Here is a 56761-nt window from a genome sequence, read left to right as displayed (position 1 = left end):
ACTGATGGCACGGCCGGTGGCCGGCGCGGTGAACGTGGCGATGCTCGCGGGGCTCGGACAGTTCCTCACCACCTTCCTGCTGACCTGGGCCTACGCGCGGCACGCGAGACTGCGCCGGGACCGGGCCGCCCTCGAACTGCGGTGGGACACCCAGGAACTGACGCGTACGGCCAGGGGCGGTGCGTCATCGTGACGGGAGACCACCAGACTCTGGCGCTGCTGCTGTTCAGCGCGTTCGTCGCGGTCACGCTGGGGATCACGACCTGGGTGAGCCGCCACCGGCACGGTTCGGCTGAGGAGTTCTACGCGGGCGGACGGCTGTTCTCGCCCATGGAGAATGGTTTTGCCATCGCGGGCGACTACATGTCGGCCGCGTCCTTCCTCGGTATCTCCGGGCTCATCGCGCTCTTCGGGTACGACGGGATGCTCTACTCGGTGGGCTTTCTCGTGGCCTGGCTGGTGGTGCTGTTCCTCGTCGCCGAACTGGTGCGCAACTGCGGGCGGTTCACCCTCGCCGACGTGGTCGCCGCGCGGATGAGCGAGCGGCCGGTGCGGATCGCGGCGGGAACGTCCTCGGTCACGGTGTCCGTGCTGTATCTGGTGGCGCAGATGGTGGGCGCGGGCAGCCTGGTCGCGCTGCTGCTCGGAGGCACCAGTCAGGCGGCCCAGTCCTGGACCGTGATCGCCGTCGGGGCGCTCATGGTGATCTATGTGTCCCTGGGAGGGATGCGCGCGACGACCTGGATCCAGATCGTCAAGGCGGTCCTGCTGCTGGGTGGAACAGTCGCGCTCACCGTCCTCGTGCTGGTGCGGTTCCACGGCGACGTCGACCAGTTGCTGCTCACGGCGGCGGAGCGCAGCGGCCACGGCAGGTCGTTCCTGGCACCCGGTCTGAAGTACGGCGGGGACTGGACCGCCCGCCTCGACTTCATCAGCCTGGGACTCGCTCTCGTGCTCGGCACGGCAGGGCTGCCGCACATCCTGTCCCGCTTCTACACCGTGCCCACGGCGCGCGCCGCACGGCGTTCGGTGGTCTGGTCGATCGGGCTCATCGGAGGCTTCTACCTGATGACGATCGTCCTCGGGTTCGGCGCCGCGGCGATCGTGGGGCCCGAGACGGTCCGGGGATCGAACGCCGCGGGGAACACTGCGGTCCCCCTCCTGGCCCTCGACCTGGGCGGCGGCGCCGACTCCACGGGAGGAACGGTTTTGTTCGCGATCGTCGCCGCTGTCGCCTTCGCCACGATCCTCGCCGTGGTTGCCGGCATCACCCTCGCCTCCTCCGCGTCCGTCGCCCATGACCTGTACGCCTCACTACGGCGCCGACGGGCCAAGCCGCGCAGCGAGGTGGCCGTGGCCAGGACGGCCGCCGTCGGGATCGGCGTGATCGCGATCGCCCTCGGTCTGCTGGCCCGCGATCTCAACGTCGCCTTCCTGGTCGGCCTCGCCTTCGCCGTCGCCGCGTCCGCGAATCTGCCGGTGCTGCTCTACTCGCTGTTCTGGCGCGGGTTCACCACCCGGGGCGCCGTCTGGTCCGTCTACGGCGGACTGATCCCGGCCATGGCCTTGGTGCTGCTGTCGCCCGTGGTGTCCGGCAGCCCCGAGTCCCTCTTCCCCGGCGTCGACTTCCAGTACTTCCCGCTGCAGAACCCCGGTCTGGTCTCCATCCCCCTGGGCTTCGTCGCGGGCTGGCTTGGTACGGTCACCTCGGCGGAGGTCGCCGACGAGGCCAAGCACGCGGAGACCGAGGTGCGGTCGCTCACGGGGGCGGGAGCCGTGTAGCGGCGGCGACTGCGAGCGGGCGGCGCCCTCGTCGTCGAACGGCATCCGCCTTCGTCGTACGGCATCTGCCGGCGAGGTCTTTCACGGCGTACGGCCGGCGTACGGCTATGGCGCCACCCAGGCGTACCGGTGCTCCGGCCGCCCTGTGTCGCCGTATCTGAGGGACAGGCGCAGGCGGCCGGCCTGTTCGAGGTGGCGGAGGTAGCGCTGGGCGGTGGAGCGGCTCAGGCCGGTCTCGGCGGCGACCTCGTGGGCCGACAGCGGGTGCGCGGCGTGGTGCAGGACGCGGCAGATGAGGTCCGTGGTCGGCTCCGAGTGGCCGCTGGGCAGGCCGGGGGAGGCCGGAGCCGGTGTGGTGCGCAGGGCGCTGAAGATCCGGTCGACCTGTTCCTGACCGGCGATGCCGCGGCCGCCGACTCGGTCGACGGTGCGGCGCAGGGCGGCGTAGGAGTCCAGGCGGGTGCGCAGGGCCGCGAAGGTGAAGGGTTTGACCAGGTAGTGGAGGGCGCCCAGGCGCATCGCGGCCTGGACGGTCGTTACGTCCCCTGCTGCCGTGACCATGATGACGTCGGTGCCGTGGCCCTGTTCCCGCATGCGGTGGACGAGTTCGAGGCCCGTCTGGTCGGGCAGGTAGTGGTCGAGCAGGACCAGGTCGATGGTCCCGCGCTGCACGCTGGCCAGCGCCTGGGCAGCGCTGTGGGCGCGGGCGGCGACCCGGAAGCCGGGAACCTTCCCCACGTACTTCGCGTTGATCTCGGCGACGCGGAAGTCGTCGTCCACGACCAGGACGTCAATCATCGGGCCTCTTTCCCTCAAGGCCTGGCGGGCGTAACGCCCGTGTTTCGGCTTCGCTGTTTGTAGCGCGCGCAAAACGAGCACAACAGGCTGTTGCAGGCAAAAGAACGGCATGTGCCCAGAAGACTGACGCCGTGGCGCAGGCCACATCTACCGTCCCCGGCCATGAGCGCAGACACCAGCCCCGCCATCGAGCTGCGGGGCGCGAGCAAGACATTCCGGACCCCGTCGGGGGGTCTGCACACGGCCGTCAGGGGACTTGACCTCACAGTGGGGCGTGGGGAGTTCGTGGCGGTCGTCGGGCCCACGGGTTGCGGCAAGTCGACTACGTTGACGCTGGTCAGCGGGTTGGAGGAGCCCTCCGAGGGCGAGGTCCTGGTCGTCGGGGAGCCGGTCCGGGGAGTCGGGGACAAGGTCGGTTTCGTCTTCCAGCAGGACGCCACCTTCCCCTGGCGCACCGTCCTGTCCAATGTCATGGCCGGCCCTCGCTTCCGCGGTGTGCCCAAGGCGGAGGCCAGGCAGAAAGCGCGGGAATGGCTGGCCCGGGTCGGGCTCGCGGCCTTCGAGGACCGCTACCCCCATCAGCTCTCCGGAGGCATGCGCAAGCGGGTCGCGCTCGCCGCCACCTTCGTCAACGATCCCGAGATCCTGCTCATGGACGAGCCGTTCTCCGCGCTCGACGTGCAGACCCGGGCCCTGATGTCCGACGAACTCCTCGAACTGTGGGAGGGCACGGGCGCCTCCGTCGTCTTCGTCACCCATGACCTGGAGGAGTCCATCGCGCTGGCCGACAAGGTCGTCGTGATGACGGCCGGACCCGCCACCGTCAAGCAGGTCTTCGACATCGACCTGCCGCGGCCGCGCAAGGTCGAGTCGGTGCGACTGGAGCCGCGGTTCATCGAGATCTACCGCGAGATCTGGGAGTCCCTCGGCGAAGAGGTCCGCATCACTCGCGAGAGGAGCGCCGCCCATGTCGCCTGACGTCATGCCCGAGGCCCAGGTCGCACCGGCCCCGACCGACCCCGGCGACAAGACCGACCGCGCGCACTCACGCGCGCGTGCCGCCCGCAGACGCCGGATCGTCGTCACCGCGTCCCGGGTGCTGCTCCTGGTGGCCGTTCTCGGTCTGTGGGAAGTGCTCTCGCGGGCCGAGGTCATCGATCCCTTCAACTTCTCCATGCCCTCGAAGATCTGGGACCAGATCTGGACCTGGATGACGCACGGGACCGCACTCGGTTCGTTGGGTGAACAGATCTGGTACACGCTGTACGAGGCGCTGCTGGGCTGGGTCGTCGGCGTGGTGGCCGGTGTCGTGTTCGGTATTGCGCTGGGGCGGATCACCTTGCTCGCCGACGTCCTTGGTCCATACATCAAGGTGCTCAACTCCATACCGAGGATCGTCCTCGCACCCATCTTCGTGATCTGGTTCGGGCTCGGACCGGCCTCCAAGGTGGCCTCGGCCGTCGTCCTGGTCTTCTTCCCGGTCTTCTTCAACGCCTTCCAGGGCGCCCGAGAGGTCGACCGCAACCTGGTCGCCAACGCCCGCATCCTCGGCGCGAGCGACCGCAGGGTGACGCTTCAGGTCGTCATCCCGTCCGCGACCTCGTGGATCTTCACCAGCCTGCACGTCAGCTTCGGCTTCGCCCTCATCGGCGCGATCGTCGGGGAGTACATCGGCGCGACCAAGGGCATCGGCCTGCTCGTCGCGCAGTCGCAGGGCACCTTCAACGCGGCCGGCGTGTACGCCGCGATGGTCATCCTCGCCGTCGTCGCCCTCCTCGCCGAAGGGCTGCTCACCTTCGCCGAGCGCCGCATCTTCCGCTGGAAGCCGACGGGTTCCGACAGCTGAGCCCGTTCACGGCAGCCGCCCCCTCCCCAGCTCCAGCTCTTCCCGTACCGCCCCTCACAAGGACGTGAACCCCATGCGCAAGACCGCCAGATACACCTCCCTGGCCGCCGCCGGCCTGCTCGCCCTCACCTCGCTCACCGCCTGCGCCAACGACGCCGCCAGCACCGCCTCTGCCGACTCCGGAAGCAAGGGCGACGGCAAGGGGACCAAGGTCAAGATCATGGTCGGTGGCCTCGACAAGGTCATCTACCTGCCCGCGATGCTCACCCAGCGGCTCGGCTACTTCGACTCCGAGGGACTCGACGTGGAACTGCTGAGCGAGCCCGCCGGTGTCCAGGCCGAGACCGCGCTCGTCTCCGGCCAGGTCCAGGGGGCCGTCGGTTTCTACGACCACACCCTCGATCTGCAGGTCAAGGGCAAGGACGTGGAGTCGGTCGTGCAGTTCTCGCACGCGCCCGGCGAGGTGGAGATCGTCTCGAACAAGGCGGCGGGCGACATCAAGTCGGCCAAGGACTTCAAGGGCAGGAAGCTCGGGGTTACGGGCCTCGGTTCCTCGACCGACTTCCTGACCAAGTACCTCGCCGTCAAGAACGGCGTGAAGGTCAGCGACTTCACCCCGGTCGCCGTCGGCGCGGGACCGACGTTCATCTCCGCGCTCCAGCAGGGCGCCATCGACGGCGGCATGACGACCGACCCGACCGTCGCGACGATCCTGGACAAGAAGGCCGGCAAGATCCTCCTGGACATGCGCACCCCCCAGGGCTCCGAGGAGGCACTCGGCGGTCCGTATCCGTCGTCAAGCCTGTACATGCAGACGGACTGGGTCAACGGTCACAAGGAGACCGTCCAGAAGTTGGCCAATGCATTCGTCAAGACGCTCAAGTGGATGTCCACCCACAGCGCCACCCAGATCGCCGACAAGATGCCCGCCGACTACTCGCAGGGCAACAAGCTGCTCTATGCGGTGGCCATCAAGAACACGCTGCCGATGTTCACCAAGGACGGCGTGATGCCCAAGGACGGACCCGAGACCGTCGAGAAGGTCCTCAAGGCGTTCAACCCCAACATCCAGAACGCCGACGTGGACCTCGACAAGACGTACACGACCGAGTTCGTCGAGAAGGCCGGGCAGAGCACCACAGGCTGAGCGAGGCCCCTCCTCACGCGCGGGTCGCCCACACGTAACGGTGTTCCGGGCGGCCCGCGTCGCCGTACTTGAGGGTCAGTCTGGCCCGCCCCGTGCGCTCCAGGAGCTTCAGATAGCGCTGGGCGGTCTGCCGGCTCACCCCGGTGCGGTCGGCGATCTCCTGCGCCGACAGCGGCCCCTCGGCGTTCATCAGAGACCTGCGGACCAGCTCCACCGTGGTCGGGGAGTGCCCCTTGGGCAGATCGGGCTCCGCCGGCGAGGAGAGGGCGCCGAAGATGCGGTCGACCTCCGCCTGTTCCGCCTCGCCGCCGCCGTCCAGGGTGCGCCGCAACTCGGCGTACGCCTCCAGCCTGGCCCTGAGGCCCGCGAAGGCGAACGGCTTGACCAGGTACTGCAGCGCGCCGTGCCGCATCGCCGCCTGCACGGTCGTCACGTCCCGCGCCGCCGTCACCATGATCACGTCGGTCTGGTGGCCGCGCCGGCGCATCTCCTGGACGACCGCAAGACCCGTCTCGTCGGGAAGGTAGTGGTCCATGAGGACCAGGTCGACGTGGGGCAGGGCCTCCAGCTGCCGCAGCGCGTCCGCGGCGCTGTGCGCCTCGCCGGCCACATGGAAGCCGGGCACCTTCTCGACGTAGGCGGCGTTGACGCGGGCCACGCGGGTGTCGTCGTCCACGACCAGGACCTCGATCATCACGGCTCCTCCTCGATGGCGGTCCGCTGGGCCGGCGGCGCGGTGAGCGCCGGTTGCGGCTCGGCCAGCGCGTCGGGCAGTACGACGGTGAACTCCGCGCCTCCGCCGTCCGCCTCCGCCACGGCCACGCTGCCCCCCTGGCGTTCGGCGAGCTTGCGCACGAGGGAGAGCCCGAGGCCGCGCCCCCGGTGCGCGGGGGCCTCCTTGGTGGACCAGCCCTCGGTGAAGACCAGTTCCCGCTGTTCCACCGGGATTCCGGGCCCGGTGTCCCGCACCCGGAGGACGGCGGCACGCCCCTCCGTGCGCAACTCGACCTCCACGCGCGCGTGGAGGTCGCCGGCGACGGCGTCCAGGGCGTTGTCCACGAGGTTGCCGACGATCGTGACCAGGCCGCTCGGGTCGACCAGCCGGTCCGGCAGCCGGGTCCGGTCGGAGATCCACAGGGCGACCCCGCGCTCGGCGGCGACGGTCGCCTTGCCCACCAGCAGTGCGGCGAGCAGGGGATCCTCGATCTTCTCGGTGACCTGCTCCGCGGTGGCCCGGTGGTCGCCGACGACCTCTCCGACGAACTCCACGGCGTCGTCGTACATCTCCAGCTCCAGCAGCCCCAGGAGCGTGTGCATCCGGTTGGCGTGCTCGTGGTCCTGGGCGCGCAGGGCGTCGATGAGACCGTGGGTCGAGTCGAGCTCCCGGCCGAGCTGTTCCAGCTCGGTGCGGTCGCGCAGGGTCGCGACGGCACCGCCGTCGTCGGTGGGCATCCGGTTGGCGACCAGCACCCGCTGGCCACGCACGGTGACCAGATCGGTGCCCGTCACACGACCGGCCAGGACGTCGGCCGTACGGCCGTCCCCGAGCGCCTCGTCGGGGGAGCGTCCGACGGCCTCGTCGCCGATGCCCAGCAGGCGCCTGGCCTCGTCGTTGAGCAGGCGGACGCGTCCGGCCCGGTCGATGGCGACGACGCCTTCCCGGATGCCGTGCAGCATGGCCTCGCGCTCGGCGAGGAGGGCGGAGATATCGGAGAAGGCCAGGTCACGGGTCTGCCGCTGGACTCTCCTGGAGATGAACCAGGCGGCCAGCGCGCCGACGGCGAGGGCCCCGCCGGCGTAGGCGAACAGCCCCGGGATCGCGTGGATCAGCCGGGCGCGCACGCTGTCGTAGGCGATGCCGACGGAGACGGCCCCGACGATCCTGTGCCGGCTGTCGTACAACGGCACCTTGCCGCGGGCGGTGCGCCCCAGGGTGCCGCTGTCGATCTGCATGATCTCCTTGCCGGACAGGGCCTGGACCGGGTCGGTCGAGACGATCCTGCCCACCTCGGCGCGGGTGGGGTGCGACCAGCGGACGCCTCGCCAGTCCATCACGACGACGTACTCGGCCCCGGTCGCCCTGCGGATCCGCTCGGCCTCCCGCTGGACGGGGCCGTCGGGCAGCGGGGGCGTGTCCTTGACCTGCTCGGCGATCTGCGACTCCGCGGCGGTGGTCTGGGCGATGGCCAGCGCCCGGCGCATCGCCTGGTCGTCCAGCTGGTTGCTCAAGGGTGCGAGGAACAGACCGGTCGCGAGCACCACGACTCCCGCGGCGATCGCCAACTGCATCAGAAGCACCTGCGAGAACACCCGGCGGGGCAGTCCGAGTCGCAGGCGGCGGGCGGGGGGAGTGCGGCTCATACCCATGAACGGTACGGGGAGGCGCCGAATTCTCCGCAGGGGTGTGGCATGGATCTCTTGATCAACACATTGACGGGCCGGTGTGGCGGACGAGCGGGAACCGGGGCGCCGTGATCAACCCGCCTGTCCTGTCAGCTCGCCAGCGCCGGCGATGTACTCAGCTCGCGCACCCCGACCACGTCCATTCGCGCGGGAGAGCCGAGCACCGACGCCCCGCAGCTCTCGGGCCGGGGCGGCAGGGACGCCGTCTGGGCCACGTGGACGCGCCAGTGGCGGCCGTCGGTGTGCGCGACGGTCACCTCCCAGTGCGGCGCCGCGCCGTCCGTACGGACGACGGTCAGGGCCTCGGCCGCGTACTCGCGCACCGCCGTGCGGACGGCCAGCTCGGCCGCCTGGCCGGGACGCTCCCAGGCGGAGTTGCCGCGGCACCCCTCGACCACGATCCGGCCCTCCTGGACGCTGTGGAGAACCTCCATGACGGCATGGGTTTCGGCGCGGCCGTAGGCATAGCCGTACGGCAGGACGAGCAAGGTCGGGGAGAACCGGTGACCACCCAGATGGGTGACCTCCCAGGCACCCTCGACGCCGGAGGCGGCCAGTGCCGCGGCGAGCGGACGGCCGAGGAGCGCGCAGCAGCGGTCCCGCTTGCCGTTGGTGCAGACGAGCGCGAGCGGTTCGCCGGTGTGGGGACCTCCGCCGAGCACCGCGTCGAAGCCGCTGTGATCGCCGCTGCCGAGTGCGGCGAGATCCAGGCCGAGCAGGTCCCGCGGGTCGCGGGTCGTCGCGCTGTGCAGCCACACGTTGCCGGGCACGGTGTGGGCGGCGTACACCTGCCGGATGGTGGGTGTTCCGCTGTCGGCGTGCCGGCCGGGACGGCGGATGAGCGCGATGCGCACGCCCGTGTCCTTCGCCGCGGCCTCCAGGGCGCGGCCCAGCGCGGGGTCGAGGTGGCTCGAAGTGAGCGCCTTGGCACCCCAGGGGCCGGACTGCTCCAGCAGCAGCCAGGTCCGCGCGGTGGCCGCGGTTCCGGAAACGGGCTCGGCGAGGTCGTGCGAGACCGTTGAGCAGGTACTCACAGAGGTGAGCCTAACCTGACTCGGTGCGCGGCGACTTCCGCCGCCTCCCCGTCAGGGCTCCGGCAGCGGTTGCGGTGGTTTCGGGCCCACATAGGTGCCGCTCGGGCGCATGCGCAGCGGGCGTTCCCCGTACTCCTCCAGCGCGTGGGCGATCCAGCCCGCCGTACGGGCGACGGCGAAGATCGTCTCGCCGGCCGTGGACGGCATCCCGGAGGAGGCGGTGAGTACGGCGAGGGCCAGGTCCACGTTGGCCTGCAGGGGAGTGTGCCGGGCGGTGGTGGCCACGATGTCCTGGGCCGCGAGGAGGGCGGGCTCGGCGCGCGGGATCTCCTCCAGGAGGGCGAACAGGGCACGCGCGCGTGGGTCCTCGCCGGGGTAGAGCCGGTGGCCGAGACCCGGGATGCGGCGGCCGGCCCGCAGTTCCTCCGCGATCACGGGGGCCGCGTCGCCACGGTCGAGCACGTCGAGCAGCAACCGGTGCGCGAGCCCGCTGGCCGCGCCGTGCAAGGGGCCCTCCAGGACGCCGAGTCCGGCGGAGACGGCCGCGTACGCGTGCGCGCGTGCCGAGGCGGCGACGCGTACCGCGAGGGTCGAGGCGGCGAGGTCGTGGTCGACGAGAAGGCCGAGCGCGGTGTCCAGGGCGCGCAGGGACGCCTCGTCGGGCTTGCGTCCGCTCAGGCGCGTCCACAGCCGGGGGGCCAGTCGGCCGTCGTCCCGGCGGCGGTCGTGGAGCACGGGTGGCAGGGCGGCGACAAGGGTGGGGATGAGGGTCCGTGCGGTGCCGAGCACCGCCTCCTCGGACAGGTCGAAACGCAGCGGGTCGGCCGCCGCGGCGGCGATCGCGGCGACGCGCAACCGGTCGGTGGGGCCGGTGTGTTCGGGCAGTGCGTCCACCGCGCGGCGGGCCGTGTCGACGGTGGCGTCGGGGGCGGTGAAGGCGACGCCGGGCTGCATGCGTCCGGTCCAGAGCCACTCCGCGATCTCTTCGTAGGAGTGGCGCGCGGCGAGTTCGGTCGCGTCGACACCCCGGAAGTAGTAGCGGTCCCGGTCGATGAACGTGATGCGGGTCCGTACGGACAGTTCGCCGCCGGAGCCCGGACTCCCGCCGCTCGCCCGGCGGTTGCGCCGGGCGAGGGTCTCCACCTCCTTGGCGTCGAAGGTGCTGCCCCGGCCGCCGGGGACACGCCGGCTGCTGAGCTGGCCGCGGCTCACATAGGCGTAGACCGTCTCGGGTTTCACGCCCAGCAGTTCGGCGGCTTCCTTGGTGCTGAGCCGGTGGTCGGCGGGACCGGGGAGGGGGTCTTGATCGCGCATAAGAGGTCACCGTATCCGCAGCCGGGTGGGTTGATCAGGGTGCATTGACTCAATCAATATTGACAGGCGTTGAGTCAACCATGGACAGTCGAATCAAGTCCAGGGAGGAATCATGTCGGTCAACAGGTCCACCACCCCACTCGTCGACGTACCACGAGGACTCGCCGGCGTCGTCGTCACCGACACCGAGGTCGGGGACGTCCGGGGGCGCGAGGGGTTCTATCACTACCGCCAGTACTCGGCCGTCGAGCTCGCGCAGACACGCACCTTCGAGGACGTCTGGCATCTCCTGGTCCACGGCGAACTGCCGGACGCCGGACAGGCCCTGGCCTTCCGCGCCGAGACCGCCGCGCTCCGGCGACTGCCGGACGGGGTGCGGTTGGCGCTGCCCGCGATCGCCGCGGCGAGCGGGCGGTCGGGTCCTCTCGCCGGTATGCGCACTGCCTTGTCGCTGCTCGGTGCGGCGAAGGGGTTCCGGCCGGTGTACGACATCGGCCCGGACGAGCGGCGGCGGGACACGCTCGTGGCGGCCGCCGCGGTGCCGACGCTGCTCACCGCGCTGCACCGGCTGGGCAAGGGGCTGGAGCCGGTGGAGCCGCGTGAGGATCTCTCGTACGCGGCGAACTACCTCTACATGTTGACGGGTTCCGAGCCGGAGTCGCAGCGGGCCCGGGCGGTGGAGCAGTACTTGATCTCAACCATTGATCACGGCTTCAATGCATCAACCTTTACGGCACGGGTCATCGCGTCGACGGGGGCGGATGTCGTGGCGTGTCTCGTGGGGGCCGTAGGAGCGTTGTCCGGGCCGCTGCACGGGGGAGCGCCGAGCCGGGCGTTGGACACCCTGGATGTGATCGGTACGCCCGACCGTATCGACCCCTGGATCCGTGAGCGCGTGCTCGCCGGTGAACGGATCATGGGCTTCGGTCACGCGATCTACCGCACGGAGGACCCGCGTTCCCGGATGCTCCGGGAGGTCGCCCAGCGGTTCGGCGGGTCCCGAGTGGATTTCGCCGTCGAGGTGGAACGGCATGTCGAGGCGATCCTGGCCGAGCTGAAGCCGGGGCGGGAGTTGCACACCAACGTCGAGTTCTACGCCGGTGTGGTCATGGAACTGTGCGGGCTGCCTCGCGAGATGTTCACGCCTACGTTCGCGGCGGCTCGGGTGGTGGGGTGGAGCGCGAACATCCTGGAGCAGGCGGCGGACTCGAAGATCATTCGGCCGGTGGCGCGGTATGTGGGGGCGGAGGCGCCGGTGGCGGTGCCGGTCATGGCTTGACCCGGGTTTCTCAGGACGGATCCGGGGGTGTGGTTCGCCGTATGTCGGCCAGTGCCTCCTCGAAGAGTTGGAACGCCTGGCCGTCCGGGCTCTGTGGAGACATCCGCCGCTTCTGCTCGCGCGTGGTCTCCCAGTAGTGCCGGAAGACGTCGCTGCTGAGCATCGTCTTCGCTGCCGCCCGGACGTCCGCGTCCGAGTAGGTATTCCAGCTGCGTGCAAGAACCAGGTGGGCGTAGACCAGATTCGAGTAGAGGTGCTGGCGGAGCGTCGCTTGTGGGCTCTCGCGATAGGTGGTCCACACACTTGCGAGTGCGGGGTCAGCCATGGCCATCTGCGTGAGTTGGATGTGCAGCGCGCGCGCATGTCCGCCTCCGCACTGCGGCGTAACTCGGCCCGAGACGCGGCCAGTTCCTCCCGTTGGAGTGTCAGTTCCTCGCGCTGTGACCGTAACTCGCGTTGCTGGAAGAACAGGGCGATCACCAGCATCAAGAGAGCGAGCCCTGAGAACACGGCACTTGCCCCGCCGAAGTAACCGCCGAGAGAGCTGAGCTCCACCGCCGCTTCGCGGCCCCCGCTTACTCCCTGAACGCCGTCGATGAGCCATCTGCTGACAGCTATGGAAGCCAGGCCCGTGGCGGCCACGCAGGTCACGGCGGCGGCGGCCCACGCGCCGATCGACAGCAACGAACGACAGACACCGTGGCGCGCCACTGATCCCCTCCTCGTCGGCACGCTCAAGCCTTGCCCGGGCGTCGACGGAAGAAACAGCTCCGGTTTGTCTCGGTGTCGCCCCCGGGGAACCGCCCGGCGGGGCCCGTCCCTGGGGGCGACGCGTCCTACTCGTCCAGAGCCTTCTTCGCCTCCCTGAGGACCCTGCCGGGTACCACTACGTAGGTCTGATGCGGTTTGGGGTCGGGCAGCCTGTGCTTCTTGCGGGTCTCCTCGGGCAGTTCTCCGCCCATCACAACGACGTCATTGTTGTCGAGCAGAAATGCGGCAGGGCAGCAGTCGCCATCGAGGCAAGGCTTTCCGAGACGCCTCACTATCGTGTGCCTCCGCTGCGCAAGTCTGCGGGCCTCTGCGCGTCCAAGACGGACGGTCATGCGGGTCTCCGATCGAGTGGTAACGAGGAGGAACGAGAAGGGAGTGGAAGCGCGGGGGTGTGCGCTTCGGCGCATGGTGTGAGAGGGATGGTTCTCGCCCGGATGCCCTCATCGGACCGAGTGGTGCCTCGGTGGGGCAACGCCGGATTGCCGAGACGAGGTGATGTCACGGACCGGGCGTCAGGTAAGACGCAGTACTGCGAAGTGGGAGGTCAGGCGTCGGGAATGTCGACCTTGGCCCTGACGAGCGTCTCCCGGGTGATGACGACGATGCGCTCGTCGTCCGCCCGCGCGGCGTCGTGAGGGAGCTCGCCGTCGAGTTCCGCGGTGGCCTCCCGCCCGATGACCGCGAAGTTGCCGTCCTCGAGTTCGAAAACGTCAGGGCAGGTCTGGCCGGTTTGGCTTCCTCGCTCCCGTGGAGCAGCACCGATGCGGCGCACAATTTTCAAATGGATCCCGGTCCTTGGAACGTGTGAGTGGGCTACGGCGGGTCACATTAGCGGCTTGAAGATGCGCACAACTGACTTGTACTCCGGACGGACGCAACTTTATGCGCGCGTAACTTGCCCTACTCGGTGGGAGGTTCACCCACTACCCACCATTCATCGGCGTCCGAGTCGTCCAGGTCCCGGATGAGCCCGTCCACCATGCGACCCAGACGGGACTCCGGTGACGTTCCCAAGCTCGCACGATGGTGGCGCGTCGCCTCCCAGTACTCGCGGAAGACCTGGTTCTGGCACATCACCCGAAGGTGTCCGAAAAGTTCCTGCAGACTGATCGCACCGATCCGGTGCGCATGCAATGCGTTGATGTACAGGGCGTTGGCGAAGAGGAACTGCCGCTGCTTCTCACTCGACACGTCGGAATCGTAGGTGTCGAGTACTGCGGTCAACGTCGGATCGTCCATGGCCTTGCACAAGAGGTCGAAGTGCAGCCGATGCCGCTCGCTCTGTGCCCGCTGGTGCCGCCGCCGCACGCCCAGCAGGTAGGCGGCAACCGAGATCCCGGTCGCGGCGCCGAGTGTGCGTATCGCGCTCTTCTGTGTGGCCATGTCAATCCCCGGTTCAAACGGCCGTCCGCCGGTCGTCGGGGTGCGGGTCGACTGATGGGGACCGGCGAGCGGTGGGCGGCGCTTGCCGTCTCCCAGGGTGCCGAGCGGCTCTGATCGGCGGGGGAGGCGGAGAGGAGGCGCACGGAGGGAAGTGAGGGTCGCACGAACCGGCGCCTTGCCCAACGTCTGCCCCGCAAGTGCTGCTAACAATCGTTCACTTCGCGGTGATTATTCCGGCTCGTATCCTGGTCCGGCAGAGAAACCTCGTACGTGCGCCGGGACCGCGATCCGGTGCACGCAGCAGCGCGAAAGAGGTCGTACGTTGAGTCAGCCGAGCGGGAGCCCCCGGCAGATCCCGGTCGTCGTGCTCGCCGGATTCCTGGGTTCCGGCAAGACCACGCTCCTCAATCACCTCCTCCACCGCAGCGGAGGCAGCCGTATCGGAGCCGTCGTCAACGACTTCGGTGCCATCGAGATCGACGCCATGGCCGTCGCCGGCGCGCTCGGCGACTCGACCGTCTCCCTCGGGAACGGCTGCCTGTGCTGCGCCGTCGACGTCGGCGAACTCGACCAGTACCTCTCCCGGCTTGCCCACCCCGACACCGGCATCGACGTCATCGTCATCGAGGCCAGCGGGCTCGCCGAGCCGCAGGAACTCGTCCGCATGGTGCTCGCCAGCGAGCAGCCCCATGTCGTCTACGGCGGCCTCGTCGAGGTCGTCGACGCCGCCGAGTTCGACGACACCCGGGCCAGACATCCCGAGCTCGACCGGCACCTCGGCCTTGCCGACCTAGTCGTGGTCAACAAGCTCGACCGGGCGGCTCCCCAGGATGCCGAGCGCGTTCTGGCCGTCGTCCGGTCTCTCGTCGACCGCGCCGCCGTCGTCCCGGCCACCTACGGCCGCATCGACCCCGAGTTCCTCTTCGACTGCCGGCCCAGCGAGGAGCGCATCGGACAGCTCTCCTTCGACGACCTCCACGGACCCGACGAGGACACCGGCCACTACTACGACGGCCCTGGTCACGATTATCACCATCACCACGGCCATGCGGGGCATCTGCACGACGCCTACGACAGCCTGTCCTTCACCTCGGACACGCCCTTCGACCCACGTCGGCTCATGGGCTTCCTCGACAGCCGCCCCGCAGGCCTCTACCGGATCAAGGGATACGTCGACTTCGGGCCGCACGACGTCCGCAACCGTTACGCCGTACACGCCGTGGGGCGGTTTCTGCGGTTCTACCCGGAGGCCTGGCCGCCCGGCGATCCCCGCCTCACCCAGCTCGTCCTCATCGGCTCCGGCATCGACACCGCTGCCCTCGGCAAGGAGCTGGAGGCGTGCAAGGCGGACCGCAAAGACGCCCCGCACGCCGACGAGGCCGGCATGTGGGGCGTCCTGCGTTTCGTACAGGGCACCGAAGCGGATCCCGAAGAGGACTTCGAAGAACCTGCCTAGACCGGACCCGCCACCACCGACACCGTCTTCGCCAGCGACACGCCCGAGCCGTCGCGGCGCGGGTCGATCTCCGGGAGGTCGGCCGGTGTGCCGTTCTTCTGCGCCGCGCGGGCCGGGACGGGGCCCGCCCAGGCCAGGGACAGGCAGTCCTCGCCCTTGAGGAACCGCTGGCAGCGGACGCCGCCCGTGGCACGGCCCTTGCGCGGGTACTGGTCGAACGGGGTCAGCTTGGCCGTCGTCTGGACCGAGTCGTCGAGCGTGCCGCGCGAGCCCGCGACCGTGAAGACGACCGCGTCGGCCGCCGGGTCCACCGCCGTGAAGGAGATGACCTTCGCGCCCTCAGTGAGCTTGATGCCCGTCATACCGCCCGCCGGACGACCCTGCGGACGGACCTGTGAGGCCTGGTAGCGCAGGAGTTGGGCGTCGTCGGTGATGAAGACCAGGTCCTCGTCGCCGGTGCGCAGTTCCACCGCGCCGACGATCCGGTCGCCCTCCTTGAGGGTGATGACCTCCAACTCGTCCTTGTTGGACGGATAGTCGGGGACCACACGCTTGACGACGCCCTGTTCGGTGCCGAGGGCCAGACCGGGCGAGGACTCGTCCAGCGTGGTGAGGCAGATCAGGGTCTCGTCGTCCTCCAGGGAGAGGAACTCCGCCAGCGGGGCGCCGCCCGCGAGGTTCGCGGCCGACTCCGGGAGCTGCGGCAGGTCGATGACGTTCAGCCGCAGCAGACGGCCGGACGAGGTGACCGCGCCGATCTCGCCGCGCGCGGTGGCCGGCACCGCGGAGACGATCAGGTCGTGCTTGGCCCGCTTGCCGCCGGCTTCCTCCGGGAACGGCTCGCCGTTCGCCGTACGGGCCAGCAGACCCGTCGAGGACAGCAGCACCCGGCACGGGTCGTCCGCCACCTGGAGCGGTACGGCGGCCACGGGGGCCGTCGCGCCGGCCTCCAGCAGGACCGTGCGCCGCTCGGTGCCGTACTTCTTGGCGACCGCGGCCAGTTCGGCGGAGACCAGCTTGCGCAGCTCGGCGTCCGACTCCAGGATCCGGGTCAGCTCCGCGATCTCCGCGATGAGCCGGTCCTGCTCCGACTCCAGCTCGATGCGGTCGAACCTGGTCAGCCGCCGCAGGGGCGTGTCCAGGATGTACTGCGTCTGGATCTCGCTCAGCGAGAAGCGCTCGATCAGGCGCTCCTTCGCCTGCGCGGAGTTGTCGCTGGAGCGGATGATCCGGATGACCTCGTCGATGTCGACGAGTGCGGTGAGCAGGCCCTCGACCAGGTGCAGCCGGTCACGTCGCTTGGTGCGCCGGAACTCGCTGCGGCGGCGCACCACTTCGAAGCGGTGGTCGAGGTAGACCTCCAGGAGCTCCTTGAGGCCGAGCGTGAGGGGCTGTCCGTCCACCAGCGCCACGTTGTTGACGCCGAAGGACTCCTCCATCGGCGTCAGCTTGTAGAGCTGCTCCAGGACGGCCTCCGGCACGAAGCCGTTCTTGATCTCGATGACCAGGCGCAGGCCGTGCGCGCGGTCGGTGAGGTCCTTGACGTCGGCGATGCCCTGGAGCTTCTTCGCGTTGACCAGGTCCTTGATCTTGGCGATCACCTTCTCCGGGCCGACCGTGAAGGGCAGCTCGGTGACGACCAGGCCCTTGCGGCGGGCCGTCACCGTCTCCACCGAGACCGTCGCGCGGATCTTGAAGGTGCCGCGGCCCGTCTCGTAGGCGTCCCGGATGCCGGAGAGACCGACGATCCGGCCGCCGGTGGGCAGGTCGGGGCCCGGGATGTGCTTCATCAGGGCGTCCAGATCCGCGTTCGGGTAGCGGATCAGGTGGCGGGCGGCCGCGATGACCTCGGTGAGGTTGTGCGGCGCCATGTTGGTGGCCATGCCGACCGCGATGCCGGAGGCGCCGTTCACCAGGAGGTTCGGGAAGGCGGCGGGCAGCGCGCCCGGCTCCTGCTCCTGGCCGTCGTAGTTGGGCGCGAAGTCGACCGTGTCCTCGTCGATGGACTCGGTCATCAGGCTCGCGGCCTCGGCGGCACGGCACTCGGTGTACCGCATGGCGGCCGGCGGGTCGTCGTTGCCCAGCGAGCCGAAGTTGCCGTGGCCGTCGACCAGCGGGACGCTCATCGAGAAGGGCTGGGCCATGCGCACCAGGGCGTCGTAGATCGACGCGTCACCGTGGGGGTGCAACTTACCCATGACCTCGCCGACCACGCGGGCACACTTCACATAGCCGCGGTCGGGTCGCAGGCCCATCTCGTTCATCTGGTAGACGATGCGTCGGTGCACCGGCTTGAGGCCGTCGCGGGCGTCGGGGAGCGCGCGGGAGTAGATGACCGAGTACGCGTACTCGAGGTACGAGCCCTTCATCTCGTCCACGACGTCGATGTCGAGGATCCGCTCCTCGTACGAGTCGTCGGGCGGCGGGGTCTTCGTGCTGCGGCGGGCCATCGCTGCCGGCTCCTCTTTTCTGGTCGCTCGCCTACGGGTCGCTCACTTCGGCCCTTTGGCTCACTCTTGCTGAAGCGTGAACGGGATCTGACGCGGACCATTGTGGACCGCGGCACTGACAGTCCGGGCCGGGGCCCGGCCGGGCCGCCCGGACCGGCGACCGCACAGCGCCTCCCTCACGGTTGCCCGCAGGCTACGCGATCCGCTGTGGGCGTACGTGCTCCGGGAACTTCGCCGAGGGTCCGCACGCTTGCATACAGTGGCAGGACCGGCAGGAAAAACGCGGTTTTGACGACCGCGACCGCGATCGAAGGGACGTACATGCCCATGGGTCACACGGCCACAGACCAGGCAGGCACCGGGGGCCTGACAGCGACCGAGCACCGCCTGGCCAACGGGCTGCGCGTGGTGCTCTCCGAGGACCACCTGACCCCGGTCGCGGCGGTGTGCCTCTGGTACGACGTCGGCTCGCGCCACGAGGTCAAGGGGCGTACCGGCCTGGCTCACCTTTTCGAGCACTTGATGTTCCAGGGCTCCGGACAGGTCAAGGGCAACGGACACTTCGAGCTCGTCCAGGGCGCGGGCGGCTCGCTCAACGGCACCACCAGCTTCGAGCGCACCAACTACTTCGAGACCATGCCGACGCACCAGCTGGAGCTCGCCCTCTGGCTGGAGGCCGACCGCATGGGCTCGCTGCTGGCAGCCCTCGACGACGAGTCGATGGAGAACCAGCGCGACGTCGTCAAGAACGAGCGCAGGCAGCGCTACGACAACGTCCCCTACGGCACCGCGTTCGAGAAGCTGACCGCGCTCGCCTACCCGGAGGGCCACCCCTACCACCACACCCCGATCGGTTCGATGACCGACCTGGACGCGGCCACCCTGGAGGACGCGCGCGCGTTCTTCCGCACGTACTACGCGCCCAACAACGCCGTCCTGTCGATTGTCGGCGACATCGACCCGGAGCAGACGCTCGCCTGGGTCGAGAAGTACTTCGGCTCCATCCCCTCGCACGACGGCAAGCCCGCGCCCCGCGACGGCTCCCTGCCCCAGATCATCGGCGAGCAGCTGCGTGAGGTCGTCGAGGAGGAGGTCCCCGCGCGCGCGTTGATGGCCGCCTACCGGCTGCCGCACGACGGCACCCGCGAGGCGGACGCGGCCGACCTCGCCCTCACCGTCCTCGGCGGCGGCGAGTCCTCCCGCCTCTACAACCGGCTCGTACGGCGCGACCGTACGGCCGTCGCGGCCGGCTTCGGTCTGCTGCGCCTGGCCGGTGCGCCCTCCTTGGGCTGGCTCGATGTGAAGACCTCGGGGGACGTCGAGGTGCCGGTCATCGAGGCCGCCATCGACGAGGAGCTCGCGCGGTTCGCCGAGGAGGGCCCCACGGCCGAGGAGATGGAGCGCGCCCAGGCCCAGTTGGAGCGCGAGTGGCTGGACCGGCTCGGCACCGTCGCGGGCCGCGCCGACGAACTGTGCAGGTACGCCGTCCTGTTCGGCGACCCGCAGCTCGCCCTGACCGCCGTACAGCGCGTCCTGGAGGTGAGCGCCGAGGAAGTGCAGGAGGTCGCCAAGGCCACACTGCGCCCCGACAACCGCGCGGTGCTCGTCTACGAGCCCACCGCCCCGGCCGAGATCGCCGACAGCGCCGAGGACGCCGCCGAGGATCCGGAAGCCGCGGCGACCGTAGAAGCCACCGACGAGAACGAGGAGGCGGCCAAGTGACCGAGCTCGCCGCGATGGAATTCCACCCGCAGCCGCAGGCGGGCGAGCCCAAGGTCTGGGCCTTCCCCGCCCCCGAGCGCGGGACGCTCGACAACGGCCTCACGCTCCTGCGCTGCCACCGTCCCGGCCAGCAGGTCGTCGCCGTCGAGGTGCTCCTGGACGCGCCCCTGGACGCCGAGCCGGCCGGCCTGGACGGTGTCGCCACGATCATGGCGCGCGCGTTCTCCGAGGGCACCGACAAGCACTCCGCCGAGGACTTCGCCGCCGAGCTGGAGCGCTGCGGCGCCACCCTCGACGCGCACGCCGACCACCCGGGTGTCCGCCTGAGCCTCGAAGTGCCCGCCTCCCGCCTGGCCAAGGCACTCGGTCTGCTGGCCGACGCGCTCAGGGCGCCCGCGTTCGCGGACAGCGAGGTGGAGCGGCTCGTCCGCAACCGCCTCGACGAGATCCCGCACGAGCTGGCCAACCCGTCCCGCCGCGCGGCCAAGGAGCTGTCCAGGGAGCTGTTCCCGGCGGACTCGCGTATGTCGCGCCCCCGCCAGGGCACCGAGGAGACCGTCGAGAACATCGACTCCGCGGCCGTGCGGGCCTTCTACGAGAAGCACGTGCGGCCCGCCACCGCGACCGCCGTGGTCGTCGGTGACCTCACCGGCATCGACCTGGACGCGCTGCTCGCCGACACCCTCGGCTCCTGGACCGGCTCCACCGGCCGGCCGCGCCCCGTGCCGCCGGTGACCGCCGACGACACCGGCCGGGTCGTCATCGTGGACCGCCCTGGCGCCGTCCAGACGCAGCTGCTGATCGGCCGTATCGGTGCGGACCGGCACGCACGCGTGTGGCCCGCGCAGGTGCTCGGCACGTACTGCCTCGGCGGCACCCTCACCTCCCGCCTGGACCGCGTCCTGCGCGAGGAGAAGGGCTACACCTACGGCGTACGGTCGTTCGGCCAGGTCCTCAGGTCCGCCCCGGACGGCTCGGGCGCCGCGATGCTCGCCATCAGCGGCTCGGTCGACACCCCGAACACCGGTCCCGCCCTGGACGACCTGTGGAAGGTGCTGCGCACGCTCGCCGAGGGCGGTCTCACCGACGCCGAGCGCGATGTCGCCGTACAGAACCTCGTCGGTGTGGCACCGCTCAAGTACGAGACGGCCGCGGCCGTCGCGAGCACGCTGGCCGACCAGGTCGAGCAGCACCTGCCCGACGACTACCAGGCGACCCTGTACCAGCAGCTCGCCGCGACCGGCACCGTCGAGGCCACCGCCGCCGTCGTGAACGCCTTCCCGGTGGACCGGCTGGTGACGATCCTGGTCGGCGACGCGGCCGCCATCAAGGAGCCCGTCGAAGCCCTCGGCATCGGCGAAGTCAAGGTCGTGACGGCCGAGTAGAGGAACCCGGCTCAGGGGGCCCTGGTGGCGCAAACGTCACCAGGGCCCCCAGATGTCCGGATTGGGCAGGAGGTTGCCTGTCTGCCCTGTGGGATGCGCTACAAACACCCTCATCGGTTTGGGGATTGAAAGCAGGCCCGCTTAGCGTCCTCTGGGCTGTCCGTCAGGCACCGCGCCGCGTCCGCGGCACCGGACAGTCATCGCCGAGTCCCCGCATGGCGTGAGCCAGGGGAGCCGGGGACCCACGTCCCTGGGGTGAATCGGACGCCCGCGCACCGCGAGGGGGTCCGTAGGAGACCTTCCTGCTCCGAACCCGTCAGCTAACCCGGTAGGCGAGAAGGAAGGAAAGGATCAGCCACCACATGGCGTTCACCTGCGCCGCCGGGAAGCACCGTCGTCCCAGCCGTATGAAGCGCACGACCGCCCGCGCCGCGGGCGTCGCGGCTCTTGCCACCACCGGCGTCCTCGGCGCCGTCGCGGCCCCGGCGCTCGCCGCCGACAACTCCGTCGAGCAGACCGGTCTCATGCCCGTCGTCACCGTCGGGGACTCCCTCGCGGACCAGCTCGGCGCCCAGGCCGAGGCCCAGGCGCAGGCAGCCGCGCAGAAGAAGGCGGCGGCGGAGGCCAAGCGCAAGGCCGAGGCGCGCGCCAAGGAGATACGCGAGGCCAAGGAGCGCGCCGCCCGTGAGGCCGAGCGCAAGCGCCTCAACGCCTTCGTCGCCCCGATCTCCGGTTCCTACATCTCCACCGGCTACAAGACCGGCGGCTCCCTGTGGTCCTCCGGCAGCCACACCGGTGTCGACTTCCACGCCGCCAGCGGCACCTCCGTGCACGCGGTCGGCCGCGGCACCGTCGTGGAGACGGGCTGGGGCGGGTCGTACGGGAACCAGATCGTGATCAGGATGGCCGACGGCACGTACACCCAGTACGGCCACCTGTCGTCCATCGGCGTCTCGGTCGGCCAGTCGGTCACCCCCGGCCAGCAGATCGGCCTCTCCGGCGCGACCGGCAACACCACCGGACCGCACCTGCACTTCGAGGCGCGCACCAGCCCGGAGTACGGCTCGGACATCGACCCCGTCTCCTACCTGCGCTCGCACGGCGTGAACGTCTGACGACCCGTCGCGCACACTCCGCGAGACCCCGGCTCCCCGAGCCTCGTTTCCAGCGGCCCGTTGTCCAAAAAATATCCCTGGATTCCGGTCCGCCGTCGGAAATTCCCGCTCATTGCAATAGAGTCACTGAACACACGTCAATCGGCGACGTTTCACGGGGATTAAGACGGAGGTCGGACATGCGTATTCCGGCGCACTCGGTATGCACTGCGATCCGGGACGACATCGTCGCCGGTGTCCACGAGCGCGGGAGCCGGCTCACCGAGGAACTGCTCGCCCGTCGCTACGGAGTCTCCCGCGTCCCCGTCCGCGAGGCCCTGCGCACCCTGGAGGCCGAGGGCTTCGTGGTGACGCGGCGGCACGCGGGCGCGTGTGTGGCCGAACCGACCGAGCAGGAGGGCGCCGACCTCCTGGAGATGCGCATGCTCCTCGAACCGCTCGGCGCCACCCGGGCCGCCCAGCGGCGCACCGAGGCCCATCTGAAGGTGCTGCGCGGCCTGGTCAGGCTGGGCCAGGAGCGGGCCAGGCGGGGCAACAGCGACGACCTGCGCTCCCTGGGGGGCTGGTTCCACGAGACGCTCGCCCAGGCCTCCGGCAGCCCCGCGCTGACCTCGCTGCTGACCCAGCTGCGGCACAAGATCGCCTGGATGTACGTCGTGGACGCACCCGCCAACCCCGTGGAGTCCTGGGCGGAGCACGGCGCGATCGTGGACGCGGTGGCCCGCGGGGACGCCGAGCGGGCGCGGGCGGTCACGGCGCTGCACACCGAGCGCTCGGGCGCGGCGCACCGGCTGCGGTTCACCTCGGGGCAGGACCGCACGGACCGTGTGAGGACCTCGCAACATCCTGTAAACGTGACGGGTGTGCGGCATTAACACGGGCGCCGTATACAAAGAAGAGTAATTCGCGGGGGAGTATTTCTGCTGCCCGCAAAAAGGAAAAGCGAAGGGCCCGCCCGATAATTCGGACGAGCCCCTCGGTGCTTTTCGGACCACCGAACTCAGACGGTCTCGGGAAGCTCCTCGAGTCCCTCGGCGACGAGCTTCGCGAGCCGGTCGAGGGCCGCGTCCGCACCCTCGGCGTCGGAGGCGAGGACGATCTCCTCGCCACCCTGGGCGCCCAGGCCGAGAACGGCCAGCATGGAGGCCGCGTTGACGGGGTTGCCGTCGGCCTTGGCGATCGTCACCGGGATACCTGCGGCCGTGGCGGCCCGGACGAAGATGGAAGCGGGGCGGGCGTGGAGGCCCTCGGCCCAGCCGACGTTGACGCGGCGCTCAGCCATGTGATGCTGCCCTTCGGTTCTCAAGGTTGTCTAGACCAGTTTCCCACACGTGAAGCGTCTCCGGAGAGGACCCGAAGTCCCTCCCGGGGCGAGTCGTCGGACCGCGGCCTCGGCCCGACGTCCGTCCTCGCGCGTTCTCCACAGACTGCCTCGCGCCGTTGTCGTACGCGAGCCGTACTCTGGGGCCCATGCAGAGCGCGTCGGACCGGCACGAGTACCCCGCCCACTGGGAAGCCGACGTGGTGCTGCGCGACGGCGGCACCGCGCGCATCCGGCCCATCACCGTCGACGACGCCGATCGCCTGGTCAGCTTCTACGAGCAGGTCTCGGACGAGTCGAAGTACTACCGCTTCTTCGCGCCCTACCCGCGCCTGTCCGCCAAGGACGTCCACCGCTTCACGCACCACGACTTTGTGGACCGGGTGGGTCTCGCCGCCACCATCGGAGGCGAGTTCATCGCCACCGTACGCTACGACCGCATCGGCGCCGACGGCATGCCCGCCTCGGCTCCCGCCGACGAGGCCGAGGTCGCCTTCCTCGTGCAGGACGCCCACCAGGGGCGCGGTGTGGCCTCCGCCCTCCTCGAACACATCGGGGCCGTCGCCCGCGAGCGCGGCATCCGGCGCTTCGCCGCCGAGGTGCTGCCCGCCAACGTCAAGATGATCAAGGTGTTCACCGACGCCGGGTACACCCAGAAGCGCAGCTTCGAGGACGGCGTCGTACGCCTGGAGTTCGACCTGGAGCCCACCGACCGCTCGCTCGCCGTGCAGTACGCGCGCGAACAGCGCGCCGAGTCGCGCTCGGTGCAGCGGCTGCTCACCCCCGGTTCCGTCGCCGTCGTGGGCGTCGGACGCGCCGAGGGCGGCGTGGGCCGCAGTGTGCTCGGCAACATCAGGGACTACGGCTTCACCGGCCGTCTGTACGCCGTGAACAAGGCGTTCCCCGAGGACCAGAAGGACCTCGACGGCATCTCCGCACACCGCTCGGTGGGGGACATCGACGGCCCCGTGGACGTCGCGGTCGTCGCCGTACCGGCCGAGCACGTCCCCGAGGTCGTCGCCGAGTGCGGGGCACATGGCGTCCAGGGGCTCGTCGTGCTCTCCGCCGGGTACGCCGAGAGCGGCCCCGAAGGGCGCGAGCGCCAGCGTGAACTCGTGCGGCACGCACGCGCGTACGGCATGCGGATCATCGGCCCGAACGCCTTCGGGATCATCAACACCCACCCGGACGTCCGCCTCAACGCCTCACTGGCCCCCGAGACCCCCCGCCCCGGCCGGATCGGCCTGTTCGCCCAGTCCGGCGCCATCGGCATCGCCCTGCTCTCCCGGCTGCACCGGCGCGGCGGCGGCGTCACCGGCGTCACCGGCGTCTCCACCTTCGTCTCCTCCGGCAACCGCGCCGACGTCTCCGGCAACGACGTCCTTCAGTACTGGTACGACGACCCGGACACCGACGTCGTCCTCATGTACCTGGAGTCCATCGGCAACCCCCGCAAGTTCACCCGCCTCGCCAGGCGTACGGCGGCGGCCAAGCCCCTGGTCGTCGTGCAGGGCTCCGGCACCGCCCCGCAGGGCCACGCCGTCCGCGCCACGCGCCTGCCGCGCGCCACGGTGTCCGCGCTGCTCCGGCAGGCCGGCGTGATCCAGGTCGACACCATCACCGAACTCGTGGACACCGGCCTCCTGCTGGCCCGCCAGCCGCTGCCCACCGGACCCAGGGTGGCGATCCTCGGCAACTCCGAGTCGCTCGGCCTGCTCACCTACGACGCGTGCGTGGCCGAGGGACTGAGGCCGTCGACCCCGCTGGACCTGACCACCGCGGCCGTGCCGGAGGACTTCCACGCGGCCCTCGCGCGCGCGTTGGCCGACGACTCCTGCGACGCGGTGATCGTGACGGCCATCCCGGCGGTCGGCGAGGGGACCGCAGGCGAGGGGACCGCCGGCGACGCCGCCCTCGCCGAGGCGCTCAGGTCCGCGGCGGAGCAGGTCCCCGGCAAGCCGGTCCTCGTGGTCCATGTCGAGCTCGGCGGCCTCGCGGAGGCCCTGTCGGCGGCGACCAGCACCGCGCCCCAGGCCGCCGCGGGCCCGCCCAGGATCCGTGCCGACCACCCGTTCCGCGCCCTGGACCGGCTGCGCGCCACCCAGGCCCCCGCGCAGCCGCCCGCGCCCGGGAACAGCGACCGCCTCATCCCCGCCTACCCCGCCGCCGAGCGCGCGGTGCGGGCCCTCGCCGACGCCGTGCAGTACGCGCAGTGGCGCCGGGAGGCCGCCGAGCCCGGCAAGGTGCCCGAGTCCATCGACGCGGACATCGACGAGAAGGGCGCCGCGACCCTGATCGACGGCCTGCTCACGCGCGGGCAGGGACTCACCCTCGGCACCGAGGAGACCTGCGAGCTGCTCGCCAAGTACGGCATCCAGGTCCACCGCGCCCTGCCCGCCACCACCGCCGACGCCGCCGTCCAGGCTGCCGCCGCCCTCGGCTACCCGGTCGCACTCAAGGCCACCGCCCCGCACCTGCGCCACCGCGCCGACCTCGGCGGCGTACGCCTCGATCTCGCGGACGAGGAGCAGTTGCGGCGCGCGTACACCGAGCTGACCGAGCTGTTCGGCACGCCCGACGAACTGCGGCCCGTGGTGCAGGGGATGGCCCCGCGCGGGGTCGACACCGTGATCCGGGCCGTCATCGACCCCGCCGCCGGCGCCGTGCTGTCATTCGGGCTGGCCGGGGCGGCCTCACAGCTGCTCGACGACACCGCGCACCGGCTGATTCCGGTCACCGACCGGGAGGCGGCGACCCTGGTCCGCTCGATCCGGACCGCGCCGCTCCTCTTCGGCTGGCGCGGTTCCACCCCGGTCGACACACCCGCGCTGGAGGAGCTCCTGCTGCGGGTGTCCCGGCTGGTCGACGACCATCCCGAGGTCGTCGCGGTCACCCTGGAGCCGGTCGTCGTCGCCCCGCGCGGCCTGAGCGTCCTCGGCGCCTCCGTACGGCTCGCGCCGCCGCCCGCTCGCGACGACCTCGGCCCGCGGACCCTTCCCGCGTACTGAGCGGCGGCGACCGGTGCCTCGCAGTCAGTGCGCCCCCGTAGGATGGACGGCATGGCCAAGACCAGTACGACGACCCAGGGGCTGCGTGCGGCGATCGAGCGCAGCGGCTACTACCCGGCCCTCGTGGCCGAGGCGGTGGAGGCCGCCGTGGGCGGCGAGCCCATCCGGTCGTACCTGGTCCACCAGGAGACGACGTTCGACCAGAACGAGGTGCGGCGGCACGTGACCGTGCTCGTCCTCACCGGCAACCGCTTCATCGTGAGCCACACCGACGAACAGGCCGCGGACACCACGTCCCCGACGCCGTACGCCACCACCTCCACGGAGTCCGTGAAGCTTGGCCGGATCTCGTCGGTCGTGGTCAGCCGGGTCGTCGCGAACCCGGAGCAGTACCAGCCGGGCACCCTGCCCCGCGAGGTCGTGCTGACCATCGGCTGGGGCGCCGTCTCCCGCATCGACCTGGAGCCCGCCGCCTGCGGCGACCCCAACTGCGAGGCGGACCACGGCTACACCGGCAGCTCCACGGCGGACGACCTCAGCCTGCGCGTCAGCGAGGCCGGGGACGGCCCGGACACCGTGCGCCAGGCACTCGCCTTCGCGCAGGCCATCTCCGAGGCGACCGCGGACGTCACCCCCTGATGGTGCAGCCTGCCTCCGCCTGGGACCACCCGGAACCCCTCGCCCTCGACACCGCGCCCGTCCCCGAGTACGGCAGCGGCTCCCTCGCCGACCTGCTGCCCACCCTGGCCGCCGGCATGGCCGTACCGGGCACCACCGCCGCGATCCACGAGCTCACCCCCGCCGACCGGAACTGCGTGTTCCTGATCGACGGCCTCGGCTGGGAGCAGCTGAAGGCGCACCCGGACGAGGCGCCCTTCATGACCTCCCTGCTGGCCAGCTCGCGCGGCGGCACCGGCCGCCCCCTGACCACCGGCTACCCGGCGACCACCGCGACCTCCCTCGCCTCCGTCGGCACGGGACGCCCGCCCGGCGCCCACGGCCTGCCGGGCTACACCGTGCGCAATCCGGCCACCGGCGAGCTGATGAACCAGCTGCGCTGGCAGCCGTGGACCAAACCGCACGTCTGGCAGCCGTACCCCACCGTCTTCCAACTCGCCGACCGGGCCGGGGTGCACGCCGCCCAGGTCTCCTCGCCCACCTTCCAGAACACCCCGCTGACCAAGGTCGCGCTCAGCGGCGGGACGTTCCACGGGCGGCTGACCGGCGAGGAGCGCATGGACCTCGCGGCCGAGCAACTCGCGGCAGCGGACCGCTCGTTGGTCTACACGTACTACGCCGAGGTCGACGGCGCGGGGCACCGCTTCGGCGTGGACTCCGACACCTGGCGCGGCCAGTTGATGTACGTCGACCGACTGGTCCAGCGCCTCGCCGAGCAACTGCCGCCGCACAGCGCGCTGTACGTCACCGCCGACCACGGCATGGTCGACATCCCCTTCGACGAGCAGCACCGCATCGACTTCGACGAGGACTGGGAACTGCGCGCCGGGGTCGCCCTGCTCGGCGGCGAGGGCCGGGCCCGCCATGTCTACGCGGTACCCGGTGCCGCAGGCGATGTCCTGACCTGCTGGCGCGAGGTCCTCGGCGAGCAGTTCTGGGTCGCCTCCCGGGACGAGGCCATCGCGGCGGGCTGGTTCGGGCCGCCGGACCAGTTCGACGAGCGGGTGTACGACCGGATCGGCGACGTGGTCGCCGCCGCCCGCGACGACGTGCTGCTCATCGCCTCCGAGCGGGAGCCGAAGGAGTCGGCGATGGTAGGCAACCACGGTTCGATGACCCCCGCCGAGCAGCTCGTCCCGCTGCTCGAAGTACGCTCCTGAAGCCGATCCGGCCCTTCCGCCGCAGAAACCGAAAGGTGCTCGACCACCCATGCCCGAGCTGGTGTTCTTCTCCGGAACCATGGACTGCGGGAAGTCCACGCTGGCTCTCCAGATCGAGCACAACCGTTCGGCGCGTGGCCTGACGGGCATCATCTTCACCCGGGACGACCGGGCCGGCGAGGGCAAGCTGTCCTCGCGGCTCGGTCTGGTCACGGACGCGGTCGAGGTCGAGGACGGCCAGGACCTGTACGCCTACCTCGTCGACCACCTCTCCCAGGGCGGCCGCGCTGACTACGTGATCGCGGACGAGGCGCAGTTCCTCGCGCCGGAGCAGATCGACCAACTCGCCCGCGTGGTCGACGACCTGGACCTCGACGTCTACGCCTTCGGTATCACCACCGACTTCCGCTCCAAGCTGTTCCCGGGCTCCCAGCGCCTGGTGGAACTGGCCGACCGGGTCGAGGTCCTCCAGGTCGAGGCCCTGTGCTGGTGCGGCGCCCGGGCCACCCACAACGCCCGTACGGTGGGCGGTGAGATGGTCGTCGAGGGCGCCCAGGTGGTCGTCGGTGACGTCAACCAGGCCGACGACATCGGCTACGAGGTCCTGTGCCGCCGGCACCACCGCCGCCGTATGACCGCGGGCACGGCACGTGCGGCTGCGCTGTCCCCGGACGTCCTGCCGGTCCCGTCGGCCGGGGCGCGCTTCTGACCCGAGTCCTTCAGGGTCTCAGTGCGGGTTCTCGATCAACGAGAAACGCGCCCCCTCCGGATCCGCCACCGTCGCCACACGGCCGTGCGGGCTGTCGTGCGGCGGTGCCAGCACATGGCCGCCGAGGTCGGTGAGGAGGCGGGCGGAAGCGGTCACGTCGGCCACCTCGAAGTACGTCATCCAGTGCGGCCCCCGGTCGCGGGGGAGCGCGTGGCCGACACCGTGGAGACCGGCCACGGGACGGCCGCCGGCGTGGAGGGTGACGTAGTCGAGGTCGGCGGAGGCCACCGGCTCCCCCTCGCAACCGAACACCGTCTCGTAGAACTTGGTGACGCTCACCGTCTCGACGGTGAGCAGCTCGTGCCAGGCGGGAGTGCCGGGTACGCCCGCGACGGAGGTGCCCAGGTGGGACGCGGCCTGCCACACGCCGAAGACGGCACCGGACGGGTCCGAGCCGATCATCAGCCGCCCGGCGTCCCCGGCGTCCAGCGGACCCACTCCCACCGTGCCGCCGCACAGCCGTACCGACTCGGCGGTCAGGTCGATGTCGTCCGAGGCGAGGTAGGGCGTCCAGGCGACCGGAAGATGGCGGTCGGGCGGCAGCTGTCCGATCCCTGCTACGTCCTGGCCGTCCAGCAGGGCCCGGACATAGGGCCCGAGCTGCTGCGGGCCCGGCACGAACTCCCAGCCGAACAGCGATGCGTAGAACTCCTGGGTCGCGGCCGGCCCGTGCACCATCAGACTCACCCAGCAGGGTGTACCGGGCGTGTGCCGAGCGGGCGGGGCGGCCGACCCCCTTGCCTCGGTCATCGTCACTCTCTCCCCGGCCCCTCGCGGTGGCCGTCTCGTGTCCGCTGTCCGGACCTCCGTGCCGATGCTCGCACCACCCACGGCGCAGAGCGCTCCGGGCGCGCCGCCGCACGGCCTCCCGTGCCGGGAGGGCGCCTGTCGCGCGGCTGCCTGACCCCTGCCACGCGATGGCCGACGGATGTCGATCGGCAGTACAGCATGTGCCCGTTCCCATACGCCTGGTGACCGGGCCTGTCCGGCGGAGCAGAGTAGCCGGACATGGACGACGCGGCCACCCCGTGCGCGAGGATGGTGGCCATGAACGCCATCATCTCCGCATCCGAACTCGCGAGCGACCTGGCCGGCCCGAACCCGCCCGTCCTGCTCGACGTCCGCTGGCAGCTGAGCGTGGCCAAGGCGGTCGGCGAGCCGCCCTTCGACGGCCGGGCCGAGTACGCGGCCGGGCACATCCCGGGCGCGCACTACGTCGACCTGGACCGGGAGTTGGCCGGATCGGCCGGCACCGGCGGGCGGCACCCGCTGCCCGACCTCGCGGAGTTCGGCGCCGCGATGCGCCGGGCGGGTGTCTCCTCGGGCACGCCGGTGGTGGTGTACGACGGCGGACAGGGCTGGGCGGCCGCCCGCGCGTGGTGGCTGCTGCGCTGGACAGGTCACCCGGACGTGCGAGTCCTCGACGGCGGATTGACGTCCTGGCAGGGGCCGCTGCAGTCCTCCGTGCCGGGTCCGGCTCTCGCCGAGGGCGACTTCGAGCCGGTGCCCGCGGCGGCCGGTCTGCTCGACGCCGACGCGGCCGCGGCGCTGGCCCGCGCGGGTGTGCTGCTGGACGCGCGCGCGGGGGAGCGGTACCGCGGCGAGGTGGAGCCCATCGACCGTGTCGGCGGCCACATCCCGGGCGCCCGCTCCGCGCCCACCACGGACAACGTCGGCCCGGACGGCCGCTTCCTGCCCCCGGAGGAGCTGAACGCCCGCTTCAAGGCCCTCGGCGCCACCGAGGACACGTCGGTCGGCGTCTACTGCGGCTCCGGCGTCTCCGGCGCCCACGAGGTCCTGGCCCTGGCGGTCGCGGGCATCCCGGCGGCGCTGTACGTCGGTTCCTGGTCGGAATGGTCCTCGGACCCGGAACGCCCGGTCGCCGTGGGGCCGGATCCCCAGTAGCTCCCGGGCCGCACGACGAGAAAGGGCCGCACTCGACGAGCGCGGCCCTGATCCTCGTACGACGGACTACTCCTGCTTCTTCCGCCGTGTGCCGAACACGATCTCGTCCCAGCTCGGGACCGCCGCTCTGCGGCCCGGGCGGACGCCGTCGGCCTCGGCCTGGCGGTCGGTCGCGCCGATGAGGCGGTCGCGGTGGCTGGCCACCGAACGCGGCATGAGGACGTCCGCGTAGGCGGAACCGGCCGAGGCCGCGGGAGCCGGCGGTTCCTCCACCTCGGGCTCCTCCTCGAGCGCGGGCGGTTCCTCGATGCTCGCTGTCTCGGACGGCCGCTCCGGTACGACCATGTCGCCCCGGAAACTCGGCACGGCCTCCAACAGGCTGGTCAGCGAGTCCCGTTCACCGACGGCCTCCTCGGTGGGCTCGGCCGGGGGCAGACTCGGCCGGTCGAGGGCGCGGTCCAGCGGACGGTCGCGCGGCAGCCGTGCGATCCGCGGCACGAACGGGAAGCTGGGCTCCGGCGCGCCGAGGTCCTCGGACTCGCCGATCAGCGAGCGGGCCTCCTCGTCGACGGCCTGGACGAGCCGCCGGGGCGGGTCGTAGGTCCAGCTCGCCGAGTGCGGTTCACCCGCGACGCAGTAGACCAGCAGCACCTCCCAGGTGCCGTCGTCACGGCGCCACGAGTCCCACTGGACGGTGTCCTTCTCGGCGCCGCGCAGCAACAGCCGCTCCTGCACGGCCTCGCCGAGCTGCGGCCCCGCGTTCTCGCCGGGCCGGCGGACCGGGGTCTTGCGGGCTCGTTCGGCCATGAAGGCGCGCTCGGCGAGCACGGGGCCCTCGAAGCGCCGTACACGGTCTACGGGGATACCTGCGAGCTGGGCTACCTCTTCCGCGGTGGCACCCGCGCGTATACGCGCCTGGATGTCGCGGGGACGGAGATGGCTTTCGACCTCGATCTCGATCTGGCCGAGGCGGGGACGGTCGCCGCGCACCGCTGCGCGCAGACGTTCGTCGATCGGAAGCGTGTACTCCGTTGCGTCGGCAGCCTTCAGCACCAGCCGTGTGCCGTCATTGGAGACGGCCACGACACGCAGTTCGGGCATGGGGACCTCCCGGGTGGTGCCTGCCGACGTCACGTGCGTCGCTGCTTCCGCTAGTCGAGTGTGGCCTGCCCGGGTGCAGCCTGCCACAACCTTGCCGAGTTGCCCGGCGTGTCGGGCACTGGCCCCGCAACACCGTTATGGCACGGTTACCTATTCGCAACGCTAAGTGACCAACGCCGTCACCCTGTGCAACTAGCCCCCTCCCGGCCGCCCTTGAAGGCCACGGACGCCCTGGCGGGAGACCGGATCCAGGGCTCGCAACAGTACTCCATTTGGGCCACGTGCGTGGATTGGCGCGCCACTCAACTTCGTTCAAGAAACGCTGCCCGGCCCTTCGTTGAGCGGATTCCGCGATCTTGAACGTGGTGCACTTCACGGAATCACCAGAAACGGAACTATTGGCTTCGGACGTATGTCCGGCAACCGTCCGCTTATGCCCCCAACACCCGGCGCAAGTAGTCGTTCTGGAAGCGCCGGTCAGGGTCGAGACGGTCGCGGAGCGCGGTGAACTCGCCGAAGCGGGGGTAGACGCCGGCGAAGTACTCCGCGTCGCGCGTGTGCACCTTCCCCCAGTGCGGGCGCCCCTCGTGCGCCGTGAATATCTGCTCCGCGGCCGTGAAGTACGCCTGGTACGGCGTCCCCTTGACCATGTGGACGGCGATGTACGCGCTGTCCCGGCCCGAGGCGGTGGACAGCGTGATGTCGTCGGCGGGCGCGGTGCGGACCTCTACGGGGAAGCTGACCCGCAGCCCGGAGCGGTCGACCATCGTCTTCAGTTCCTGCAGCATCTCGACCACGGCCTCGCGCGGGACGGCGTACTCCATCTCCACGAACCGCACCCGGCGGGGCGATGTGAAGACCTTGTACGGGATGTCGGTGTAGGTCCGCGCGGACAGCGCCTTGCTGGAGATCCGCGCGATCGAGGGGATCGTGCCCGGCGCCGCGCGGCCGACCCACTGGGCCACCTGGAAGACGCCGTTGGAGAGGAACTCGTCCTCGAACCAGCCCTGGAGCTGCGGCACCGGCTTCTCCGGGCCCGCGCTGCGGTTGTTGCGCTTGGTGTTGGTGGAACCGGTGTGCGGGAACCAGTAGAACTCGAAGTGTTCGTTCTCGGCCCAGAGTTCGTCGAAGGCGCTGGTGACCTTGTCGAAGCTCATGGGTTCCTCGCGGGCCGTGAGCAGGAAGATCGGCTCGACGGCGAACGTGATCGCGGTGACGACGCCGAGCGCGCCCAGCCCGATCCGGGCGGCCGCGAAGACCTCGGGGTTCTCCTTCTCGGAGCAGGAGAGCACCGAGCCGTCGGCCGTGACCAGTTCAAGGCCCTTGATCTGGGCGGCTATCGAGCCCGACTCGCGGCCCGTGCCGTGGGTGCCGGTGCTGGTGGCCCCGGAGACCGTCTGCTCCATGATGTCGCCCATGTTGGTGAGCGACAGGCCCTCACGCGCGAGCGCCACGTTGAGCCTCTTGAGCGGGGTGCCGGCCTCCACCGTGACGGTCATGGCGTCCCGGTCGATGTCGCGGATGCCGGTCAGCAGTTGAGGGCGGATCAACACACCGTCGGTCGCGGCGATCGACGTGAAGGAGTGCCCGGTGCCGACGGCCTTCACCTTGAGACCGTCCTCGGCGGCCTTCCGCACGGCGGCAGCCAGCTCGTCGACCGAAGCGGGCGTGACCTCCCGCGCGGGACGCGCGGCGACATTGCCGCCCCAGTTACGCCACGTGCCGTTCTTCGCGCTCGCTGCCGTGCTCAACGCTGCCTCCCCGACGCGGAACCGGCCTCTTGAGCCGGCGGTACCCCAGGAAACCGACCGCGACCGCGACGGCCCCGGACACCGCCGGAACCCCGTACCCGGCGCGCGCACCGGCCGCGTCGATCACCCAGCCGGCCACGGAGGAGCCGAGCGCGACCCCGACCGCGAGCCCCGTACTGATCCAGGTCATGCCCTCGGTCAGTTGCGCGCGTGGTACGTGCTGTTCGATCAGCGACATCGTCGTGATCATCGTGGGAGCGATGGACAGGCCCGCGACGAACAGCGCCACGGCCAGAAACGGCAAGTTTCCGACCAGTAGGAGGGGGATCATACTCACGGCCATGGCGCATATGCCCAGCAGCCAGCGAGGTTCGGGCCGCCCCCCGAAGTGCAACAGGCCGAACACGAGACCCGCGACGCACGAGCCCGCCGCGTAGAGCGCGAGCACGAGGCTCGCGGCACCCTTGTGGCCCTGCTCGTCGGCGAAGGCCACGGTGACCACGTCGACTGCCCCGAAGATCGCTCCGGTCGCCACGAAGGTAGCCACCAGGACCTGCAGGCCCGGCGCGCGCAGTGCCGTACGGCCGCCGTCCTGCCCGCGCGGGTGCGGGGCCGGCTCGGTGGCCCGCTGCGCGGTCAGCCAGAACACACCGACCGCCAGGAAGCAGGCGGCGAGCAGCGGCCCCGCCTCCGGGAACCAGGCCGTGGACAGCCCGATGGAGATGATCGGCCCGAAGATGAAGCAGACCTCGTCGATCACCGACTCGAAGGAGTACGCGGTGTGCAGCTGCGGGGTGCCGCGGTACAGGGCCGCCCACCGCGCGCGGATCATCGCACCGAGGCTCGGCACCGCGCCGATGCCGACGGCGCACACGAACAGCACCCAGTCCGGCCAGCGGAAATGCGCGGCGAGCAGCATCCCGGCGGACGCCACCAGCGCGACGAGCGTCGCCGGGCGCAGCACCCGCCGCTGGCCGTGCCGGTCCACCAGCCGGGAGACCTGCGGGCCGATCACCGCGGCGGCCAGCGCGATGGTGGCCGACAGCGAGCCCGCCAGGCCGTACCTTCCGGTGAGCTGGGAGATCATCGTGACCACGCCGATGCCCATCATCGACAGCGGCATCCGACCGACGAAGCCCGCGGCGGAGAAGGTCCTGGAGCCGGGGGCGGCGAACAGGGCGCGGTAAGGGCTGGGCACAGGGTCTCCGGTCGGCCGGTGAGCAGCGGCTCGGGTGGCGGTAAGGCGCGAACGCGCCTCATACAGCTTACGGGTGCGGGGCCCCGACGCACCCGGTGGGACGACCGGGAACCCGGCCGTCCACCCCGCCGTTTCCCGGCTGTCAGTACCGGATGACAGGATCGACCCATGCGAGACGCGCTCGACGCCACCCCCTACGACGCCCTGCTCCTGCTCTCGTTCGGAGGCCCGGAGGGCCCGGACGACGTGGTCCCGTTCCTGGAGAACGTGACGCGCGGGCGTGGCATCCCCAAGGAACGCCTGAAGGAAGTCGGTCAGCACTACTTCCTGTTCGGCGGGGTCAGCCCCATCAACGACCAGAACCGCGCCCTGCTGGACGCCCTGCGCAAGGACTTCGCGGAGCACGGCCTGGGCCTGCCGATCTACTGGGGCAACCGCAACTGGGCGCCCTACCTCACGGACACCCTGCGCGAGATGGTCGCCGACGGCCACCGCCGGGTCCTGGTCCTCGCCACCAGCGCCTACGCCTCCTACTCGGGCTGCCGCCAGTACCGCGAGGACCTCGCCGAGTCACTGGCCACCCTGGAGGCCGAGGGCCTGGAGCTGCCGAGGATCGACAAGCTGCGGCACTACTTCAACCACCCCGGCTTCCTGGAGCCCATGATCGACGGGGTGATCGCGTCCCTCGCCGAGCTCCCCGAGGACGTCCGCGACGGCGCCCACATCGCCTTCTCGACCCACTCGATCCCGAACGCGTCCGCGGACACGTCCGGGCCGGTGGAGGGCCACGGCGAGGGCGGCGCGTACGTCGCGCAGCACCTGGAGGTCTCCCGGCTGATCGCCGATGCCGTCCGGGAGCGCACCGGCGTCGACCACCCCTGGCAGCTCGTGTACCAGTCGCGCTCCGGCGCCCCGCACATCCCGTGGCTGGAGCCCGACATCTGCGACCACCTGGAGGAGCGCCACGCGTCCGGCGTCCCGGCCGTGGTGATCGCGCCCATCGGCTTCGTCTCCGACCACATGGAGGTCCTCTACGACCTCGACACGGAGGCCAAGGCCAAGGCGGAGGAGCTCGGCCTGCCGATGCGCCGCTCGGCGACCGTCGGCGACGACCCCCGCTTCGCCGCCGCCGTCCGCGACCTGGTCCTGGAGCGGGCCGCGGTGGAGCGCGGCCAGGAGGTCACGCCCTGCGCCCTCGGCGCGCTCGGGGCCGGCCACGACGTCTGCCCGGTCGGCTGCTGCCCGGCCCGCGCCCCCAAGCCCGCCGCCGCGGGCGTCGACAGCCCGTACGCGTGAGGAGCCCCGTGACCGACCCCCTGCACGCGGAACTGCTTCGGCTGGCCCAGGAGGCCGCCCGTCGCGCCGGCACCCTGCTGCGCGACGGCCGCCCGGCCGACCTCGCGGTCGCCAAGACCAAGTCCAGCCCCATCGACGTGGTGACCGAGATGGACATCGCGGCGGAGAAGCTGATCACCGATGTGATCTCCGAGCACCGCCCGGACGACGGCTTCCTCGGCGAGGAGGGCGCCGCCACCGAGGGCACCAGCGGCGTCCGCTGGGTCGTCGACCCGCTCGACGGCACGGTCAACTACCTTTACGGGCTGCCGACTTGGTCCGTCTCCATCGCCGCCGAGCAGGACGGCGAAACCGTCGTCGGGGTCGTCGCGGCGCCGATGCGCGGCGAGACGTACCACGCGGTCCGAGGCGGGGGCGCCTGGGCCACGGGAGCGTGGGAGGGCGAGCGCAGGCTGGCCTGCCGCCCGGCGCCGCCCCTGGAGCAGGCCCTGGTGTCGACCGGCTTCAACTACGTCACCGAGGTCCGCACCCATCAGGCCGAGGTGGCCCGGAAGATGATCCCCCTGCTGCGCGACATCCGCCGCGGCGGCTCGGCGGCGGTCGACCTGTGCGACCTGGCCGCGGGCCGCCTGGACGGCTACTACGAGCGAGGTCTGAACGCCTGGGACTACGGGGCGGGCGACCTCATCGCCCGGGAGGCGGGCGCCCTGACCGGCGGCCGCCCCGGAGAGCGGCCGAACCCCGCCCTGACCGTCGCCGGCAGCCCGGGGGTCTTCGAGCCCCTCCAGCAGCTCCTGGAGGACTTCGGGGCCTGGCACGACTGACCGGCCGACTACGGGCGAACACCAGGTGAACAGGCCCGTGCACCGACGCAGCGGGCCCCCGGCGCTGGATTCGCCGGGGGCCCGCTGTCGTGCCGCGAAGCCGATCAGACGCTAGGCGCTGACCTCCACACCATGTTCGGCCGCGAGGCGGCGCAGGTCGTCGAGCTCGCCCTGCTCCACCTCGACGAGGAAGTCGTCGCCCTCGTTACGGGCCCGCGTCAGGTCGGTCTCGGTCGCCCTTATCCGCTGCAGAAGTCCTGCGGTGAATGCGTCCATGCTGCGCCCCCTCGTCCTGGGTCGTGGGTCGGTGGCACGGGGGTGTGCCGTTCGGAAGGGGCGATCACGTCTCTTGCGGGTGCCCAGCGCTGCCCAGGCCGGGCGGCGACGGTGCCGGACACCCACGCCCGCTCTGCGGAAGCGGATCGCGCCGTGCCGCATGGTGGTACGGCACATGCAGAGCGTGATCGCGGGGTGTAAAGCCGTCCTCCCCCCGCTCCCTCCGACGGAAACCTCAACCGCGAGAGAAAATCCCGCATTCCCGCTCTCGCACCCGTCTTTCAGACGCCCCTCACCCGCCTTACAGCCGACTTACGGCCGAAAAGGGCAGGATGGAGGCCAACACTCACCCGGACCCCTGCCCGCGCGTTCCCGAAGCGCGCTACGCGGGTGGACACAGGAAGGACAAGCGACGTGCGCGTACTCGTCGTCGAGGACGAGCAGCTGCTCGCCGATGCGGTGGCCACCGGACTGCGCCGGGAGGCCATGGCCGTCGACGTCGTGTACGACGGCGCGGCCGCCCTGGAGCGCATCGGCGTCAACGACTACGACGTGGTCGTTCTCGACCGGGACCTCCCCCTGGTCCACGGCGACGACGTCTGCCGCAGGATCGTCGAGCTCGGCATGCCCACGCGCGTGCTGATGCTCACGGCCTCCGGCGACGTCAGTGACCGCGTCGAGGGCCTGGAGATCGGCGCCGACGACTATCTGCCCAAGCCCTTCGCGTTCAGCGAGCTGACGGCACGCGTGCGTGCCCTCGGCCGGCGCACCAGCGTGCCGCTGCCGCCGGTCCTGGAGCGCGCCGGGATCAAGCTCGACCCCAACCGCCGCGAGGTGTTCCGCGACGGCAAGGAAGTCCAGCTCGCCCCCAAGGAGTTCGCGGTCCTGGAGGTGCTGATGCGCTCCGAGGGCGCCGTCGTCTCCGCGGAGCAGCTCCTGGAGAAGGCCTGGGACGAGAACACCGACCCCTTCACCAACGTCGTGCGGGTGACCGTCATGACCCTGCGCCGCAAGCTGGGCGAACCCCCGGTGATCGTCACGGTCCCCGGCTCGGGCTACCGGATCTGATCCCGTGGCCTCGACTCCCGCGCCTCCCCAGGCGCCCCCGAAGCCCACCTGGGACCCCAGGAGGCCGGCGCCGCCGCTGCCGTGGCTGCGCCCGACCATCCGCATACGGCTCACCCTGCTGTACGGCGGCATGTTCCTGATCGCGGGCATCCTGCTGCTGTCGATCATCTACCTGGTGGCGGCGCAGGCGCTGAACGTCGGCAGCCAACTGCCCTTCAAGATCACCGAGGGCAGAGTCGCGAGCGACATCTGCAACCTGCCCACGGGCGTCTCGCCCGACGTCATGAACAAGGCGATGGACAACTGCGTCAACGACCAGCGTCAGCACGCCCTGGACGACCTGCTCAGCCGCTCCCTGCTGGCGCTCCTCGGTCTCGCGATCATCGCCTTCGCCTTCGGCTACGCGATGGCGGGGCGGGTTCTGTCGCCGCTCGGCCGGATCCTGCGCACGGCGCGCGCGGTGGCCGGCTCGGACCTCTCCCGCCGTATCGAGCTGGACGGCCCGGACGACGAGCTCAAGGAACTGGCCGACACCTTCGACGACATGCTGGAGCGTCTGGAGCGGGCCTTCACGGCCCAGCAGCGCTTCGTCGGCAACGCCTCGCACGAACTGCGGACACCGCTGGCGATCAACCGCACGCTCCTGGAGGTGCACCTGTCCGATCCGGGCGCCCCGGTGGAGCTCCAGCAGCTCGGCAAGACGCTGCTGGCCACCAACGAGCGCAGCGAGCAGCTCGTGGAGGGTCTGCTGCTGCTCGCGCGCAGCGACAACCAGATCGTCGAGCGCAAGCCCGTGGACCTCGCCGAGGTCGCCGAGCAGGCGGTCGACCAGGTGCACGGCGAGGCGGCGGCCAAGGGCGTGGCGATCCGCGGCGAGCAGAAGTCGGCGGTCGTCCAGGGCAACGGCGTCCTGCTGGAGCGCATCGCCCTGAACCTGGTGCAGAATGCCGTGCGCTACAACGTGGCCGAGGGCGGCTGGGTCGAGGTCACCACGGAGGTCCAGCACGGGCACGCGGTGCTCACGGTCTCCAACACGGGCCCGGTCGTGCCGGCGTACGAGGTCGACAATCTCTTCGAGCCCTTCAAGCGGCTGCGCGGCGCCGACCGCACCGGCAGCGACAAGGGCGTCGGTCTCGGACTGTCCATCGTGCGGTCCGTGGCACGGGCGCACGGCGGGCACATCACCGCTCAGCCACGCGAAGGGGGTGGACTGGTGATGCGAGTCACCCTTCCGGTCTGAGACCATGGCCCCCGCACCGGGATCGATATACAGGGATGTTCGCTTTGCGCGGAATTTCCTGGGCAGCGTAAGGACTGCCGCATGTGTGATCGATCACAAGGGAGATTTTCCCGCCATCCACTCTCCGTGATCATGCACCCTGTCGGAAAGCCGGGAAACTCCGGGTTTTCAGGGGTCCTGATCACGGGAAGTACACGGTGAGACGCCTTTGAAGTGCGGGATTCGGACCGTGTACGGTCCCGATCGCCATCCAACCCGATCACTCAAGAGGAGTCCGGTTGGGTGTCGATTGAGTAACAGACCTTGATGTGAGGCAAAATCTCCGCCTCGGGTCGGGCACAAGTCCGGCCTCTCACGCGTTACGTGCGCTGGAGACACCGCAGACACCCAGAGGGGGAGAGCGACATGGCAACGGATTACGACACCCCACGCAAGACCGACGACGACGTCGACTCGGACAGCCTTGAAGAGCTCAAGGCGCGTAGGAACGACAAGTCGACCTCCGCAGTGGACGTCGACGAGTTCGAGGCCGCCGAAGGCCTGGAACTGCCCGGAGCGGACCTCTCGAACGAGGAGCTGGCCGTCCGGGTGCTGCCCAAGCAGCAGGACGAGTTCACCTGCATGAGCTGCTTCCTGGTGCACCACCGCAGCCAGCTGGCCCGGGAGAAGAACGGCCAGCCGATCTGCCGCGACTGCGACTGAGGGCGGGTCGGGCATGACTGGCTCGACCCCTCCTTGGAAGCGCCGCTCTCTCCGGCAGGGAGCGGGGCAGGGACCGTCCGACGGCCCCCACCGCGCGCGTGACGACGAGCGGGGCTCTTTCGACCCGGGAGCCTCGCTCGAACCGGTGGCCGACCGGACCGACCATCCGGCGCCGACCGATTCGACCAGGACGCCCGCGCCCGTCGCGAAACGACGGGTGGCGGCGATCCGGGACAAGGCCCGGGAAGGGGCCCGCAAGGGCGGTAGCCGGGCCAGGGCGGGCCTGGCGTACCTCACCGACCGGATCATCGAGAACGCCCCGCGTGTCCCCGTACGGGACCTCGCGACCCTCCGTCGCCAGTTCCCCGGTCTCGGACCCGAGGAGCTCGCGGACAAGCTCGTCACGGGCGCCGCGAGCGCCACGGCGACGGTCGGAGCGGGGGTCGGTGCGGCGGCGATGCTTCCCGTGCCGCCGGCGATGCCGACCGAACTGGCCGCCGAGATCACCGGCGTCGCCGCGATCGAGCTGAAGCTGATCGCCGAACTCCACGAGGTCTACGGCCTACGGCCGCCCGGCAACCTCAAGGAGCGCAGCACCGCGTATCTGAACTCCTGGTCAGGAGAGCGCGGGATCGACGTGAAGAAGCCGTCGACCGTGAGCGGCTCGCTCAACACCCAGATGAAGCATCAGCTGCGGCAGCAGATCATGAAGCGGATGATCCGCGACCTGCCGAACCTCATGCCGTTCCTGGTCGGCGCGGCCGTCGGGGCGGTCATGAAACCGCCGGGACACCAGAAAGCTCGCCGAGCGGATCCGCAAGGACCTGCGCAAGGCCCAGGTGCCCTGGGGCGAACTTCCCCCGCTGCCGGCCCTGGAGATGCCGGCGAACCCGCTGGAGCTGGAGAAGTAAGACTTCCGTGAGAAGTCCGGGCCTCAACCGTCCCTACGGTCGGGTGAAGTCCTGCACGAACGTTCTAGGCGGCGGCCGTGCGGGCCGTCTTCAGCGCCTCGGCCAGCCGCTCCGGCTCGCGCGTCGACAGGTACAGATACGGCGTCGGGTCGTCCGGATCGGTGACCTCCACCTTCAGCGCCCTCGGAATGTAGGCGCGCAGCAGCAGGAAGGCGCGGGTGTCTGCCTTGTAGGTCCGCCAGGCGCGGGTCTCCTCCGGGTCCAGGATCTCCGCCTCGCCCAGCGCCGACACCGGGATCTTCGCCTCGCCCGCGATCAGCGAGTCGCCCACGATCCGGATGCGCAGCGAGCCGTACGAACTGGCGACGACCGCCGCCGCGGCGGTGCCGCCGACCAGGCCGCCGAGCAGCGGCAGGGTGCCGAAGGGGAGCAGGATCAGCGCGAAGGCGACCCCGACCAGAAAGGAGATCAGCCACCAGGAGCGGGGGGCGGTGAGGCGTTCGTCGTACGGGACGGCGGAGGGCTGCATGAAACCAAGCTTGGCACGGTGTCCTGATAGACCCGACGCGCGGGTAAGGTCTGCGCCTGTGAGTGGTACTTCCCCGGCTCTCCAGCCTCCCGCCGACGCGGCACAACCTGTGCGCCACCCGGACGCCCCCGCGCCCGGTGAGCTGCTCGGTGCGCACTACGGCCAGTGTTTCGGCTGTGGCGGCGAGCAGTCCCACGGGCTGCACCTGGAGGCGCGGGCCGGCGAGGGGGTCTCGGTCACGGCCGAGTTCACCGTGCGCCCCGCCCATCAGGGCGCTCCCGGACTCGCGCACGGCGGAGTGCTCGCGACGGCCCTCGACGAGACCCTGGGCTCGCTCAACTGGCTGCTGCGCACGATCGCCGTGACCGGACGCCTGGAGACCGACTTCGTACGGCCGGTGCCCGTCGGCACGGTGCTGTACCTGGAGGCCGAGGTGACCGCGGTGGCCGGGCGGAAGATCTACTCGAGCGCCACCGGCCGGATCGGCGGCCCCGAAGGGCCCGTCGCGGTCCGCGCGGACGCCCTGTTCATCGAGGTCAAGGTCGACCACTTCATCGACAACGGCCGCCCGGAGGAGATCCGGGCCGCCATGGACGACCCGGACCAGGTCCGGCGTGCCCGTGCCTTCGAGGTGAACCCGTGAGCCGTGACCCCCTGAACGTGCTGATCCGGCGCGTCGACCCCGACGTACCGCTTCCGTCGTACGCGCACCCCGGTGACGCGGGGGCCGATCTGCGGACCACCGAGAGCCGTGAACTGAAGCCGGGGGAGCGGGCCGTGCTGCCCACGGGGGTGTCTGTGGCGCTCCCGGAGGGGTACGCGGCCTTCGTGCACCCGCGATCCGGTCTCGCCGCCCGCTGCGGTGTCGCTCTCGTGAATGCCCCGGGGACGGTTGATGCCGGGTACCGTGGGGAGATCAAGGTGATCGTGGTGAATCTCGACCCGCACGAGTCGGTGCGGTTCGAGCGTTTCGACCGGATCGCCCAACTCGTCGTCCAGCAGGTCGAGAGGGTCCGCTTCCAGGAGGTCGCGGAGCTTCCCGGGTCGGCGCGGGCCGAGGGGGGCTTCGGGTCCACCGGCGGTCACGCCGCCGTGGGCGACGGGGGCGATACAAGCGCTGAGGCCGCCGTGGGCGGCACAACGGGTGGGAATCGATACGCATCGGTCGTATCCGACCGGGAAGGACAGTGACGTGTTCGGACGTCGCAAGAAGAAGGGTGCCGCCGAGGACGCGGCCGGCGAGGCCGAGCAGGTCGTCGACAGCGTCGACACTGAGGCGGACGACGTAGAGCGCGAGCGCGTACGGCTGGAGCCGGAGCCGCGGCCCGACGGGCCCTGGGACGACACCGAGGTCCGCGACCCCGCCGAGGGCCGCGTGGACCTGGGCGGTCTGTTCGTCCCGGGTGTCGACGGCATGGAGCTGCGGGTCGAGGTCGCGGGCGACGCGATCGTCGCGGCCACCGTCGTGCTGCGCGACAGCGCCATCCAGCTCCAGGCCTTCGCCGCTCCCAAGCGTGAGGGCATCTGGGGCGAGGTGCGCGAGGAGATCGGCTCCGGCATCACCCAGCAGGGCGGCATCGTCGACGAGGTCGAGGGTCCGCTGGGCTGGGAGCTGCGCGCCCAGGTGCCGGTGCAGCTGCCGGACGGGACGGGCGGCTTCCAGGTCGTGCGGTTCGTGGGTGTGGACGGCCCGCGCTGGTTCCTGCGCGGTGTGATCTCGGGTCAGGGCGCGGTGCAGCCGCAGGCGGCCGGGCTCCTGGAGCAGATCTTCCGGGACACCGTCGTGGTCCGCGGCGAGGGCCCGATGGCGCCCCGCGACCCGATCGTCCTCAAGCTGCCGAACGACGCCCAGATGGTCCCCGAGGGCGTCCAGCAGCAGGAAGAGGGCTCCCGCTTCTCCGGCGGCATGGGCCAGCTCCAGCGCGGACCGGAGATCACCGAAGTCCGGTAGGCGTGCAACGCCGAGGCCCGAGGGCCGTACCCCGTGAGGGGTGCGGCCCTTTTTCGTGCGTTCTCGTGCGCGGGACCTTGACGCCGGATTGGTCTGTACCTACCTTCTCGGCTCAGCGCGCCTGTTCATAAAGGCGCTTCGCGTTCATGTACGAGAACGGAAGGCCCCCACGTATGCGCAGAACCGCTCTTGTGGCCGCTGTCGTGGCCCTCGCCGCCGGTGCTCTCGCCGTGCCCGCCGACGCCGCGCCCGCCGCCTTCGTCCATCCCGGAGTCACCGTCTCCCAGGGGCAGTTGGACTTCACCCGCAGCAAGGTCAACGCGGGTGCTCAGCCCTGGAAGGGCGCCTTCGACCAGATGCTGGCGAGCAAGTACGCCGCCCTGAACCGCACGCCCAAGCCGCGGGCGGTCGTCGAGTGCGGGTCGTACTCGAACCCCAACTACGGCTGCACCGACGAGCGTGAGGACGCGATCGCCGCCTACACCGACGCCCTCGCCTGGTACGTCACCCGGGACGAGCGGTACGCCAGGAAGGCCATCCAGCTCATGGACGCCTGGTCGGCGGTGATCACGGACCACACCAACAGCAACGCGCCCCTCCAGACCGGCTGGGCCGGCTCCTCCTGGCCCCGGGCCGCCGAGATCATCAAGTACACGTACGGCGGCAGCTGGACGAACTCCGGACGCTTCGCGGCCATGCTCCGCAACGTCTACCTGCCGGAGATCATCAACGGCTCGAATTCCAACGGCAACTGGGAGCTGTCGATGACGGAGGCGGCCGTCGGCATATCCGTCTTCCTGGAGGACAAGGCGTCGTACGACAAGGCCATGGCGAAGTTCCGCACCCGTACCGCGGCCTATGTCTATCTCGACTCCGACGGTGAGCTGCCGAAGACCGTGCCGAGCCAGAACCTCAACACCCGGGACAAGATCGTCGGTTACTGGCAGGGGCAGTCCACCTTCGTCACCGGGCTCACCCAGGAGACCTGCCGGGACTTCACGCACACCGGGTACGGCATCTCCGCGATCTCGCACGTCGCCGAGACGAGCCGGATCCAGGGCCAGGACCTGTACGGCACGGACGTGGGTGAGCGGCTGCGGCAGGCGCTGGGGTTCCAGGCCAAGTACGAGCTGGGGACGGCCGCGCCGAGCTGGCTGTGCGGAGGGTCGCTGAAGCTGGGGCTCGGGCCGGTCACCGAGGTCGGGTACAACGCGCTGCACAACAGGCTTGGCATGGGCATGACTAACACGCAGGCCCTGGCGGAGCGGAACCGCCCGGCGGGCAGCAACAACCTCTTCGTGGCCTGGGAGACGCTCACCCACGGGGACAACCCGAGCTGAAACCGTTGTAGGCCGGGCGCCGCGCGGTTGATACTGGCGCCCGGTTTCGCGGTTCGCGGTTTCACGGGGGAGGACGCATGACTCAGGTGGTCACCGAGACCATGGTGCGGGTCGAGGACATCCACAGGTCGTTCGGTGAGGGGGCCGCCGCGGTGCACGCGCTGCGCGGGGTCTCCTTCGAGGTGCCGCGCGGTGAACTGGTCGCCCTCAAGGGGCGTTCGGGCTCCGGGAAGACCACGCTGCTCAACATCGTCGGCGGGCTCGACCGGCCCGACCGGGGGCGGGTCGAGCTCGACGGGGTCGACATCGCGGGGCTGGACGAGGACGGGTTGCTGGCCCTGCGCCGGGACCGTATCGGCTTCGTGTTCCAGTCCTTCGGGCTCATCCCGATCCTCACCGCCGCGGAGAACGTCGGGGTGCCGATGCGGCTGCGCCGGATGGACGCACGCGCGCGTGAGGAGCGCGTCGAGCTGCTGCTGGCCCTGGTCGGCCTCGCGGACCACGCGAAGCAGCGGCCCGGCGAGCTCTCCGGCGGCCAGCAGCAGCGTGTCGCCATCGCCCGCGCGCTCGCCAACGAACCCTCCCTTCTCGTCGCCGACGAGCCGACCGGCCAGCTGGACGCGGAGACCGGTCACGCGGTGATGGAGCTGCTGCGGGCGGTCGTCCGCAGTGAGAACGTCACCGCGCTGGTGGCCACCCACGACGCGACCCTGCTGGACCTGGCGGACCGGGTGCTGGAGCTGGGGGACGGGGAGATCGTGGGGCACTGAGGGACGTCCATGGGGCGCGCTTCCGGGCGGGTAGGGGTGGGAGCGTCGCGGCGGCGAGCGGTGTGCGCTCCGGGGCGCGTGTCGACCCCCGTCATGGCGTGAGCGGGGTTTTCCGAGGTCGGCATGGACGCCCAGGGCGCTGAGGTGTGCTCCCGGTGCCGTCAGGCCGGGCGGGGGGTCGGGTGCGTTGGGGGTGTCCGTCATGGGGTCCAGGGGCCACGCCTGTGCCCGAGACCCCCGTCATGACGTGAGGGGGCTCGGCCGCCACGTGCAGGGCCGTACGGCCCGCCCCGGGTTCCGCATGGATATCCAGGGGCGCCGAGCCGCGGTCCCGGCTGCGCCGTCGAGCCCCCTTCCGAACCCGTCGCCACGACACCCAGGCCGCCAAGCCCGGCCCCCCGACACCCCCGTCACGGTGCCTCCACCCCCGCGTCAGAGTTGCGTCAAAGACAGCCCCCCGGCCCGCTCCCGACCGCTCCGCCGGGATCGCCGGACGTAAGGTCGACGCTGCGTAGGCACGGTTGACCGGAAGACAATGGGCTCATGGGACGCGGCAGGCTTCGGATCTATCTCGGTGCGGCACCGGGCGTCGGCAAGACGTACGCGATGCTGTCCGAGGCGCACCGCAGGGTCGAGCGGGGCACCGACTGTGTCGTGGGGTTCGTGGAGCATCACGGGCGGCCGCGTACCGAGGTGATGCTGCGCGGGCTTGAAGAGATACCGCGCCGGGAAATCGAGTACCGGGACTCCGTCTTCACCGAGATGGATGTCGATGCCGTACTGCGCAGGGCCCCCGCCGTAGCCCTCGTGGACGAACTCGCCCACACCAACATCCCGGGCTCGCGCAACGACAGGCGCTGGCAGGACGTCGAGGAACTGCTCGCGGCCGGGATCGACGTGGTCTCGACCGTGAACATCCAGCATCTGGAGTCGCTCGGCGACGTCGTCGAGGCGATCACCGGGGTGCGGCAGCGCGAGACCGTGCCCGACGAGGTCGTACGCCGGGCCGATCAGATCGAGCTGGTCGACATGTCGCCCCAGGCGCTGCGGCGGCGGATGGCGCACGGCAACATCTACCAGCCGGACAAGGTCGACGCGGCCCTGTCGAACTACTTCCGGCCCGGCAACCTCACCGCCCTGCGGGAGCTCGCCCTGCTGTGGGTGGCCGACCGGGTCGACGAGTACCTCAAGCAGTACCGCAGCGACCACCGGGTCTCGAAGATCTGGGGCTCCAGGGAGCGGATCGTCGTCGGGCTGACCGGGGGACCGGAGGGGCGGACGCTGATCAGGCGGGCCGCGCGCCTCGCCGAGAAGGGCGCCGGCGGTGAGGTGCTCGCCGTTTACATAGCCCGCAGCGACGGTCTGACCTCCGCCTCGCCCAAGGAACTCGCCGTCCAGAGGACCCTCGTCGAGGACCTTGGCGGAACCTTTCACCACGTGGTCGGCGACGACATACCGGCCGCGCTGCTCGACTTCGCGCGCGGGGTCAACGCCACCCAGATCGTCCTCGGGTCGTCCCGCCGCAAGACCTGGCAGTACGTCTTCGGACCCGGTGTCGGCGCGACCGTGGCCCGCGAGTCCGGGCCCGACCTGGACGTGCACATCGTCACCCACGACGAGGTCGCCAAGGGGCGCGGACTGCCCGTCGCCCGCAGCGCGCGGCTCGGACGGGCCCGGATCCTGTGGGGCTGGCTGGTCGGCCTGACCGGCCCGGCGCTCCTGACGATCCTCCTCACCACCGTCGACCTCGGCCTCGCCAACGACATGCTGCTGTTCCTGGCGGTAGTGGTCGCGGCGGCCCTGCTCGGCGGACTCTTCCCCGCGCTCGCGTCGGCCGCGGTCGGCTCGCTGCTGCTGAACTACTTCTACACACCGCCGCTGCACCGCTGGACCATCGCCGACCCCAAGAACATCGTCGCCATCGTGATCTTCGTGGGCGTCGGCATCTCGGTGGCCTCTGTCGTCGACCTGGCGGCCAGGAGGACCCATCAGGCAGCCCGGTTGCGCGCCGAGTCGGAGATCCTGTCCTTCCTCGCCGGGAACGTGCTGCGCGGCGAGACCCGCCTGGAGGAGCTCCTGGAACGCGTCCGGGAGACCTTCGGCATGGAGTCGGCGGCCCTGCTCGAACGGGCTGGCGACGTCGAGCCGTGGACCTGCGCGGGCCGGGCGGGCCTCGGACCGGCCGTGGAGCGGCCGGAGGACGCCGACGTCGACATGCCGGTGGGGGATCACATGGCGCTCGCGCTCACCGGCCGGGTGCTGCCCGCCGAGGACCGCCGGGTGCTCGCCGCCTTCGCCGCCCAGGCCGCCGTCGTGCTGGACCGCCGCAGGCTCCAGGAGGAGGCCGACCAGGCCCGCACACTGGCCGAGGGCAACCGCATCCGTACGGCACTCCTCGCGGCCGTGTCGCATGACCTGCGGACCCCGCTCGCCGGGATCAAGGCGGCCGTCTCCTCGCTCAGGTCGGACGACGTGGCGTGGTCCGAGGAGGACCAGGCCGAGCTCCTGGAGGGCATCGAGGAGGGCGCCGACCGGCTGGACCACCTCGTGGGCAACCTGCTCGACATGTCCCGCCTCCAGACCGGCACGGTCACCGCGATCGTCCGGGAGATCGACCTCGACGAGGTGGTGCCGATGGCGCTCGGCGGGGTGCCCGACGGGAGCGTGGAACTGGACGTGCCGGAGACCCTCCCGATGGTCGCCGTGGACCCGGGGCTGCTGGAGCGGTCGGTGGCCAACCTGGTCGAGAACGCCGTCAAGTACAGCCCGCCCGGCACCCCGGTCCGGGTCTCCGCGAGCGCCATCGCCGACCGGGTCGAGGTACGGGTCGTGGACCGCGGCCCCGGCGTCCCCGACGAGGCCAAGGAGCGCATCTTCGCGCCCTTCCAGCGCTACGGCGACGCCCCGCGCGGCGCCGGGGTGGGACTCGGGCTCGCGGTGGCCCGGGGTTTCGCGGAGGCCATGAACGGCACCCTCAACGCCGAGGACACGCCCGGCGGCGGCCTCACCATGGTGCTGACGCTCCGCGCGGCGGACACGCACGCACAGCTCCTCGTAGACCCCTTCGAAGAGGCAGAACCCGAAAGGCAGGCCACATGACCAGAGTGCTGGTCATCGAGGACGAGCCGCAGATCGTGCGCGCCCTCGTGATCAACCTCAAGGCGCGCAAGTACGAGGTCGACACGGCGCACGACGGCGCCGGCGCGCTGCGGCTCGCCGCCGCCCGCCACCCCGACGTGGTCGTCCTCGACCTGGGCCTGCCCGACATGGACGGCGTCGAGGTGATCAGGGGGCTGCGCGGCTGGACCCGGGTGCCGATCCTCGTGCTGTCCGCCCGGCACTCCTCCGACGAGAAGGTCGAGGCGCTGGACGCGGGCGCCGACGACTACGTCACCAAGCCCTTCGGCATGGACGAGCTGTTGGCCCGCCTGCGGGCCGCCGTGCGGCGCGCCGAGCCCACCGGAGGCGGCGAGGACGACGTCCTGGTGGAGACCGACGAGTTCACCGTCGACCTGGCCGCCAAGAAGGTCCGCAAGCACGGCAGAGACGTGCGTCTCACCCCCACCGAGTGGCACCTGCTGGAGGTGCTGGTCCGCAACACCGGCCGGCTCGTCGGCCAGAAGCAGCTCCTCCAGGAGGTCTGGGGGCCGTCGTACGGGACGGAGACGAACTACCTGCGGGTCTACATGGCCCAGCTGCGGCGGAAGCTGGAGGCGGACCCCTCGCATCCGAAGCACTTCGTCACCGAACCGGGCATGGGATACCGGTTCGAACGCTAGTGCTGCGGGTACAACGCTGTCGGCGCACCCCGGTACGCTTTCGGATATGAGTGCTGTTCCTCGTTCCGAGAAGCCGGTGGGCCGGTTCCGGCGCATGCTCGACCGGCTCTCCTCGTCGCAGGAGGATCTGGAGTCCGAGGAGCTGCGGGAGGACACCGCGACCACCGGATGCACCCGGATCGGCGACTGTCACGACCGCCAGATCGTGACCGTTACTGGTACCTTGCGCACGGTCACCCTGCGGCCGCGTGCGGGCGTCCCGGCCCTGGAGGCCGAGCTGTTCGACGGCTCCGCCGCCCTGGACGTGGTGTGGCTCGGCCGGCGCTCCATCGTCGGGATAGAGCCCGGGCGCAAGCTGATCGCCTCCGGGCGGATCTCGATGAGCCGGGGCCGCCGGGTGCTGTTCAATCCGAAATACGAACTCCGACCCCTCGGACGGGAGTAGCCGGTGACGTCTCTCGACAAGCCGACCGAAGACACTCAGGCCGACGACGCACGGGCGGTGACCGAGGCCGCCCTGTTCGAGGCGTTCGGCGGCGTCCGCGGCATGGTCGAGACGGTTCTGCCGGGCCTGCTCTTCGTCACGATCTTCACGATCAACAAGGACCTGCACCTGTCGGCGATCGCCGCCCTCGTGGTGTCGCTGCTGCTGGTCGTGGTCCGTCTGGTGACGCGGGACACCGTCAAGCACGCCTTCAGCGGGGTCTTCGGCGTCGCCTTCGGTGTCGTCTTCGCGATGATGACGGGCAACGCCAAGAACTTCTACCTGCCGGGCATGCTGTACACGCTGGGCCTCGGCCTCGCGTACGTCATCACCACGCTCGCGGGTGTGCCGCTGATGGGGCTCATCCTCGGCCCGGTCTTCAAGGAGAACCTCTCCTGGCGGACCCGCAACCCCGGCCGCAAGAAGGCGTACGCCAAGGCCAGTTACGCCTGGGGCGGCATCCTGCTCGCCAAGTGCGCGATCCTCTTCCCGCTGTACTGGTGGGCCGACACCGCCCAGCTCGGCTGGGTCCTGGTCGCCCTGAAGATCCCGCCGTTCCTGCTGGCCGTCTGGCTGACCTGGGTCTTCCTCGCGAAGGCACCGGCGCCCATCGACGTGTTCGCGGAGATGGAGGCGGAGGAGAAGGCCGAGGAGGAGCGCAAGCGCGAGGAGCGCGAGGAGACCGCGGGAGGGCGTCACCGTCGGGAGGCATAGCACCGGCGTCGGCGCTGCCTTCGCCGGGGGCTGCGCCCCCGGACCCCGCTTCGGCCCGAACGGCCTCGTCCTCAAACGCCGGACGGCCTGAATCGAGAAGGGCGCCCCGAGATCTCGGGGCGCCCTTCCGTCGTCCTGACACCTAGGAGGCGTCCTCCCGGCGGACCGACAGCAGGTCCTCCAGCTGCTCCTCCCTCGCCTGGGCGGCCACGAACAGGAGTTCGTCGCCTGCCTCCAGGGAGTCCTCCCGGGACGGGGTCAGGACGCGGGTGCCGCGGATGATGGTGACCAGGGAGGTGTCCTCGGGCCACTCCACGTCGCCCACCGTCGTGCCGGCCAGGGCCGACTCCTCCGGCAGGGTCAGCTCGACCAGGTTCGCGTCGCCGTGGCTGAAGCGGAGCAGCCGGACCAGGTCGCCGACGCTCACCGCCTCCTCGACCAGGGCGGACATGAGACGCGGGGTGGAGACGGCGACGTCCACGCCCCAGGACTCGTTGAACAGCCACTCGTTCTTCGGGTTGTTCACGCGGGCCACGACCCGCGGAACGCCGTACTCCGTCTTCGCCAGCAGGGAGACGACCAGGTTGACCTTGTCGTCGCCCGTCGCGGCGATCGCGACGTTGCAGCGCTGGAGCGCGGCCTCGTCCAGGGAGGTGATCTCGCAGGCGTCGGCGAGCAGCCACTCCGCCTGCGGGACGCGCTCGACCGAGATGGCGGTCGGCGCCTTGTCGATGAGAAGGACCTCGTGGCCGTTCTCCAGCAGTTCGCCCGCGATCGAGCGGCCGACCGCACCGGCACCGGCAATGGCGACCCTCATCAGTGACCGCCTTCCTCTTCGGGGCCCTCGGCGAAGGACGCCTCGACCTTCTCGATGTCGTCCGTGCGCATCATCACGTGGACCAGGTCGCCCTCCTGCAGCACCGTCTGCGAGGTGGGCAGGACGGCCTCGCCGAGGCGGGTCAGGAACGCCACGCGGACGCCCGTCTCCTCCTGCATCTTGCTGATCTTGTGGCCGACCCAGGCGGTCGAGGCGTGCACCTCGGCGAGCTGCACCCCACCGGTGGGATCGCGCCACAACGGCTCCGCGCCCGAAGGCAGCAGCCGGCGCAGCATCTGGTCCGCCGTCCAGCGGACCGTGGCCACCGTCGGGATGCCCAGGCGCTGGTAGACCTCGGCGCGCCGGGGGTCGTAGATACGGGCCGCGACGTTCTCGATGCCGAACATCTCGCGGGCCACCCGCGCGGCGATGATGTTGGAGTTGTCGCCGCTGGAGACCGCGGCGAAGGCGCCGGCCTCCTCGATGCCCGCCTCGCGCAGGGTGTCCTGGTCGAAGCCGACTCCGGTGACACGGCGACCGCCGAAACCGGAGCCCAGTCGTCGGAAGGCCGTGGGGTCCTGGTCGATCACGGCGACCGTGTGCCCCTGTTGCTCCAGGGTCTGGGCGAGAGCGGAACCCACTCTCCCGCAGCCCATGATGACGATGTGCACGACCGTCCTTCCGGTGTCAATAAGTACTGCTCAGCCACATCAGGGTCTCAGACCGACGCCCAAGCTACACACGCGCGGTAGGACGACGGCACCCCTGTGCACGGTTGCCCCGACTTCGGATCGGTCACCGGCGGCTGATGCTGCGGACGCTCGCGAGAGTCAGGATTCCGAGGCCGACGAGGGTGACCGTGGCACCGACGAGCTCTGCGGTCGCGTGCATGGGACCTCCGGGAGCAGTAACGGGCAGGGTCCTGTCATATAGGCATGCCGCCTCGCTCACCTGCGGAATCCGTAGCCGGAGTGCGGCCGGATTTCACCCGGAGAGCAGATGCGGGGTGCCGGGTGGTTGTGCGCCCGTTCGAACGCTTACGCTTCACTGTTGTGTCCAAACTGACCGACGTGCCCAAACGGATCCTGATCGGGCGCGCACTGCGCAGTGATCGGCTCGGGGAAACGCTCCTGCCGAAGCGCATCGCCCTACCCGTGTTCGCCTCCGACCCGCTGTCCTCCGTGGCGTACGCGCCCGGCGAGGTGTTGCTGGTCCTGTCCATCGCGGGCGTGTCGGCGTACCACTTCAGCCCCTGGATCGCGGTGGCGGTCGTCGTGCTGATGTTCACGGTGGTTGCCTCCTACCGGCAGAACGTGCACGCGTACCCGAGCGGCGGCGGCGACTACGAGGTGGCCAACACCAACCTCGGCCCCAAGGCCGGTCTCACGGTCGCCAGCGCCCTGCTCGTCGACTACGTCCTCACGGTCGCCGTCTCCATCGCCTCCGGCATCGAGAACCTCGGCTCCGCGATCCCCTTCGTGGTCCAGCACAAGGTGCTCTGCGCGATCGCCGTGATCGTCCTGCTCACGCTGATGAACCTGCGCGGTATGAAGGAGTCCGGCTCGCTGTTCGCGATTCCGACGTACGTCTTCGTCACGGGCGTCTTCATCATGATCGCGTGGGGTGCGTTCCGCGGCCTGGTTCTCAGCGACACCATGCGGGCACCGACGGCGGACTACCACATCAAGGCCGAGCACCAGGGCCTGGCCGGATTCGCCCTTGTCTTTCTCCTGTTGCGCGCCTTCTCCTCCGGCTGCGCCGCGCTCACCGGCGTCGAGGCCATCTCCAACGGCGTACCGGCCTTCCGCAAGCCCAAGTCGAAGAACGCGGCGACCACGCTCGCGATGATGGGACTGCTGGCCGTCACCATGTTCTGCGGGATCATCGCGCTGGCCATGGTCACCAAGGTCCGCATGGCCGAGAACCCGGCCGAGGACCTGTTCCACCACGGCGTCGCGCTCGGCTCCGACTACGTCCAGAACCCGGTGATCTCCCAGGTCGCCGAGGCCGTCTTCGGCAAGGGCAGCTTCCTGTTCGTCGTGCTGGCCGCGGCCACCGCGCTGGTGCTGTTCCTCGCCGCGAACACCGCCTACAACGGCTTCCCGCTGCTGGGCTCGATCCTCGCCCAGGACCGCTACCTGCCGCGCCAGCTGCACACCCGCGGCGACCGCCTGGCCTTCTCCAACGGCATCGTGCTGCTGGCCGGCGCGGCCGCAATGCTGGTGTGGATCTACGGCGCCGACTCGACCCGGCTGATCCAGCTCTACATCGTCGGCGTGTTCGTGTCCTTCACGCTCAGCCAGACCGGCATGGTCCGGCACTGGAACCGCCACCTGGCCGTCGAGAAGGACCAGACCAAGCGCACCCACATGATCCGCTCCCGGGCGATCAACGCCTTCGGTGCCTTCTTCACCGGCCTGGTCCTGGTCGTCGTCCTGGTCACCAAGTTCACCCACGGCGCCTGGGTGGCCCTGCTCGGCATGTGCATCTTCTACGCGACGATGACGGCGATCCGGAAGCACTACGACCGGGTGTCCGCGGAGCTCGCGGCGCCCGAGGGCCCCAGCGACGACAGCCTCCGGCCGTCCCGCGTCCACTCCGTCGTCCTGATCTCCAAGATCCACCGCCCGGCACTGCGGGCACTGGCGTACGCCAAGCTGATGCGCTCGGACTCCCTGGAAGCCCTGAGCGTCAACGTCGACCCGGCCGAGACCAAGGCACTGCGCGACGAGTGGGAGCGGCGCGGTATCGACGTACCGCTGAAGGTGCTGGACTCGCCCTACCGCGAGATCACGCGGCCGATCATCGAGTACGTCAAGGGGCTCCGGAAGGAGTCGCCGCGCGACGCCGTGGCCGTGATCATCCCCGAGTACGTGGTCGGGCACTGGTACGAGCATCTGCTGCACAACCAGAGCGCGCTCCGGCTCAAGGGCCGGCTGCTGTTCACACCGGGGGTCATGGTGACCTCGGTGCCCTACCAGCTCCAGTCCTCGGAGGCGGCGAAGCTGCGGGCCCGCAGGCGGCAGGAGTGGAACGCGCCGGGTTCGGTGCGGCGCGGTCCGGCCGAGCGGGCGAAGGAGTCGTCGGGGCCGAAGTAGACTGGTCGGCTGTTGTCCTGGCGGGCTGTCGTCCCGCCTCTTCCCTTGACGTTGTGGAGTCACCCCGCCATGCAGGCAGAACCGAAGAAATCGCTGGTGGGGATGGAGTTCGAGGTCGAGGTCGGCCCCGTCGCCCACGGCGGACACTGCATCGCCCGCACGGACGACGGCCAGGTGCTGTTCGTCCGGCACACGCTGCCCGGTGAGCGGATCGTGGCCCGGGTCACCGAGGGCGAGGAGGGCGCGCGCTTCCTGCGTGCCGATGCCGTGGAGATCCTCTCGGCCTCCAAGGACCGCATCGAGGCACCCTGCCCCTACGCCGGTCCCGGCCGCTGCGGCGGCTGCGACTGGCAGCACGCGAAGCCGGGCGCGCAGCGGCGCCTCAAGGGCGAGGTCGTCGCCGAGCAGCTGCAGCGGCTCGCCGGTCTCACCCCCGAGGAGGCCGGCTGGGACGGCACGGTGATGCCGGCCGAGGGCGACAAGCTGCCGGCCGGGGAGGTGCCTGCCTGGCGGACGCGCGTGCAGTACGCGGTGGACGCCGACGGCAACGCCGGCCTGCGCCGCCACCGTTCGCACGAGGTCGAGTCGATCGAGCACTGCATGATCGCGGCGCCGGGCGTCAGCGAGCTGGGCATCGAGGAGCGCGACTGGTCCGGGATGGCGTCCGTGGAGGCGATCGCGGCGACCGGCTCCCAGGACCGCATGGTCATCCTGGAGCCCCGCCCGGGCGCCCGGCTGCCGCTGGTCGAGCTCGACAGGCCCGTCTCCGTGATGCGCGTCGAGGAGCACGACGGCGGCATCCACCGCGTCCACGGCCGCGCCTTCGTGCGCGAGCGGGCCGACGGCCGCACCCACCGGGTGGGCAGCGGCGGCTTCTGGCAGGTCCACCCGCAGGCGGCCGACACTCTGGTGAAGGCGGTCATGCAGGGCCTGCTGCCCCGCAAGGGCGAGATGGCGCTCGACCTGTACTGCGGTGTCGGCCTGTTCGCCGGCGCGCTGGCGGACCGTCTCGGTGACCAGGGCGCGGTTCTCGGCATCGAGTCCGGCAAGCGCGCGGTCGAGGACGCCCGGCACAACCTCGCCGCGTTCGACCGGGTCCGCATCGAGCAGGGCAAGGTGGAGGCGGTACTTCCGCGCACCGGCATCACCGAGGTCGACCTGATCGTCCTCGACCCCCCGCGGGCGGGAGCGGGCCGCAAGACGGTGCAGCACCTGTCGTCGCTCGGGGCCCGGCGGATCGCGTACGTCGCCTGCGATCCGGCCGCGCTGGCGCGGGACTTGGGGTACTTCCGGGACGGGGGGTACCGGGTGCGGACGCTTCGGGTGTTCGATCTGTTTCCGATGACCCACCACATGGAGTGCGTGGCGATTCTGGAGCCTGCCGCAAAGGGGCTCTGACCTGCGACTTTCTTGGGTTTACCAGATGTGGTCGGTGGGGCTCGACCTGTTTCCCGAAGTTCACCGCGTGGAGCATGTTGTAGGTTCCCGCCACGTGGCTCACCTGCGGTTTCGCAGCGGGGGCGTGGGTCCAGAACGCTCTGCCTGGACTCTGTAAGAGACGGGTTCGGGAAATGTCTTGACGCTCGTTCGACGCTGTTTCTGACGGAGCGTGAGGTGGTCGCCCTGGATCAGATAGCGCGGGTCAATCGACTTGTCGGACTTAACCCGTCGAGCAGCGCGCCGGGGCTGTTCTTTGTGCTCGAGTCTTACGGCGACAGGTCTCGGGTTGACGTGTGCTGATTGCGCTGGCCTCGTTACCCTGTGTCGTAGGGAGTGCCGAGGTAGGCGGGGGCAGGGATGAGCACGGGGGAAGCGGTGCGTCGAACGACCGCGGTAGAGCGGGGGATTGCGTCCGCCGATGCGCTCTTCTCCCTGGAGGGCATCCCAGAAGGAGCCGTCGTACCAGAGCCAGAAGGCTTGGCGGCGACTGAGGCAGCGGTCGAGCGACTCGGTAGCCGGTTCGCCGGACTGGATGGTCAAGTACGGCACGTGCTGAGACGTACCCGAGATCACGCAGGCAATCTGTCCAGCGACCGTCTCCAGGGACTCTCGGAGATCGTGCAGAACGCCGAGGACCTTGACGCCACGGACGTACGCGTTCTGACAAAGGAACGGGAACTTCTCGTCGCCCACAACGGCAGTCCCGTACGGCTGCCGGACGTTCTGGCACTGGCGATGCCCTGGCT

52 protein-coding genes, 1 pseudogene and 1 riboswitch (2 of these 54 running past the window's edge) are annotated in these 56761 nt (G+C 70.6%); of the genes and pseudogenes, 34 read left to right on the top strand and 19 right to left on the bottom strand.

What is annotated here, in order from left to right; translation table 11 throughout:
• Window positions 1-193, top strand: partial view of a DUF485 domain-containing protein gene (locus RKD20_RS11780; protein WP_424877694.1) — the final stretch only. 371 nt of this gene lie to the left of the window's left edge; the window shows 193 of its 564 coding nt (coding positions 372-564); its start codon lies beyond the left edge, outside the window; it ends in the stop codon at window positions 191-193.
• On the top strand, window positions 190-1782 hold the full coding sequence (locus RKD20_RS11775; RefSeq protein ID WP_424877693.1) for a solute symporter family protein: 1593 nt from the start codon (window positions 190-192) through the stop codon (window positions 1780-1782). Before RKD20_RS11780 ends, RKD20_RS11775 begins: the two co-directional genes overlap by 4 nt.
• A 105-nt stretch (window positions 1783-1887) precedes the next feature.
• On the opposite strand, the gene RKD20_RS11770 is transcribed toward RKD20_RS11775, so the two are convergent.
• Window positions 1888-2580 carry a response regulator gene (locus tag RKD20_RS11770; RefSeq protein WP_424877692.1) on the bottom strand — a complete coding sequence of 231 codons (693 nt, stop codon included), beginning with the start codon at window positions 2578-2580 and terminating at the stop codon, window positions 1888-1890.
• 162 nt (window positions 2581-2742) lie between these two features.
• On the opposite strand from RKD20_RS11770, the gene RKD20_RS11765 reads away from it, so the two are divergent.
• From RKD20_RS11765 to RKD20_RS11755, 3 genes are all read left to right on the top strand, one after another.
• Window positions 2743-3558 carry an ABC transporter ATP-binding protein gene (locus RKD20_RS11765; protein ID WP_020121891.1) on the top strand — a complete coding sequence of 272 codons (816 nt, stop codon included), beginning with the start codon at window positions 2743-2745 and terminating at the stop codon, window positions 3556-3558.
• On the top strand, window positions 3548-4426 hold the full coding sequence (locus tag RKD20_RS11760) for an ABC transporter permease (RefSeq protein ID WP_424877691.1): 879 nt from the start codon (window positions 3548-3550) through the stop codon (window positions 4424-4426). Before RKD20_RS11765 ends, RKD20_RS11760 begins: the two co-directional genes overlap by 11 nt.
• Window positions 4427-4499: 73 nt before the next feature.
• Entirely contained in the window at window positions 4500-5573 is a 1074-nt protein-coding gene (locus RKD20_RS11755) for an ABC transporter substrate-binding protein (protein WP_424877690.1), read from the top strand.
• Window positions 5574-5586: 13 nt separating this feature from the next.
• Here RKD20_RS11755 and RKD20_RS11750 read toward each other — a convergent pair whose 3' ends face one another.
• The 4 genes from RKD20_RS11750 to RKD20_RS11735 all read right to left on the bottom strand — a co-directional run bounded on the left by RKD20_RS11750 (window position 5587) and on the right by RKD20_RS11735 (window position 10324).
• Complete coding sequence (locus RKD20_RS11750) at window positions 5587-6267, bottom strand: response regulator (protein WP_031043638.1); 681 nt, start codon at window positions 6265-6267, stop codon at window positions 5587-5589.
• Window positions 6267-7934 (bottom strand): ATP-binding protein, encoded by a 1668-nt coding sequence (locus RKD20_RS11745; protein ID WP_424877689.1) that lies wholly within the window; start codon window positions 7932-7934, stop codon window positions 6267-6269. The genes RKD20_RS11750 and RKD20_RS11745 overlap by 1 nt, the downstream gene beginning before the upstream one ends.
• Window positions 7935-8065: 131 nt before the next feature.
• Window positions 8066-9010, bottom strand: a complete 945-nt coding sequence (locus RKD20_RS11740; RefSeq protein WP_424877688.1) for a sucrase ferredoxin — start codon at window positions 9008-9010, stop codon at window positions 8066-8068.
• Window positions 9011-9061: 51 nt separating this feature from the next.
• Window positions 9062-10324: a citrate synthase gene (locus tag RKD20_RS11735; RefSeq protein ID WP_424877687.1), complete on the bottom strand. Its 1263-nt coding sequence runs from the start codon at window positions 10322-10324 to the stop codon at window positions 9062-9064.
• Window positions 10325-10436: 112 nt separating this feature from the next.
• Here RKD20_RS11735 and RKD20_RS11730 point away from each other — a divergent pair, with 112 nt between their 5' ends.
• Complete coding sequence (locus RKD20_RS11730; protein ID WP_424877686.1) at window positions 10437-11603, top strand: citrate synthase/methylcitrate synthase; 1167 nt, start codon at window positions 10437-10439, stop codon at window positions 11601-11603.
• A gap of 10 nt (window positions 11604-11613) precedes the next feature.
• Here the strand turns inward: RKD20_RS11730 and RKD20_RS11725 are convergent, their stop codons facing one another.
• The 4 genes from RKD20_RS11725 to RKD20_RS11710 form a co-directional block, all read right to left on the bottom strand.
• Window positions 11614-11928 carry a DUF6082 family protein gene (locus RKD20_RS11725; RefSeq protein WP_424877685.1) on the bottom strand — a complete coding sequence of 105 codons (315 nt, stop codon included), beginning with the start codon at window positions 11926-11928 and terminating at the stop codon, window positions 11614-11616.
• 511 nt (window positions 11929-12439) lie between these two features.
• The gene (locus tag RKD20_RS11720; RefSeq protein ID WP_424877684.1) at window positions 12440-12565 is read right to left on the bottom strand and encodes a hypothetical protein; all 126 of its coding nucleotides are present in this window, start codon (window positions 12563-12565) and stop codon (window positions 12440-12442) included.
• Window positions 12566-12918: 353 nt separating this feature from the next.
• Complete coding sequence (locus RKD20_RS11715) at window positions 12919-13155, bottom strand: hypothetical protein (RefSeq protein ID WP_424877683.1); 237 nt, start codon at window positions 13153-13155, stop codon at window positions 12919-12921.
• 119 nt (window positions 13156-13274) lie between these two features.
• The gene (locus RKD20_RS11710) at window positions 13275-13757 is read right to left on the bottom strand and encodes a DUF6082 family protein (protein WP_424877682.1); all 483 of its coding nucleotides are present in this window, start codon (window positions 13755-13757) and stop codon (window positions 13275-13277) included.
• A gap of 322 nt (window positions 13758-14079) precedes the next feature.
• On the opposite strand from RKD20_RS11710, the gene RKD20_RS11705 reads away from it, so the two are divergent.
• Window positions 14080-15213 carry a CobW family GTP-binding protein gene (locus RKD20_RS11705; protein ID WP_424877681.1) on the top strand — a complete coding sequence of 378 codons (1134 nt, stop codon included), beginning with the start codon at window positions 14080-14082 and terminating at the stop codon, window positions 15211-15213.
• Here the strand turns inward: RKD20_RS11705 and RKD20_RS11700 are convergent.
• Complete coding sequence (locus tag RKD20_RS11700) at window positions 15210-17663, bottom strand: DNA gyrase/topoisomerase IV subunit A (RefSeq protein ID WP_424877680.1); 2454 nt, start codon at window positions 17661-17663, stop codon at window positions 15210-15212. The two genes, RKD20_RS11705 and RKD20_RS11700, sit on opposite strands and share 4 nt — an antisense overlap.
• Before the next feature lie 327 nt (window positions 17664-17990).
• On the opposite strand from RKD20_RS11700, the gene RKD20_RS11695 reads away from it, so the two are divergent.
• From RKD20_RS11695 to RKD20_RS11680, 4 genes are all read left to right on the top strand, one after another.
• Window positions 17991-19385, top strand: a complete 1395-nt coding sequence (locus RKD20_RS11695) for a M16 family metallopeptidase (protein ID WP_424883200.1) — start codon at window positions 17991-17993, stop codon at window positions 19383-19385.
• A complete protein-coding gene (locus RKD20_RS11690) occupies window positions 19382-20770 on the top strand; it encodes a M16 family metallopeptidase (RefSeq protein ID WP_020121905.1) in 1389 nt (462 codons plus the stop codon). The genes RKD20_RS11695 and RKD20_RS11690 overlap by 4 nt, the downstream gene beginning before the upstream one ends.
• Window positions 20771-20961: 191 nt before the next feature.
• Window positions 20962-21119: riboswitch (cyclic di-AMP (ydaO/yuaA leader) on the top strand.
• A 13-nt stretch (window positions 21120-21132) separates the two neighbouring features.
• The gene (locus RKD20_RS11685) at window positions 21133-21885 is read left to right on the top strand and encodes a M23 family metallopeptidase (protein WP_424877679.1); all 753 of its coding nucleotides are present in this window, start codon (window positions 21133-21135) and stop codon (window positions 21883-21885) included.
• A gap of 179 nt (window positions 21886-22064) precedes the next feature.
• Window positions 22065-22760: a GntR family transcriptional regulator gene (locus RKD20_RS11680; protein ID WP_424877678.1), complete on the top strand. Its 696-nt coding sequence runs from the start codon at window positions 22065-22067 to the stop codon at window positions 22758-22760.
• Window positions 22761-22885: 125 nt separating this feature from the next.
• Here RKD20_RS11680 and RKD20_RS11675 read toward each other — a convergent pair whose 3' ends face one another.
• Window positions 22886-23167 carry an HPr family phosphocarrier protein gene (locus RKD20_RS11675; protein WP_007385204.1) on the bottom strand — a complete coding sequence of 94 codons (282 nt, stop codon included), beginning with the start codon at window positions 23165-23167 and terminating at the stop codon, window positions 22886-22888.
• A gap of 188 nt (window positions 23168-23355) precedes the next feature.
• On the opposite strand from RKD20_RS11675, the gene RKD20_RS11670 reads away from it, so the two are divergent.
• Genes RKD20_RS11670 through RKD20_RS11655 form a run of 4 tightly spaced genes read left to right on the top strand, consistent with a single transcriptional unit; the run spans window position 23356 to window position 28761 of the window.
• Window positions 23356-26214 (top strand): GNAT family N-acetyltransferase, encoded by a 2859-nt coding sequence (locus RKD20_RS11670; protein ID WP_424877677.1) that lies wholly within the window; start codon window positions 23356-23358, stop codon window positions 26212-26214.
• Between the two features lie 51 nt (window positions 26215-26265).
• Window positions 26266-26853 (top strand): DUF5998 family protein, encoded by a 588-nt coding sequence (locus tag RKD20_RS11665; protein WP_020121910.1) that lies wholly within the window; start codon window positions 26266-26268, stop codon window positions 26851-26853.
• Window positions 26853-28052 carry an alkaline phosphatase family protein gene (locus RKD20_RS11660; protein ID WP_424877676.1) on the top strand — a complete coding sequence of 400 codons (1200 nt, stop codon included), beginning with the start codon at window positions 26853-26855 and terminating at the stop codon, window positions 28050-28052. The genes RKD20_RS11665 and RKD20_RS11660 overlap by 1 nt, the downstream gene beginning before the upstream one ends.
• A gap of 49 nt (window positions 28053-28101) precedes the next feature.
• Complete coding sequence (locus RKD20_RS11655; protein ID WP_424877675.1) at window positions 28102-28761, top strand: thymidine kinase; 660 nt, start codon at window positions 28102-28104, stop codon at window positions 28759-28761.
• Between the two features lie 18 nt (window positions 28762-28779).
• Here the strand turns inward: RKD20_RS11655 and RKD20_RS11650 are convergent, their stop codons facing one another.
• Window positions 28780-29571 (bottom strand): VOC family protein, encoded by a 792-nt coding sequence (locus tag RKD20_RS11650; protein WP_424877674.1) that lies wholly within the window; start codon window positions 29569-29571, stop codon window positions 28780-28782.
• Window positions 29572-29868: 297 nt separating this feature from the next.
• Here RKD20_RS11650 and RKD20_RS11645 point away from each other — a divergent pair, with 297 nt between their 5' ends.
• Window positions 29869-30726, top strand: a complete 858-nt coding sequence (locus RKD20_RS11645; protein WP_424877673.1) for a sulfurtransferase — start codon at window positions 29869-29871, stop codon at window positions 30724-30726.
• A 66-nt stretch (window positions 30727-30792) separates the two neighbouring features.
• On the opposite strand, the gene sepH is transcribed toward RKD20_RS11645, so the two are convergent.
• The 3 genes from sepH to RKD20_RS11630 form a co-directional block, all read right to left on the bottom strand.
• Window positions 30793-31827 (bottom strand): septation protein SepH, encoded by a 1035-nt coding sequence (sepH, locus tag RKD20_RS11640; RefSeq protein ID WP_424877672.1) that lies wholly within the window; start codon window positions 31825-31827, stop codon window positions 30793-30795.
• 431 nt (window positions 31828-32258) lie between these two features.
• Window positions 32259-33578 (bottom strand): D-arabinono-1,4-lactone oxidase, encoded by a 1320-nt coding sequence (locus RKD20_RS11635; protein ID WP_424877671.1) that lies wholly within the window; start codon window positions 33576-33578, stop codon window positions 32259-32261.
• Window positions 33538-34776, bottom strand: a complete 1239-nt coding sequence (locus RKD20_RS11630; RefSeq protein WP_424877670.1) for an MFS transporter — start codon at window positions 34774-34776, stop codon at window positions 33538-33540. Before RKD20_RS11630 ends, RKD20_RS11635 begins: the two co-directional genes overlap by 41 nt.
• A gap of 168 nt (window positions 34777-34944) precedes the next feature.
• Between RKD20_RS11630 and RKD20_RS11625 the strand changes: the two genes are divergently transcribed.
• Window positions 34945-36072: a ferrochelatase gene (locus RKD20_RS11625; protein WP_424877669.1), complete on the top strand. Its 1128-nt coding sequence runs from the start codon at window positions 34945-34947 to the stop codon at window positions 36070-36072.
• An 8-nt stretch (window positions 36073-36080) separates the two neighbouring features.
• On the top strand, window positions 36081-36896 hold the full coding sequence (locus RKD20_RS11620; protein WP_424877668.1) for an inositol monophosphatase family protein: 816 nt from the start codon (window positions 36081-36083) through the stop codon (window positions 36894-36896).
• A gap of 111 nt (window positions 36897-37007) precedes the next feature.
• Here the strand turns inward: RKD20_RS11620 and RKD20_RS11615 are convergent, their stop codons facing one another.
• The gene (locus RKD20_RS11615) at window positions 37008-37172 is read right to left on the bottom strand and encodes a hypothetical protein (protein ID WP_020121920.1); all 165 of its coding nucleotides are present in this window, start codon (window positions 37170-37172) and stop codon (window positions 37008-37010) included.
• A 414-nt stretch (window positions 37173-37586) separates the two neighbouring features.
• Between RKD20_RS11615 and RKD20_RS11610 the strand changes: the two genes are divergently transcribed.
• From RKD20_RS11610 to RKD20_RS11595, 4 genes and pseudogenes are all read left to right on the top strand, one after another.
• Window positions 37587-38240 carry a response regulator transcription factor gene (locus tag RKD20_RS11610; RefSeq protein WP_009191109.1) on the top strand — a complete coding sequence of 218 codons (654 nt, stop codon included), beginning with the start codon at window positions 37587-37589 and terminating at the stop codon, window positions 38238-38240.
• Between the two features lie 4 nt (window positions 38241-38244).
• Entirely contained in the window at window positions 38245-39480 is a 1236-nt protein-coding gene (locus RKD20_RS11605; protein WP_424877667.1) for a sensor histidine kinase, read from the top strand.
• A gap of 405 nt (window positions 39481-39885) precedes the next feature.
• Window positions 39886-40182, top strand: a complete 297-nt coding sequence (locus tag RKD20_RS11600; protein WP_005481602.1) for a DUF4193 domain-containing protein — start codon at window positions 39886-39888, stop codon at window positions 40180-40182.
• A 13-nt stretch (window positions 40183-40195) separates the two neighbouring features.
• Window positions 40196-41093, top strand: a pseudogene (locus tag RKD20_RS11595) (hypothetical protein).
• Between the two features lie 64 nt (window positions 41094-41157).
• On the opposite strand, the gene RKD20_RS11590 reads toward RKD20_RS11595, so the two are convergent.
• Window positions 41158-41622, bottom strand: a complete 465-nt coding sequence (locus tag RKD20_RS11590) for a DUF3093 domain-containing protein (RefSeq protein ID WP_424877666.1) — start codon at window positions 41620-41622, stop codon at window positions 41158-41160.
• 58 nt (window positions 41623-41680) lie between these two features.
• On the opposite strand from RKD20_RS11590, the gene RKD20_RS11585 reads away from it, so the two are divergent.
• The 9 genes from RKD20_RS11585 to RKD20_RS11545 all read left to right on the top strand — a co-directional run bounded on the left by RKD20_RS11585 (window position 41681) and on the right by RKD20_RS11545 (window position 50660).
• Window positions 41681-42265, top strand: coding sequence for a PaaI family thioesterase (locus RKD20_RS11585; RefSeq protein WP_424877665.1), 585 nt, complete (start codon window positions 41681-41683; stop codon window positions 42263-42265).
• On the top strand, window positions 42262-42813 hold the full coding sequence (dut, locus tag RKD20_RS11580; RefSeq protein WP_424877664.1) for a dUTP diphosphatase: 552 nt from the start codon (window positions 42262-42264) through the stop codon (window positions 42811-42813). Before RKD20_RS11585 ends, dut begins: the two co-directional genes overlap by 4 nt.
• A 1-nt stretch (window position 42814) precedes the next feature.
• Window positions 42815-43573: a DUF3710 domain-containing protein gene (locus tag RKD20_RS11575; protein ID WP_330263949.1), complete on the top strand. Its 759-nt coding sequence runs from the start codon at window positions 42815-42817 to the stop codon at window positions 43571-43573.
• Between the two features lie 173 nt (window positions 43574-43746).
• On the top strand, window positions 43747-44913 hold the full coding sequence (locus RKD20_RS11570; protein WP_424877663.1) for an alginate lyase family protein: 1167 nt from the start codon (window positions 43747-43749) through the stop codon (window positions 44911-44913).
• Between the two features lie 77 nt (window positions 44914-44990).
• Window positions 44991-45683 (top strand): ABC transporter ATP-binding protein, encoded by a 693-nt coding sequence (locus tag RKD20_RS11565; RefSeq protein WP_007385227.1) that lies wholly within the window; start codon window positions 44991-44993, stop codon window positions 45681-45683.
• A gap of 543 nt (window positions 45684-46226) precedes the next feature.
• Window positions 46227-48782, top strand: a complete 2556-nt coding sequence (locus RKD20_RS11560) for an ATP-binding protein (RefSeq protein WP_424877662.1) — start codon at window positions 46227-46229, stop codon at window positions 48780-48782.
• Window positions 48779-49462, top strand: coding sequence for a response regulator (locus RKD20_RS11555; protein ID WP_020122413.1), 684 nt, complete (start codon window positions 48779-48781; stop codon window positions 49460-49462). Before RKD20_RS11560 ends, RKD20_RS11555 begins: the two co-directional genes overlap by 4 nt.
• 46 nt (window positions 49463-49508) lie before the next feature.
• Window positions 49509-49907: an OB-fold nucleic acid binding domain-containing protein gene (locus RKD20_RS11550; protein ID WP_033415996.1), complete on the top strand. Its 399-nt coding sequence runs from the start codon at window positions 49509-49511 to the stop codon at window positions 49905-49907.
• Window positions 49908-49910: 3 nt separating this feature from the next.
• Window positions 49911-50660, top strand: a complete 750-nt coding sequence (locus RKD20_RS11545) for a DUF3159 domain-containing protein (protein WP_424877661.1) — start codon at window positions 49911-49913, stop codon at window positions 50658-50660.
• A gap of 142 nt (window positions 50661-50802) precedes the next feature.
• Here RKD20_RS11545 and RKD20_RS11540 read toward each other — a convergent pair whose 3' ends face one another.
• On the bottom strand, window positions 50803-51477 hold the full coding sequence (locus tag RKD20_RS11540) for a potassium channel family protein (protein ID WP_424877660.1): 675 nt from the start codon (window positions 51475-51477) through the stop codon (window positions 50803-50805).
• Complete coding sequence (locus tag RKD20_RS11535; protein WP_381336040.1) at window positions 51477-52148, bottom strand: potassium channel family protein; 672 nt, start codon at window positions 52146-52148, stop codon at window positions 51477-51479. Before RKD20_RS11535 ends, RKD20_RS11540 begins: the two co-directional genes overlap by 1 nt.
• Before the next feature lie 381 nt (window positions 52149-52529).
• Between RKD20_RS11535 and RKD20_RS11530 the strand changes: the two genes are divergently transcribed.
• The 3 genes from RKD20_RS11530 to RKD20_RS11520 form a co-directional block, all read left to right on the top strand.
• The gene (locus RKD20_RS11530; RefSeq protein WP_424877659.1) at window positions 52530-54575 is read left to right on the top strand and encodes an APC family permease; all 2046 of its coding nucleotides are present in this window, start codon (window positions 52530-52532) and stop codon (window positions 54573-54575) included.
• Window positions 54576-54644: 69 nt separating this feature from the next.
• Window positions 54645-55973, top strand: a complete 1329-nt coding sequence (locus RKD20_RS11525) for a class I SAM-dependent RNA methyltransferase (RefSeq protein WP_424877658.1) — start codon at window positions 54645-54647, stop codon at window positions 55971-55973.
• A 591-nt stretch (window positions 55974-56564) separates the two neighbouring features.
• Window positions 56565-56761, top strand: the start of a protein-coding gene (locus RKD20_RS11520) for a sacsin N-terminal ATP-binding-like domain-containing protein (RefSeq protein WP_424877657.1). 4198 nt of this gene lie beyond the right edge of the window; 197 of the gene's 4395 nt are visible here — the first part of the coding sequence; it begins with the start codon at window positions 56565-56567; its stop codon lies beyond the right edge, outside the window.

Source organism: Streptomyces sp. SLBN-8D4, from assembly GCF_049739545.1.
GTDB classification, from domain to species: domain Bacteria; phylum Actinomycetota; class Actinomycetes; order Streptomycetales; family Streptomycetaceae; genus Streptomyces; species Streptomyces canus_C.
Note: the sequence above shows the minus strand (reverse complement) of the source record. Positions and strands in the feature narration are given on the sequence as shown.

Excerpts from the sequence above, each read along its gene's own strand:
- RKD20_RS11770 (WP_424877692.1), bottom strand. The coding sequence starts at position 2,580 with ATGATTGACGTCCTGGTCGTGGACGACGACTTCCGCGTCGCCGAGATC.
- RKD20_RS11765 (WP_020121891.1), top strand. The coding sequence starts at position 2,743 with ATGAGCGCAGACACCAGCCCCGCCATCGAGCTGCGGGGCGCGAGCAAG.
- RKD20_RS11760 (WP_424877691.1), top strand. The coding sequence starts at position 3,548 with ATGTCGCCTGACGTCATGCCCGAGGCCCAGGTCGCACCGGCCCCGACC.
- RKD20_RS11755 (WP_424877690.1), top strand. The coding sequence starts at position 4,500 with ATGCGCAAGACCGCCAGATACACCTCCCTGGCCGCCGCCGGCCTGCTC.
- RKD20_RS11750 (WP_031043638.1), bottom strand. The coding sequence starts at position 6,267 with ATGATCGAGGTCCTGGTCGTGGACGACGACACCCGCGTGGCCCGCGTC.
- RKD20_RS11745 (WP_424877689.1), bottom strand. The coding sequence starts at position 7,934 with ATGAGCCGCACTCCCCCCGCCCGCCGCCTGCGACTCGGACTGCCCCGC.
- RKD20_RS11735 (WP_424877687.1), bottom strand. The coding sequence starts at position 10,324 with ATGCGCGATCAAGACCCCCTCCCCGGTCCCGCCGACCACCGGCTCAGC.
- RKD20_RS11730 (WP_424877686.1), top strand. The coding sequence starts at position 10,437 with ATGTCGGTCAACAGGTCCACCACCCCACTCGTCGACGTACCACGAGGA.
- RKD20_RS11725 (WP_424877685.1), bottom strand. The coding sequence starts at position 11,928 with ATGGCTGACCCCGCACTCGCAAGTGTGTGGACCACCTATCGCGAGAGC.
- RKD20_RS11720 (WP_424877684.1), bottom strand. The coding sequence starts at position 12,565 with ATGGGCGGAGAACTGCCCGAGGAGACCCGCAAGAAGCACAGGCTGCCC.
- RKD20_RS11710 (WP_424877682.1), bottom strand. The coding sequence starts at position 13,757 with ATGGCCACACAGAAGAGCGCGATACGCACACTCGGCGCCGCGACCGGG.
- RKD20_RS11700 (WP_424877680.1), bottom strand. The coding sequence starts at position 17,663 with ATGGCCCGCCGCAGCACGAAGACCCCGCCGCCCGACGACTCGTACGAG.
- RKD20_RS11695 (WP_424883200.1), top strand. The coding sequence starts at position 17,991 with ATGGGTCACACGGCCACAGACCAGGCAGGCACCGGGGGCCTGACAGCG.
- RKD20_RS11685 (WP_424877679.1), top strand. The coding sequence starts at position 21,133 with ATGGCGTTCACCTGCGCCGCCGGGAAGCACCGTCGTCCCAGCCGTATG.
- RKD20_RS11680 (WP_424877678.1), top strand. The coding sequence starts at position 22,065 with ATGCGTATTCCGGCGCACTCGGTATGCACTGCGATCCGGGACGACATC.
- RKD20_RS11675 (WP_007385204.1), bottom strand. The coding sequence starts at position 23,167 with ATGGCTGAGCGCCGCGTCAACGTCGGCTGGGCCGAGGGCCTCCACGCC.
- RKD20_RS11670 (WP_424877677.1), top strand. The coding sequence starts at position 23,356 with ATGCAGAGCGCGTCGGACCGGCACGAGTACCCCGCCCACTGGGAAGCC.
- RKD20_RS11665 (WP_020121910.1), top strand. The coding sequence starts at position 26,266 with ATGGCCAAGACCAGTACGACGACCCAGGGGCTGCGTGCGGCGATCGAG.
- RKD20_RS11660 (WP_424877676.1), top strand. The coding sequence starts at position 26,853 with ATGGTGCAGCCTGCCTCCGCCTGGGACCACCCGGAACCCCTCGCCCTC.
- RKD20_RS11655 (WP_424877675.1), top strand. The coding sequence starts at position 28,102 with ATGCCCGAGCTGGTGTTCTTCTCCGGAACCATGGACTGCGGGAAGTCC.
- RKD20_RS11650 (WP_424877674.1), bottom strand. The coding sequence starts at position 29,571 with ATGACCGAGGCAAGGGGGTCGGCCGCCCCGCCCGCTCGGCACACGCCC.
- RKD20_RS11645 (WP_424877673.1), top strand. The coding sequence starts at position 29,869 with ATGAACGCCATCATCTCCGCATCCGAACTCGCGAGCGACCTGGCCGGC.
- sepH (WP_424877672.1), bottom strand. The coding sequence starts at position 31,827 with ATGCCCGAACTGCGTGTCGTGGCCGTCTCCAATGACGGCACACGGCTG.
- RKD20_RS11625 (WP_424877669.1), top strand. The coding sequence starts at position 34,945 with ATGCGAGACGCGCTCGACGCCACCCCCTACGACGCCCTGCTCCTGCTC.
- RKD20_RS11615 (WP_020121920.1), bottom strand. The coding sequence starts at position 37,172 with ATGGACGCATTCACCGCAGGACTTCTGCAGCGGATAAGGGCGACCGAG.
- RKD20_RS11600 (WP_005481602.1), top strand. The coding sequence starts at position 39,886 with ATGGCAACGGATTACGACACCCCACGCAAGACCGACGACGACGTCGAC.
- RKD20_RS11590 (WP_424877666.1), bottom strand. The coding sequence starts at position 41,622 with ATGCAGCCCTCCGCCGTCCCGTACGACGAACGCCTCACCGCCCCCCGC.
- RKD20_RS11570 (WP_424877663.1), top strand. The coding sequence starts at position 43,747 with ATGCGCAGAACCGCTCTTGTGGCCGCTGTCGTGGCCCTCGCCGCCGGT.
- RKD20_RS11565 (WP_007385227.1), top strand. The coding sequence starts at position 44,991 with ATGACTCAGGTGGTCACCGAGACCATGGTGCGGGTCGAGGACATCCAC.
- RKD20_RS11560 (WP_424877662.1), top strand. The coding sequence starts at position 46,227 with ATGGGACGCGGCAGGCTTCGGATCTATCTCGGTGCGGCACCGGGCGTC.
- RKD20_RS11555 (WP_020122413.1), top strand. The coding sequence starts at position 48,779 with ATGACCAGAGTGCTGGTCATCGAGGACGAGCCGCAGATCGTGCGCGCC.
- RKD20_RS11550 (WP_033415996.1), top strand. The coding sequence starts at position 49,509 with ATGAGTGCTGTTCCTCGTTCCGAGAAGCCGGTGGGCCGGTTCCGGCGC.
- RKD20_RS11540 (WP_424877660.1), bottom strand. The coding sequence starts at position 51,477 with ATGAGGGTCGCCATTGCCGGTGCCGGTGCGGTCGGCCGCTCGATCGCG.
- RKD20_RS11525 (WP_424877658.1), top strand. The coding sequence starts at position 54,645 with ATGCAGGCAGAACCGAAGAAATCGCTGGTGGGGATGGAGTTCGAGGTC.